52 protein-coding genes, 1 tRNA gene, 3 pseudogenes and 1 riboswitch (1 of these 57 running past the window's edge) are annotated in these 57671 nt (G+C 71.2%); of the genes and pseudogenes, 40 read left to right on the top strand and 16 right to left on the bottom strand.

Features of this window, described 5'->3' with window-relative positions:
* Window positions 1-27 carry the final stretch of a hypothetical protein gene (locus tag ALLO2_RS10795; RefSeq protein ID WP_011437484.1) on the top strand. 207 nt of this gene lie to the left of the window's left edge, so only the last 27 of its 234 coding nucleotides appear in the window; the start codon falls outside the window, past its left edge; its stop codon occupies window positions 25-27.
* A gap of 81 nt (window positions 28-108) precedes the next feature.
* Entirely contained in the window at window positions 109-1239 is a 1131-nt protein-coding gene (locus tag ALLO2_RS10790; protein WP_035731677.1) for a glycosyltransferase family 4 protein, read from the top strand.
* Here ALLO2_RS10790 and ALLO2_RS10785 read toward each other — a convergent pair.
* Window positions 1236-3035: a long-chain fatty acid--CoA ligase gene (locus ALLO2_RS10785; protein ID WP_011437482.1), complete on the bottom strand. Its 1800-nt coding sequence runs from the start codon at window positions 3033-3035 to the stop codon at window positions 1236-1238. The genes ALLO2_RS10790 and ALLO2_RS10785 overlap by 4 nt on opposite strands.
* A gap of 308 nt (window positions 3036-3343) precedes the next feature.
* Between ALLO2_RS10785 and ALLO2_RS10780 the strand changes: the two genes are divergently transcribed.
* From ALLO2_RS10780 to ALLO2_RS10760, 5 genes are all read left to right on the top strand, one after another.
* Window positions 3344-4111, top strand: coding sequence for a metallophosphoesterase (locus ALLO2_RS10780; protein WP_023841261.1), 768 nt, complete (start codon window positions 3344-3346; stop codon window positions 4109-4111).
* Window positions 4112-4263: 152 nt separating this feature from the next.
* Window positions 4264-4698 (top strand): SRPBCC family protein, encoded by a 435-nt coding sequence (locus tag ALLO2_RS10775; protein ID WP_011437480.1) that lies wholly within the window; start codon window positions 4264-4266, stop codon window positions 4696-4698.
* Between the two features lie 6 nt (window positions 4699-4704).
* On the top strand, window positions 4705-5919 hold the full coding sequence (locus ALLO2_RS10770) for an ArsA family ATPase (protein WP_035731674.1): 1215 nt from the start codon (window positions 4705-4707) through the stop codon (window positions 5917-5919).
* Window positions 5916-6491 carry a hypothetical protein gene (locus tag ALLO2_RS23285; protein WP_011437478.1) on the top strand — a complete coding sequence of 192 codons (576 nt, stop codon included), beginning with the start codon at window positions 5916-5918 and terminating at the stop codon, window positions 6489-6491. The genes ALLO2_RS10770 and ALLO2_RS23285 overlap by 4 nt, the downstream gene beginning before the upstream one ends.
* A 110-nt stretch (window positions 6492-6601) precedes the next feature.
* Complete coding sequence (locus ALLO2_RS10760; RefSeq protein WP_035731776.1) at window positions 6602-7546, top strand: ROK family glucokinase; 945 nt, start codon at window positions 6602-6604, stop codon at window positions 7544-7546.
* 100 nt (window positions 7547-7646) lie between these two features.
* On the opposite strand, the gene ALLO2_RS10755 is transcribed toward ALLO2_RS10760, so the two are convergent.
* Genes ALLO2_RS10755 through ALLO2_RS10745 form a run of 3 tightly spaced genes read right to left on the bottom strand, consistent with a single transcriptional unit; the run spans window position 7647 to window position 10598 of the window.
* Window positions 7647-8891 (bottom strand): hypothetical protein, encoded by a 1245-nt coding sequence (locus ALLO2_RS10755; protein WP_011437476.1) that lies wholly within the window; start codon window positions 8889-8891, stop codon window positions 7647-7649.
* A 50-nt stretch (window positions 8892-8941) separates the two neighbouring features.
* Window positions 8942-9808 (bottom strand): hypothetical protein, encoded by an 867-nt coding sequence (locus tag ALLO2_RS25555; RefSeq protein WP_011437475.1) that lies wholly within the window; start codon window positions 9806-9808, stop codon window positions 8942-8944.
* Window positions 9801-10598, bottom strand: coding sequence for a carboxylesterase (locus ALLO2_RS10745; protein WP_035731672.1), 798 nt, complete (start codon window positions 10596-10598; stop codon window positions 9801-9803). The genes ALLO2_RS25555 and ALLO2_RS10745 overlap by 8 nt, the downstream gene beginning before the upstream one ends.
* A 614-nt stretch (window positions 10599-11212) precedes the next feature.
* Here ALLO2_RS10745 and ALLO2_RS10740 point away from each other — a divergent pair.
* From ALLO2_RS10740 to ALLO2_RS27180, 6 genes are all read left to right on the top strand, one after another.
* Entirely contained in the window at window positions 11213-12094 is an 882-nt protein-coding gene (locus ALLO2_RS10740) for a 1-acyl-sn-glycerol-3-phosphate acyltransferase (protein ID WP_011437473.1), read from the top strand.
* 308 nt (window positions 12095-12402) lie between these two features.
* Window positions 12403-13668: a hypothetical protein gene (locus ALLO2_RS10735; protein WP_108913565.1), complete on the top strand. Its 1266-nt coding sequence runs from the start codon at window positions 12403-12405 to the stop codon at window positions 13666-13668.
* Window positions 13669-13672: 4 nt separating this feature from the next.
* The gene (locus ALLO2_RS10730; RefSeq protein ID WP_011437471.1) at window positions 13673-14203 is read left to right on the top strand and encodes a polyadenylate-specific 3'-exoribonuclease AS; all 531 of its coding nucleotides are present in this window, start codon (window positions 13673-13675) and stop codon (window positions 14201-14203) included.
* A 127-nt stretch (window positions 14204-14330) separates the two neighbouring features.
* Window positions 14331-15356 carry a 6-phosphofructokinase gene (locus ALLO2_RS10725; RefSeq protein WP_035731670.1) on the top strand — a complete coding sequence of 342 codons (1026 nt, stop codon included), beginning with the start codon at window positions 14331-14333 and terminating at the stop codon, window positions 15354-15356.
* Between the two features lie 266 nt (window positions 15357-15622).
* Entirely contained in the window at window positions 15623-16981 is a 1359-nt protein-coding gene (locus tag ALLO2_RS10720; RefSeq protein WP_369808145.1) for a class II 3-deoxy-7-phosphoheptulonate synthase, read from the top strand.
* Between the two features lie 116 nt (window positions 16982-17097).
* Window positions 17098-17715, top strand: coding sequence for a DUF4277 domain-containing protein (locus ALLO2_RS27180; RefSeq protein ID WP_232235025.1), 618 nt, complete (start codon window positions 17098-17100; stop codon window positions 17713-17715).
* An 814-nt stretch (window positions 17716-18529) separates the two neighbouring features.
* Here the strand turns inward: ALLO2_RS27180 and ALLO2_RS10710 are convergent.
* Window positions 18530-18904, bottom strand: a complete 375-nt coding sequence (locus ALLO2_RS10710; protein ID WP_035731665.1) for a hypothetical protein — start codon at window positions 18902-18904, stop codon at window positions 18530-18532.
* 323 nt (window positions 18905-19227) lie between these two features.
* On the opposite strand from ALLO2_RS10710, the gene ALLO2_RS10705 reads away from it, so the two are divergent.
* Together ALLO2_RS10705 and ALLO2_RS24330 are read left to right on the top strand one after the other, a co-directional pair.
* Complete coding sequence (locus ALLO2_RS10705; protein ID WP_011437467.1) at window positions 19228-20007, top strand: aminotransferase class IV family protein; 780 nt, start codon at window positions 19228-19230, stop codon at window positions 20005-20007.
* A gap of 11 nt (window positions 20008-20018) precedes the next feature.
* Window positions 20019-20264, top strand: coding sequence for a helix-turn-helix domain-containing protein (locus ALLO2_RS24330; RefSeq protein ID WP_011437466.1), 246 nt, complete (start codon window positions 20019-20021; stop codon window positions 20262-20264).
* On the opposite strand, the gene ALLO2_RS10700 is transcribed toward ALLO2_RS24330, so the two are convergent.
* Window positions 20265-21620, bottom strand: coding sequence for an IS4 family transposase (locus ALLO2_RS10700; RefSeq protein ID WP_157493343.1), 1356 nt, complete (start codon window positions 21618-21620; stop codon window positions 20265-20267).
* 134 nt (window positions 21621-21754) lie between these two features.
* Between ALLO2_RS10700 and ALLO2_RS10695 the strand changes: the two are divergent.
* Window positions 21755-21997 (top strand): annotated as a pseudogene (locus ALLO2_RS10695) (transposase); the annotation flags it as partial.
* Between the two features lie 19 nt (window positions 21998-22016).
* On the opposite strand, the gene ALLO2_RS10690 reads toward ALLO2_RS10695, so the two are convergent.
* Window positions 22017-23696: a DUF5667 domain-containing protein gene (locus tag ALLO2_RS10690; RefSeq protein WP_157493341.1), complete on the bottom strand. Its 1680-nt coding sequence runs from the start codon at window positions 23694-23696 to the stop codon at window positions 22017-22019.
* 90 nt (window positions 23697-23786) lie between these two features.
* On the bottom strand, window positions 23787-25949 hold the full coding sequence (locus tag ALLO2_RS10685; protein WP_035731664.1) for a Stk1 family PASTA domain-containing Ser/Thr kinase: 2163 nt from the start codon (window positions 25947-25949) through the stop codon (window positions 23787-23789).
* Between the two features lie 257 nt (window positions 25950-26206).
* Window positions 26207-26320: riboswitch (TPP riboswitch) on the top strand.
* Here ALLO2_RS10685 and ALLO2_RS10680 point away from each other — a divergent pair.
* The 12 genes and pseudogenes from ALLO2_RS10680 to ALLO2_RS10625 all read left to right on the top strand — a co-directional run bounded on the left by ALLO2_RS10680 (window position 26316) and on the right by ALLO2_RS10625 (window position 37128).
* Window positions 26316-27329, top strand: a complete 1014-nt coding sequence (locus tag ALLO2_RS10680) for a thiazole synthase (protein WP_023841270.1) — start codon at window positions 26316-26318, stop codon at window positions 27327-27329. It overlaps the preceding riboswitch by 5 nt.
* Window positions 27326-28492: a 2-iminoacetate synthase ThiH gene (thiH, locus tag ALLO2_RS10675; protein ID WP_011437460.1), complete on the top strand. Its 1167-nt coding sequence runs from the start codon at window positions 27326-27328 to the stop codon at window positions 28490-28492. Before ALLO2_RS10680 ends, thiH begins: the two co-directional genes overlap by 4 nt.
* Before the next feature lie 39 nt (window positions 28493-28531).
* On the top strand, window positions 28532-29767 hold the full coding sequence (locus ALLO2_RS10670) for an NAD(P)/FAD-dependent oxidoreductase (RefSeq protein WP_035731662.1): 1236 nt from the start codon (window positions 28532-28534) through the stop codon (window positions 29765-29767).
* A gap of 237 nt (window positions 29768-30004) precedes the next feature.
* The gene (locus ALLO2_RS10665; protein ID WP_035731658.1) at window positions 30005-31654 is read left to right on the top strand and encodes a Gfo/Idh/MocA family protein; all 1650 of its coding nucleotides are present in this window, start codon (window positions 30005-30007) and stop codon (window positions 31652-31654) included.
* A 127-nt stretch (window positions 31655-31781) separates the two neighbouring features.
* Window positions 31782-32105: an Rv2175c family DNA-binding protein gene (locus ALLO2_RS10660; RefSeq protein WP_023841271.1), complete on the top strand. Its 324-nt coding sequence runs from the start codon at window positions 31782-31784 to the stop codon at window positions 32103-32105.
* A gap of 65 nt (window positions 32106-32170) precedes the next feature.
* Window positions 32171-32428 (top strand): sulfur carrier protein ThiS, encoded by a 258-nt coding sequence (gene thiS / locus ALLO2_RS10655; protein WP_011437456.1) that lies wholly within the window; start codon window positions 32171-32173, stop codon window positions 32426-32428.
* Window positions 32409-33122, top strand: a complete 714-nt coding sequence (locus ALLO2_RS10650) for a thiamine phosphate synthase (protein ID WP_023841272.1) — start codon at window positions 32409-32411, stop codon at window positions 33120-33122. Before thiS ends, ALLO2_RS10650 begins: the two co-directional genes overlap by 20 nt.
* Window positions 33123-33151: 29 nt before the next feature.
* A complete protein-coding gene (locus ALLO2_RS10645) occupies window positions 33152-33532 on the top strand; it encodes a lycopene cyclase domain-containing protein (RefSeq protein WP_011437454.1) in 381 nt (126 codons plus the stop codon).
* Window positions 33529-33816, top strand: a pseudogene (locus ALLO2_RS28210) (lycopene cyclase domain-containing protein); the annotation flags it as partial. The gene ALLO2_RS10645 and the pseudogene ALLO2_RS28210, both read left to right, overlap by 4 nt.
* 322 nt (window positions 33817-34138) lie before the next feature.
* The gene (locus ALLO2_RS10635) at window positions 34139-35191 is read left to right on the top strand and encodes a hypothetical protein (protein ID WP_175455943.1); all 1053 of its coding nucleotides are present in this window, start codon (window positions 34139-34141) and stop codon (window positions 35189-35191) included.
* A 216-nt stretch (window positions 35192-35407) separates the two neighbouring features.
* A complete protein-coding gene (locus tag ALLO2_RS10630; RefSeq protein ID WP_011437451.1) occupies window positions 35408-36499 on the top strand; it encodes an MBL fold metallo-hydrolase in 1092 nt (363 codons plus the stop codon).
* A 47-nt stretch (window positions 36500-36546) separates the two neighbouring features.
* Entirely contained in the window at window positions 36547-37128 is a 582-nt protein-coding gene (locus tag ALLO2_RS10625) for a TerD family protein (protein WP_011437450.1), read from the top strand.
* Window positions 37129-37155: 27 nt separating this feature from the next.
* On the opposite strand, the gene ALLO2_RS10620 is transcribed toward ALLO2_RS10625, so the two are convergent.
* Window positions 37156-37473, bottom strand: coding sequence for a type II toxin-antitoxin system RelE/ParE family toxin (locus ALLO2_RS10620; RefSeq protein ID WP_011437449.1), 318 nt, complete (start codon window positions 37471-37473; stop codon window positions 37156-37158).
* 200 nt (window positions 37474-37673) lie between these two features.
* Here ALLO2_RS10620 and ALLO2_RS10615 point away from each other — a divergent pair, with 200 nt between their 5' ends.
* Entirely contained in the window at window positions 37674-38096 is a 423-nt protein-coding gene (locus ALLO2_RS10615) for a CoA-binding protein (protein WP_023841275.1), read from the top strand.
* On the opposite strand, the gene ALLO2_RS10610 is transcribed toward ALLO2_RS10615, so the two are convergent.
* Both ALLO2_RS10610 and ALLO2_RS10605 read right to left on the bottom strand, forming a co-directional pair.
* Window positions 38038-39807 (bottom strand): hypothetical protein, encoded by a 1770-nt coding sequence (locus ALLO2_RS10610; protein ID WP_023841276.1) that lies wholly within the window; start codon window positions 39805-39807, stop codon window positions 38038-38040. The two genes, ALLO2_RS10615 and ALLO2_RS10610, sit on opposite strands and share 59 nt — an antisense overlap.
* A gap of 18 nt (window positions 39808-39825) precedes the next feature.
* Window positions 39826-41352: a glycosyltransferase family 2 protein gene (locus ALLO2_RS10605; RefSeq protein ID WP_035731653.1), complete on the bottom strand. Its 1527-nt coding sequence runs from the start codon at window positions 41350-41352 to the stop codon at window positions 39826-39828.
* A gap of 403 nt (window positions 41353-41755) precedes the next feature.
* On the opposite strand from ALLO2_RS10605, the gene ALLO2_RS27805 reads away from it, so the two are divergent.
* A complete protein-coding gene (locus ALLO2_RS27805) occupies window positions 41756-42142 on the top strand; it encodes a DUF5999 family protein (RefSeq protein ID WP_011437445.1) in 387 nt (128 codons plus the stop codon).
* 216 nt (window positions 42143-42358) lie between these two features.
* Window positions 42359-43870 (top strand): annotated as a pseudogene (locus ALLO2_RS10595) (bifunctional phosphatase PAP2/diacylglycerol kinase family protein).
* Between the two features lie 41 nt (window positions 43871-43911).
* Here the strand turns inward: ALLO2_RS10595 and ALLO2_RS10590 are convergent.
* Window positions 43912-44748: a hypothetical protein gene (locus tag ALLO2_RS10590; RefSeq protein ID WP_035731646.1), complete on the bottom strand. Its 837-nt coding sequence runs from the start codon at window positions 44746-44748 to the stop codon at window positions 43912-43914.
* A 1162-nt stretch (window positions 44749-45910) separates the two neighbouring features.
* Window positions 45911-48748 carry a pyruvate dehydrogenase (acetyl-transferring), homodimeric type gene (aceE, locus tag ALLO2_RS10585; RefSeq protein ID WP_011437442.1) on the bottom strand — a complete coding sequence of 946 codons (2838 nt, stop codon included), beginning with the start codon at window positions 48746-48748 and terminating at the stop codon, window positions 45911-45913.
* Window positions 48749-49136: 388 nt separating this feature from the next.
* On the opposite strand from aceE, the gene ALLO2_RS10580 reads away from it, so the two are divergent.
* On the top strand, window positions 49137-49541 hold the full coding sequence (locus ALLO2_RS10580) for a secondary thiamine-phosphate synthase enzyme YjbQ (protein ID WP_011437441.1): 405 nt from the start codon (window positions 49137-49139) through the stop codon (window positions 49539-49541).
* A gap of 219 nt (window positions 49542-49760) precedes the next feature.
* The gene (locus ALLO2_RS10575; protein ID WP_011437440.1) at window positions 49761-50198 is read left to right on the top strand and encodes a DUF3052 domain-containing protein; all 438 of its coding nucleotides are present in this window, start codon (window positions 49761-49763) and stop codon (window positions 50196-50198) included.
* Window positions 50199-50438: 240 nt separating this feature from the next.
* On the opposite strand, the gene ALLO2_RS10570 is transcribed toward ALLO2_RS10575, so the two are convergent.
* On the bottom strand, window positions 50439-51041 hold the full coding sequence (locus ALLO2_RS10570) for a DUF4234 domain-containing protein (protein ID WP_232235024.1): 603 nt from the start codon (window positions 51039-51041) through the stop codon (window positions 50439-50441).
* A gap of 460 nt (window positions 51042-51501) precedes the next feature.
* Between ALLO2_RS10570 and ALLO2_RS10565 the strand changes: the two genes are divergently transcribed.
* The 3 genes from ALLO2_RS10565 to ALLO2_RS28205 all read left to right on the top strand — a co-directional run bounded on the left by ALLO2_RS10565 (window position 51502) and on the right by ALLO2_RS28205 (window position 53195).
* A complete protein-coding gene (locus ALLO2_RS10565; protein ID WP_011437438.1) occupies window positions 51502-51960 on the top strand; it encodes a peroxiredoxin in 459 nt (152 codons plus the stop codon).
* A gap of 101 nt (window positions 51961-52061) precedes the next feature.
* Window positions 52062-52133: transfer RNA gene (locus tag ALLO2_RS10560), tRNA-Val, on the top strand.
* 192 nt (window positions 52134-52325) lie between these two features.
* A complete protein-coding gene (locus ALLO2_RS28205; RefSeq protein WP_011437437.1) occupies window positions 52326-53195 on the top strand; it encodes a tyrosine-type recombinase/integrase in 870 nt (289 codons plus the stop codon).
* A gap of 51 nt (window positions 53196-53246) precedes the next feature.
* Here ALLO2_RS28205 and ALLO2_RS10550 read toward each other — a convergent pair whose 3' ends face one another.
* Both ALLO2_RS10550 and ALLO2_RS10545 read right to left on the bottom strand, forming a co-directional pair.
* The gene (locus ALLO2_RS10550) at window positions 53247-53831 is read right to left on the bottom strand and encodes a GNAT family N-acetyltransferase (RefSeq protein ID WP_011437436.1); all 585 of its coding nucleotides are present in this window, start codon (window positions 53829-53831) and stop codon (window positions 53247-53249) included.
* Window positions 53831-55144, bottom strand: a complete 1314-nt coding sequence (locus ALLO2_RS10545) for a hypothetical protein (RefSeq protein WP_035731761.1) — start codon at window positions 55142-55144, stop codon at window positions 53831-53833. Before ALLO2_RS10545 ends, ALLO2_RS10550 begins: the two co-directional genes overlap by 1 nt.
* Before the next feature lie 378 nt (window positions 55145-55522).
* Between ALLO2_RS10545 and ALLO2_RS10540 the strand changes: the two genes are divergently transcribed.
* From ALLO2_RS10540 to ALLO2_RS26360, 4 genes are all read left to right on the top strand, one after another.
* On the top strand, window positions 55523-55786 hold the full coding sequence (locus tag ALLO2_RS10540) for a hypothetical protein (protein WP_035731635.1): 264 nt from the start codon (window positions 55523-55525) through the stop codon (window positions 55784-55786).
* 195 nt (window positions 55787-55981) lie between these two features.
* Window positions 55982-56194: a DUF397 domain-containing protein gene (locus tag ALLO2_RS10535; RefSeq protein WP_011437433.1), complete on the top strand. Its 213-nt coding sequence runs from the start codon at window positions 55982-55984 to the stop codon at window positions 56192-56194.
* Between the two features lie 54 nt (window positions 56195-56248).
* Entirely contained in the window at window positions 56249-56710 is a 462-nt protein-coding gene (locus ALLO2_RS10530; protein WP_011437432.1) for a radical SAM protein, read from the top strand.
* 190 nt (window positions 56711-56900) lie between these two features.
* Window positions 56901-57140 carry a hypothetical protein gene (locus ALLO2_RS26360; protein ID WP_198030986.1) on the top strand — a complete coding sequence of 80 codons (240 nt, stop codon included), beginning with the start codon at window positions 56901-56903 and terminating at the stop codon, window positions 57138-57140.
* The last annotated feature ends 531 nt before the right edge of the window (window positions 57141-57671 follow it).

Raw genomic sequence — 57671 nt, 5'->3', positions numbered from 1 at the left:
ACGCCGCGGCGTCGCCGCGCCGGCTAGCCCGCCCGGCCGGGGGATTCCGGCGCGGGCGTCGGTGGGGCCGTGGGAAAACGCGGTGGGACCGTGGGAGAATATGAGCGGATGCGCGTGCTGGCCGTCACGAACGATTTCCCGCCCCGTCCCGGCGGGATCCAGGCCTACGTGCACAACTTCGCCTCGCGGCTGCCCGAGGGCGAGATCGTCGTCTACGCCCCGGCCTGGAAGAACGCCGCCGCCTTCGACGCCGAACAGAACTTCCCGGTCGTGCGGCACACCACGTCGCTAATGCTGCCGACACCGGACGTCCTGCGCCGAGCCAGAGAGATCGCCCGGGCGGAGGGATGCGACACGATGTGGTTCGGCGCCGCGGCACCGCTCGGGCTGCTTGGAGCCCGGCTGCGCCGCGACACGGCCATGCGCAGGATGGTCGCGAGCACCCATGGTCACGAGGTCGGCTGGGCGGCGCTGCCGGGGGCGCGTCAGGCGTTGCACAGCATCGGCACCGCGGCCGACGTCATCACCTATCTGACCGACTACACCCGGGCCCGGATCCGGCCCGCCTTCGGCGGCCATCCCACCTTCGCCCGGCTGCCCAGCGGAGTCGACCCCTCGCTGTTCCATCCCGGTCACGGGCGCGAGGAGATGCGCCGGCGCCACGGGCTGACGGGCCGCCGGGTGGTGGTGTGCGTAAGCCGGCTGGTCGCCCGCAAGGGCCAGGACATGCTGATCAGGGCGCTGCCCATGGTACGGAGCCGCGTACCGGACGCCGCGCTGCTGATCGTCGGCGGCGGTCCCCGGCGGGGTGACCTTGAACGGCTCGCCCGGGAGAACGACGTCGCCGAGCATGTGATCATGACTGGTTCGGTGCCGTGGGAGGAACTGCCGGCGCACTATGCGGCGGGCGATGTGTTCGCGATGCCCTGCCGCTCCCGCCTCGCCGGCCTGGAGGTCGAGGGGCTCGGCATCGTCTTCCTCGAGGCGTCGGCGACCGGCCTGCCGGTGGTGGCCGGCCGCAGTGGGGGTTCCCCCGACGCCGTCCTGCACCAGCACACCGGCATCGTGATCGACGGTACCGATCTGGCGCAGGTCGTGACGACCATCGGTGATCTTCTTGCCGACCCCGACCGGGCGGCGTCGATGGGTGCCGCGGGGCGGGCGTGGGTCGAGCTGCGCTGGCGGTGGGACGTCCTCGCGCAGGACCTGCGCACGCTGCTCGCCGGCCCGGACGGTTAGCGCGGGGTAGCGTAGATGTCCTCCACCGCCTGGCTGAACCGGTCGAGCACCAGCGAGCGGCGCACCTTCAGGCTCGGGGTGAGCTCGCCGGTCTCCACCGTGAAGTCCTGCGGCAGGATCGCGAACTTCTTGATGCTCTCGGCATGCGACACTGTCGCGTTCGCGGCGTCGATCGCATTCTGGATCTCGGTGCGCAGGCCGGCGTCGTCGATCAGGTCGGCAACCGTCGCGCCGGCCGGCTTGCCCGCCGAGGACCGCCACCGGTCGAACGCCTCGGGATCGAGCGTGACGAGGGCGGCGACGAAGGGCCGCCGGTCCCCGATCAGCATCGCCTGGCTGACCAGGGGATGGGACTGGATGATGTGCTCCAGTGGCGCCGGTGCGATGTTCTTCCCACCGGCGGTGACCAGCAGCTCCTTCTTGCGGCCGGTGATCCGCAGGAAGCCGTCGGCGTCGAGGTCGCCGAGGTCGCCGGTGTGCAGGAAGCCCTCGGCGTCGAGCGCCTCCTTCGTCGCGAGCTCGTTGTTGCGGTAGCCGCGGAACAGCAGGGGACCGCGGATGAGGATCTCCCCGTCATCGGCGATGGCGATCGTCACGCCAGGAAAGGGCTGGCCGACGGTGCCCATGCGGACGTTGCCCGGCCGGTTCGCCGCGGCCGGCGCGCTGGTCTCGGTCAGACCGTAGCCTTCGAGCACCGTGAACCCGATCCCGCGGAAGAAGTGGCCGAGGCGTTCACCCAGCGGCGCCCCGCCGCTGACCGCGTAGCGGGCCCGCCCACCGAGCGCAGCCTGGAGCTTGCCGTAGACCAGCGCGGCGAACAGCCGGTGCCGCAGCCGCAGGAGCAGGCCGGGGCCGCCGCCGTCGAGAGCCCGGCTGTAGGCGACCGCGGTGTTCTCGGCGGCGTCGAAGATCCAACCCCTGCCCTCGGCGTGCGCCTTGTGGCGTGCCCCGGCGTGCACCTTCTCGAACACCCGGGGCACGGAGAGCAGGAAGGTCGGGCGTACCTTGGCGAGATCGGGCAGCAGGGTCCGCGAGTCCGGGGTGTAGGCGAGGGTGAACGCCCCCTGGACCACGCCCACTTGGAGCATGCGGGCGAAAACGTGCGCCAGCGGGAGGAACAGCAGTGTGGACGCACCGGGCGCGAACAGCTCGGGCAGCGTGGCGATGGCCGCCTCGGCGGTGAACAGCAGGGCGCGATGGGTGATCTCGCAGCCCTTCGGTTGGCCGGTGGTCCCCGAGGTGTAGATGATCGTCGCGAGGCTGTCGGCGTTGACGGACGCCCGGGCCGCCGTCAGCCGCTCCGGCGCGATGCCTGCGCCGTCCACGGCGAGACCGGCCAGCGCCCCGTGCTCGATGACGAGGACCTCCCGCAGCGCGGGGACGCCGTCGCGTATCTGTGCGACCCGCTCGGCGAGCTCGTCGTTTTCGACCACGAGAACCTCGACGCCGGCGTCCCGCAGGATCCACTCGATCTGGCCCGGGCTGGAGGTCTCGTAGATCGGCACGCAGACGGCTCCGGCCAGCCACGCCGCGTAGTCGACAATCGTCCACTCGAACCGGGTCCGGCTCGCCAGACCGACGCGGTCCCCGGGCCGCACCCCGCGGGCGATGAAGCCCCGGGCGGTGGCCACGACGTGATCGTGGAACTCGCGGACGGTCATGCCGACGAACTCGTCGTCGATCTTGTGTTGGATAAGCGTACTGTCCGGATGTGCCGCCGCGTTGCGGAACACGGCGTCCGTCAGGGTCGCATCGTCGGCGATGGTGACCAGGGGCGGGGAGGTGTACTCGCGCACTGCTACTCCTACCAGATGGCTTGTGCGCGCCGGAGGACGACGCCACGGAACAACGGAAGCACGGAACAACGGAAGAACGGAAGGCCAGGCCAGGGCATCAGACGTTAGCCTCCGGGCAGGCGGTTTGCGACCTTGCGGGGTGCAAAGGGTTCCCTTCGACGGTGTCCGGCCGGTGATCGTCGCCGGTGAGCGCGACCGCCGGGGATACGTCCTGAGATATGCCCGGGATCCGCACGGCATCCCTCATCGGCCGGATGGACCGTTCGAGTAGGGGCGACGGACCCCTGTCGGCGCCTAAGCTTCCAGCCATGCGGGTCCACGTGGTCAGCGACGTGCACGGGCGGGCGGATGCGCTGGCGGCGGCGGGCGAGGGGGCCGACGCGTTCGTGTGTCTGGGTGATCTCATCCTCTTCATCGACTACCACGATCACGGCCGGGGCATCATGGGCGACCTGTTCGGCGCCGAGGCCGTGGGTCGCATGATCGAGTTGCGTAACGCCCAGCGGTTCGACGAGGCCCGGGAATGGTCCCGGACGCTGTGGGCGAGCCTGGGCGGGGACCGTACGCAGATCGTGGAGGCGGCCATCCGCCGTCAGTACGAGGCGCTGTTCGCGGCGTTCCCGACCCCGACCTACCTGACCTTCGGCAACGTCGATCTGCCGCACCTGTATCCCGAGTACCTGCGCGACGGCGTCACCCTGCTGGACGGGCAGACCACCACGATCGGGGGGTTGCGGTTCGGCTTCGTCGGCGGGGGGCTACAGACCCCGATGCGCACCCCCTACGAGATTGACGACGACGCCTTCGCCGCCAAGGTCGCCGCGGTGGGCGAGGTCGACGTCCTGTGCTGCCACATCCCCCCGCACATCCCCGAGCTGGTCTACGACATCGAGGCACGCCGCTTCGAGCGCGGCAGTGTGGCGATCCTCGAAGCCATTCACGCGACCCGGCCGCGCTACGTGCTCTTCGGGCATGTGCACCAGCCGTTGACGGCCAGCCTGGAGATCGACGGCACACGCTGCGTGAACGTCGGACATTTCCATGCTCGGGGGACGCCCTTCGTTCTTGAGTGGTAGCCGGCCGCTCGGCCGGGCGCGCTCGGTGTTCCGGTAGCCTCAGGCGATCGGTCGGGGATTGTTCCCGGGCCCCGGAGAGATCCGGGTTGCCGGTGGGCCGGCGACGCCGTGCTCTTCAGCCGCGCTCGAAGAATGTGGAGGTGCTGTCTGCCATGGCGGACCACGCCCGATCGACGATCGTCATCAACGCCCGGCCCGCCGCGGTGATGGGGGCGATCGCCGACATCTCCGCGTATCCGACCTGGATCGGCCAGATCGAGGAGGCCGAGATCCTCGATGTGGGCCCGGACGGCCGTCCCCGGCGCGCCCGGTTTCGGATCAACGCCGTCGTCATCAAGGACGAGTTCGTCAACGAGTACACCTGGAAGGGCGATGATCAGGTCGTCTGGAGCATGGTCGAGGGCCAGGCGATGTCATCGCAGGACGGCAGCTACACCCTGCGCGACCTGGGTGACGGTAGCACCGAGGTGACCTACGACCTCACCGCCGAGACGAAGATCAAGATTCCTGGTCTGCTCCGGCGGAAGGTGCAGAGCGGCATCGTGGAGGCCGCTCTCAAGGACCTCAAGAAGTACGTCGAGAGCTGAGCGCACGTGCGGTGTGTGCTCTTCACGGGGAAGGGCGGCGGCGGTACCACCACGGTGGCGGCGGCGACCGCGATCCTCGCCGCCCAACGGGGTCACCGGACCCTCGTGCTGTCGGTCGACCCGGCCGCGGGGCTCGCCGGCGCGCTCGACCACCCGATCGGCGCCGAGCCGACCGAGCTTGAACCGGGGTTGCACGGCCAGCAGGTCGACCTGCGCCGCGCGGTCGAGACCCGGTGGCCGGCCGTACGCGAGGTGCTGGCGGGCACCTGGCCGGCCATCAACGTCGATCCGTTCGACCTGGAGGAGTTGGCCTTCCTGCCGGGGGCCGTCGAGACCCTGACGCTGCTCGAACTGCGCGACGGTCTCACCAGCGAGAACTACGACCTGGTGGTGGTCGACGGAGGCCCGGCGGCGGCGCTGGTGCGGCTGCTGGCCTTTCCCGAGACGCTGTCGTGGTACTGCCGCCGGCTGCTGCCGCCCGACGGTGCCTTCGCGCGCTGGCTGCGACCCGGTTTCGGCTGGGCGGCGGCGCTCGGCGGGCGGTGGAGCGCGCTGGCGGCCCCCGCCTACGACACCGTCTCCCGCCTGCACCGGGCGGCGGTCGACCTGCGCGCGATCCTCACCGACCACGCCACCACCAGCGTCCGGCTGGTGGCGACCCCCGAGAGCTCGGCGCTCGCCGCGGCCCGCGGCAGCTTTACGGCGCTGTCGCTGCACGGGTTCACTCTGGACGGCGTCGTCGTCAACCGGATCTTTCCGCCGGCGAACGCGGACGCCTGGCGGGCGGGGNGGGCCGCCGTTCACCGCGAGCAGCTCGCCGACATCACCGCGGCCTTCATGCCCACCCCGGTCCTCCCGGTCGGCTACCGGGCGGGCGAACCGATCGGCCTGGAGGAGCTGGCCGCTTTCGGCGCGGCGACCTACGGTGAGCTCGATCCGGGGAGTGTTCTCGGGGAGCCGCTCATCGGCCCGAGCGGCCAGCCGCGGGTGGAACGCACCGAGGACGGGTTCGCGCTGTCCTTCGGCCTGCCGTTCGTCGACAGTTCCCAGATCGATCTGGCCCGGCTGGGTGATGACCTGGTGGTGACCGTGGGGTCGTACCGGCGGGCTGTTCCGCTGCCCGCGGCGTTGCGTCGCTGCGACGTGAGCACCGCCCGGCTGCGTGACGACCGGCTGGTCGTCTCGTTCGTTCCGGACCCGCGGCAGTGGGTGCGGGTATGACCACGCAGCGGTCCACCCCGGGCCGGCCCGCCGGCGCTGGGCCCGACTTCACCACGCCTCCCCCCGGCACGCCTCCCCCCGACCCGTCCGCGTTGCCCGGCCGCGGGTCGCTCGCGGTCGAAGCCGCCCTGCTCGCTGACGCCCTGCGGGACTGGGCCGCCTCGCATCTGCCCCCCGGTCCCGCCGGGCATCCCGGTCCCGCCGCATCGTCGGCGGCGGGACCCGCTGCCGACGATGCGGCGGCGATGCCCGATCCCCAGGCGGATCCGGCGCCGGGACCCGCGGATCACACCTGGCCCTGCGCCGTGTGCCCACTGTGCCGGCTCCTGTCGAGCCTCGCTGGCGACCGCCCCGAGGTGGTTGGCCATCTCCTCGCGGCGGCCGGATCCCTGACCGCGGCGTTCCGCGCCGCCCTCGGTGCCGGTGGGGAGGGCGCTCCCGGGCCCGCCACGCCGCGACGGCGCGAGACGGCGCGCCCCGCATCCGGAGATCATCCATGGCCGGGGGACACCACCGGCACCCAACCAGCCACCGCGCTTAGACCCCGCGTGCAGAGGATCGATATCACGTGAGCATCGCTACTCCTGATAGTTCGAAGAACCTGGATATTCCGGGCAGCTTGACGGTTCCGCGCGCCGAGCGTGCCGGCGCGGCCCCCGGCCCGTTGCCGGCGGAGAACCGGATGGAGGGCCTGACGATCGGCATCGACGTTGGCGGGACGAAGGTCGCCGCCGGCGTCGTGGACGGTGCGGGGACGATCATCACTTCCCTGCGTCGGCCCACCCCGGGCCATTCGGCCGCCGAGGTCGCGGACACCATCGCCAGCGTCGTCGCGGAGCTCAGTGCCGACCACGCCGTGCGCGCGGTCGGCATCGGCGCGGCCGGGTGGGTCGACTCGGACCGGTCCCGCGTCCTGTTCGCACCGAACCTCGCCTGGCGCGACGAACCCCTGCGCGACGAGGTCGGGGGGCGCATCGGCCTGCCCGTCGTCGTGGAGAACGACGCCAACGCGATGGCCTGGGCGGAGTACCGTTTCGGGGCCGGCCGTGGCCGGCGTGACCTCGTCTGCCTGACGGTGGGAACCGGCATCGGCAGCGGCATCGTCCTGGGCGGTGAGCTCTACCGGGGCGCGTCCGGTATCGGCGCCGAGATGGGTCACATGCGGGTGGTACCCGACGGGTATCCGTGCGGTTGTGGTAACAGAGGGTGTTGGGAACAGTATGCGAGCGGGCGAGCGCTGGTCCGGCTGGCGAAGAACATCGCCACCGTGGATCCGAGTGCGGCCGTGCCCATGCTGGAGCATTGCGGCGGTGGCGTCGACGCGCTGACCGGCCCGGACGTCACCGAGGCGGCGCGCAAGGGGGACCCGGCGGCGATCAGGTGCTTCACCGAGATCGGCCACTGGCTCGGCGAGGGCATGGCGACGCTGGTCGCCGCGCTCGACCCGAACCGCTTCGTCATCGGCGGCGGCGTCTCCGACGCCGGCGAGCTGCTGCTCGGCCCGGCCCGGCAGAGCCTCCTGGCCGCTATGCCCGGGCGGGATTACCGTTCCGAGCCGGACATCGTCATCGCCGAGCTCGGATCCCAAGCGGGCCTCGTAGGCGCGGCCGACCTCGCCCGGTTCTGACCCGACCCCCACGGCGATCCCAGGAGGGTCGCCGAAGGCGATTCGGCGGAGACCCCGTACGGCGCCCTGTGACAGGGGTCCCCGCGTCGCGGCGAAGCCGCTACGCGGGGGAGGCCCGGTAGTCGGGTACCAGTTCGGCGGCGAGCTCCTCGAGGAACAGCCCGGTGTCGGCGACGACGCCGACCGCGTGCGCGCTGGTGCGTTCGATGAGGGCGTGCACCGTCGAGGGGTTGACGTCCACGCAGGCCACCGGGACCGAGGCCGGCAGGATGTTGCCGGTGGCCACGGAGTGCTGGGCGCTGGCGATCATGAGGGCGAACGCCACCCCCCGTAGCGCGGCGCGCATCGCCCGCTGGCCTGCCAGGACGTCGGTGTGGACGTCGGGCAGCGGGCCTTCGTCGCGGACCGATCCGACGAGCACGAAGGTCTTGTTGGCCTTGACCATCGCGTGCATGATCCCCTGGGTGAGCACGCCGGACTCCACGGCGGCCCGGATGGATCCCTCCCGGCGGATCGTGTTGACCGCGCGGATGTGCTGCTCGCTGCCGCGCTGCACCCGGCCGCTGCGCAGCGGCCCGAGCCCCAGCGGCGATCCGTAGAGGGCAGCCTCCACGTCGAGTGTCGCCAGCGCGTTGCCGGCGAACAGCACGTCGACATAGCCAGCCCCGACGAGGGCGACCAGCGCCGGCCCGGCTCCGGTGCTCACCACCGCCTGACCCGCCACCCAGAGCACCTGCGAGCCCTCGGCCTTCACCTCGCGGATCTGGCGGGCGATCGCCCGGACCAGGACCGCCTGCGGCTGGGTGGAGCTCGGCAGCGGGGCGGCCAGGGATTCGTACTCCTCGTAGATCCGGCTGGAATGGGCGGTGACCGGCAGGACGACCTTCACCCCGTCCACGCCGCACACGATCATGTCTCCCGCGCGCACGTCGGTGACCGGTACCGTTCGCACCCGGCCGTGCGAGACCACCAGGCCGCAGTCCATCTCGGGATGCTCCACCGGCACCCACTGGCCGTCGAGGTGGACGACGGTCTCCAGATTGGTGGTGGAGTAGAAGTCCGGGGGGAAGACGCCGTCGCGGTCGGCCGGCTCGCACCGGGCCGTGCCAGACTCGATCTTGTTCACGCCGTGGACCTGGATCCGCATCAGAATGCGCATGAGCTGACTCGGTGAGTCGGCCCCCACCGTGATGACCGCGTGGGACTCGTCATCGTGGCTGCGCCCCAGGTCGATACGAACGACCCGATAGTCACCGCCATAGTCCAGCACGTCATCGAGAACCCGGGCCAGCACGCCCGTATCCATGAGATGTCCGTGGACTTCGACCTTTTCGTGATATTGCACGCCCCACGCCCTTCCATCTCGGTGCCGGTACGACGGCTGCCACGCCGCGCTCAGACCACCGCGCCGTCGTCGGGGCCGTCGAAGTCCGTGGGCGGACGGTCTCCCATCCGCGCGACCAGCGTGCCGACCCCGCCGAGGATCAGCAGAACCCCGGCGACGTTCTGGGTTCGGGACTGGTTGAAGTCGATCAGGTCCGGAACGACGAGGAACATCACACCGAGGGCGATCGAACCGAGCGCCCAGCGTGTCACGGGCCTGATCCGTGGCAGCGGTGGCGGGGGTGGCGGCTCGTAGTGCTCGCCGTCCGGGTCCAGATCCGGATCCGGATCCAGATCCGGGTCGTCCAGACCCTCCGGGAGCTGGCCGGAACCCGGCAGATCGCCGAGGTCGACGACGAGGTCCTCGGTGCCGCCGCGTCCCCGTCGGCCGCCCTCGCCGCCCGCGGACGGGAACGGCAACTGGTCGAGCCCGGGTTCGGTCCGGTCCTCCGACACGGGCGGAGCAGCCGGCTCGAACGGCGGACGTAGGATGATCACAGTGGGGCGGCGGGTGTCGTCCAGATCCTCCGCAGCCGGCCACCGGTGGGATTCGGGCTCCTCGTCGAAGCGCGCGATGAGTTCGAAGAACGCGGCGTCGTCGGCTTTCTGGGAGCGCGGGGAGGGCCGCGGTGCGTCGCCCCCCGCGGTTGTCGCGGATCCGTCGCTGTCGCCGTCGAGACCGCCGCCACCCCGGCCGGCCGTGGGCGCGGCACCGGGCGTGGATCCGCCGCCGGTCGGCTCCTCGCGGTTCGCGGAGGTGCCACCGCCACCGGCGGGGGCGCCGCCCGGCCCGCCGAGGGGAGCCCCCTCGGGCGCGGCGCCGTCCGCCGGCGAGGGCCGGTGCTCGCCGGGTCCTGAACCCGGTGACCGCTCAGTCATCGCCGCAGGGCGCGTCGGGCACGAGCGCGCGTGGCGCGTGCCGCCGGACGAATTCCAGACTTCCGTCGAAGATCGTTTCTCGGTCGTTGTCGAGCGTCGCGACGTGGTAACTGTTCTCCAACAGTCGTTCTTCGGCCGGGGCGCGCAGCCCGGCCAGCAGAATCGCGCCGGAGCTGGCTTCCACCACATGGTCGACGACGCTGCGGTAGGTGAGGACCGGACAGACGATCCGACCGAGCTCCGGCCGGGTCACCGCCCACAGTTGGCGCAGCGACGCGAACGGGCGCAGGGGTACCCGGTCGTAACCGACCTCGGGCACGCCCTCGGCCTTCACGTCGCCAGCCACGCCAGGCACGGCGGGGATCACCCGGCTCAGCAGCGGGGCGAACGCCGCGTGCCACCGGTCGGTGGTGAGGCTGGGATTCACCGTGACGAGGCCGGCGAGGTCCCCGCCGTGCTGCTCGGCCAGCCGCAGGGCCAGGGTCCCGCCCATCGACAGCCCCATGACGAAGACCTGCTCGCAGGTGGTCCGCAGCCGCAGAAACGCGGTCTCCGCCGTAGCGTACCAGTCCGGCCAGGTAGTGGGCACCATGTCCTGCCAGCGGGTGCCATGGCCGGGCAGCAGCGGGCACNAGACTGTCAGTCCGACTGCGGAGAGGTACTCGCCCCAGGGCCGCATGCTGCCCGGGGAGCCGGTGAACCCGTGGACCAGCAGCACGCCGACCGACCCACCCTCGAACTCGAACGGTTCCGCGCCCGGGAGGACGGCCGCACCGGTGACACCCGCCATCGTGATCCGCCCTTCGTGCCTCGCGCGCCCGCCCGTATGCCGCGATGCGGGTCCGGCGACGCGCGGAGGGAAAACGCCGGTAAACGCATGCTCGCACGGTCCGCGGGCTGAGGCCACGGTCGTGCGTGTCTCACTCGCTGCGCAACATCGCTGCGCAACATCGCTGCGCAGAAGCCGCCGGACGGAAAGTCTCCGCCTGATGATATCGGTGATGGGTGGCCACGCGCGCGGGACATCGGGATCGAGGCGCGGTCCGCGGGGGGTTGGGGGCCCGCCGTCAGGTTTCCTGGCCGGCACCGGAGAATGACACGCCGAGCGGGGTAGACCCCGTTCGGTGGACGTCGTGATGACCTCTCCTTAGGCTCGAACAAGCCCATCATCCTGGCGACCCGGCCCTGGGCGACCCGGCGCGGTGGGGTCGCAAGGATCGTCGGGGTCTCCGTGGCGGACCCCGACGAGGCCGCGGGTCGTGGACCGGCGGCGTGCGCCCCGGTGCCCGACCGGCCGGTCGGTTCGTGGGAGGTTCGGGCCAGGTGTGATCGGCGTCGGCGGATGAAGACGGGCGACTGGCCACGGGCGCCCCCGGCGGGCCGTCGTCGTGCGGCGGTGACCAGGTGGGAGCTGTCTTGTTCTACTGGGTGGTCAAGGTATTCCTGACACCTGTCCTGCGACTGTTCTGGCGTCCCTGGGTCGAGGGGGCGGAGAACATCCCCCTGGAGGGGCCCGCGATCCTCGCCGGCAACCATCTCTCCTTCCTGGACCACCTCTTCCTGTCGCTGGTCGTCCCCCGCCGTGTCACCTACCTGGCGAAGAGCGACTACTTCACCGAGGCGGGCGTCAAGGGGTGGTTCAAGCGGGTGTTCTTCAGCGGCGTCGGCCAGATCCCGATCGATCGCAGCGGCGGCAAGGCGAGCGAGGGCGCGTTGCGCTCGGGGGTCCGGGTGCTCCGCCAGGGCCGCCTGCTCGGGATCTATCCGGAGGGCACCCGATCCCCGGACGGCCGGCTCTACCGCGGCAAGGTCGGTGTCGCGCGCTTGGCGCTGGAGGCCGGGGTCCCGGTCATCCCCGTGGCGATGATCGGGACTTTCGAGGTTCAGCCGCCGGGCCAGCTGGTGCCGAAGATCCGTCGGGTCGGCATCCGCATCGGCCGCCCGCTCGACTTCAGCCGCTACGCGGCCATGGCAGATGATCGTTTCGTCCTGCGCTCGGTCACCGACGAGATCATGTACGAGCTGATGGCCCTGTCCGGCCAGGAGTACGTGGACCTGTACGCGAAGCGGGCCAAGGAGGAGCTCGCGGCCGCCCGGGCACAGGCGGCTGCCGGGGCGGCCGCGGCGTCTACTGGCACGGCATCGGTCTCCCCGGCGTCCACCGGCACAGCGCCGGGTTCCCCTGGGGCGGCGACGCCGGCTCGGTCTCCGGATCAGCTCGGGCTGCCGGTCACGGCGCCGGCGAACCCACGTGCCACCAAAGACCGGATCGACCGGGCGGTCTGACCCGTTTGCGGTGGGCACGGCAGGATGGTCCGGTGTGTGGTGACAGCGTTCCTGGCTGGACGGCGATCGGTCGGCGTCGCGGCGGCTTCGAACATCCCCGGCGATTCCCGGGACGGCGTCCACTTCTGGTCGCGCTCGGCCTGATCGTCGGCTGCCTCGCGGGAACGGGCCCGGTGCCCGGGGCCTCGGCGGCCGGTTCCCCCGCTGGACCCGCCGCACCTGCTGGACCCGTTGGACCGTCCGTGGGCGCTGCCCCGGCCGATACGATCGGTCGCTCGGGAACGTATCTTACGGACAGTGATCGCCGGGTGGTCGTCCTGCATGGAATCACGGTGCCGGCCGGGGTGACGCCCACCGCCGGGGACATCGACACCTGGGTCGGCTTCGGATTTACCGGGGTGCGCCTGGCGGTCCCGATGGCCAGCGGCGGCCGCTTCCCGGCGACCTCCGGTGGGCCGGTCCTCGACGGTGCCGGCGCGGCGACCACGCCCGCCGACCCCGGACTCGACCAGGCCGCCGCCCTCACCCGCATGTTCACCGACCGCGGGTTGCGGGTCACGCTGCGGATCGTGCCCTCCTCGGCGGGCTACGTGCCCTCCGTCGCCGGCCTCGCCGCGGGGCTCGAACGGTTGGCGACGCGGTTCCGCGATGTGCCGGGCCTGCTCGGCTACGAGGTGCCCGATGGTGGTGGCGGCGGTGCGGGTCTCGTTGCGGCGGTGGCCGCGCATGACGGCGCGCACCTGCTGTGGCGGGAGCGGCCTGCCCCGTTCGACGCCGCATCGACGGTGGCGGTCAATGATCCGACCGGATACCTGGTCGGCTGGAAGGACGGGTCGGCGGTCAGTGTCCGCGGTCTCGTCGCCTCCGCCGACGCGTTCGGCCTGAGCTGGTTCTACGACGTCCCGAGCCCGACCGGGGGCACGGTGGGCACCGCCGCGCCCGTCGGGCTCGGCGGCGCCGAACGCCGGGCGCCCGCCCCGCCCGCGGACATCGTCCGCCCCTACCCCGTGGCCATCGCCGGGGTACCGGAGGTGTTGCGCTTCGACGCGTCGCGGGTGCTGACGGTGGCCTATCGGACCGCGCCGTCGGCCGGGCCGCCCCTCGCTGCCGGCACGGCGACCGCGATCAGCGTGCCGGCCTGGTCCTATCCGACGGGCTACCAGGTGCAGGTCACCGGGGCGCGGGTGACGTCCGCGCCCGGGGCGGGTCTGCTCTGCCTCGTCAGTGATCCCGGCGCCGCCCGGGTCGAGGTCCGGGTCTCTCCGGCGACCGGTCCCGCGGTGACTCCGCCGTCCGTCGCGGGTTCGGCCGGCTGCCGCGCGACGCCGGCGATCGTCCCGGCGGGAGGGCGGTCGCCGGGACCGGACGGTCCGCGGGTGGCGGCGTCCGGGGATGACGCCACGGAGGAGTACTCCGGGCCGCTGCTGTGGCTGCTGCCGTTGGTCGGTGCCGCCTTGGCGGCGCTGCTGCTCGGGGCCTTGCTGCGCCCGTGGCGCCGGCGCTCGGGCCCCGGCCCGGGGTGGTCCGCGGTCGAGCGGCCGACCATGGCGGACACCTCGGCCGGAGGAGACTGAGCCGGTGGGAACCCGCTTCTTTTACGACACCGAGTTCATCGAACGCGCCGACACCGGTCATCACTGGCTCGATCTGGTCAGCGTCGGAATCGTCAGCGAGGACGGCACACAGCGGTACTATGCCGTGTCGACCGAGTTCGACCCGTCGTGGGCTGTGCCCTGGGTCCGTCGCAACGTCCTCGACCAGCTGCCGTCGCCATCGGACGAGGCGTGGAAGCCGCGGGCCCGAATCCGCGACGAGGTCGCCGCGCTGTTGACCGCGGGCGGTGCCCCCGAGCTGTGGGCCTGGTACGGGGCCTATGACCACGTGGTGCTCTGCCAGCTCTTCGGCACGATGACCGCCCTGCCCGCCCAGCTGCCCCGCTTCACCCGGGACCTGCGTCAGCTGTGGGAGGAAGTGGGCCGGCCGGTTCTTCCCGCACCGCCGCCCAACGCCCACGATGCGCTCGCCGACGCCTTGCACAACCTCGCCCGGTGGCGGGTTCTCGCCCCGCTGCGCGCCCAGGTCGCCGCCGTGTCGAACCCATCCCGATGAGTCGATGACGTGGCCGTGGCGGCCTCGTCATTGCCACGCCACGTGACCGCGCTGTTGTCCTGAAGTGTGGCTCTCCCGCTACGCTGCCGCCGGAGAAAGCGGTGTACGGTCGACGAGAGGACTCGGGATGAGGATCGGCGTACTGACCGGCGGCGGCGACTGCCCGGGACTCAACGCGGTGATCCGGGCCGTCGTGCGCAAGGGAGAGAGCGTCTACGGCCACAGCTTTGTCGGGTACCGGGACGGCTGGCGAGGGCCGCTGACCGGCGAGACGGTCCCCTTGGACATCGCGGCCGTGCGGGGGATCCTCCCGCGTGGCGGCACGATCCTCGGCTCCAGCCGCACCAATCCCTACGCCGCCGTGGACGGGCCGGCGCTGGTGCGCGAGCACCTCGCCGCAGCCGAGGTGGACGCGCTCATCGCGATCGGCGGGGNGGACACCCNGGGGGNGGCCGCCCAACTACACGCCGAGGGACTGCCCGTGGTCGGAGTGCCCAAGACCATCGACAACGACCTCTCCGCGACGGACTACACCTTCGGTTTCGACACCGCGGTCAACATCGCCACGGAGGCGATCGACCGGCTGCACACCACCGCGGAAAGCCATCACCGGGTGTTGATCGTTGAGGTCATGGGCCGTCATGCCGGGTGGATCGCTCTGCACAGCGGCATGGCGGGGGGNGCCAACGTCATTCTCATCCCGGAGCGGCCGTTCGACTTCGACAAGGTGTGCGCCTTCGTCGAAGCCCGGTTCGCCACCCACTACGCGCCGATCATCGTCGCGGCCGAGGGTGCCGTCCCGATCACGGGTACCCTGGTCGCCAGGGAGGGTGAGGTCGATGCCTTCGGGCATGTCCGCCTGCAGGGCATCGGGGCGGTCCTGGAGACCGAGATCCGCGCCCGCACCGGTCGTGACGCGCGCGCGACGGTACTCGGGCATCTGCAGCGCGGCGGCACGCCCACGGCCTTCGATCGATGGCTCGCGACGCGTTTCGGACTGCACGCCGTCGACGCCGTGCACGAAGGCGACTTCGGGGTGATGGTCGCCCTGCACGGCACCCGCATCGACCGGGTTCCGCTGCAGGATGCGACCCGCGAGCTCAAGACGGTGCCCGAGGAGCTCTACCACGAGGCCGAGATCTTCTTCGGCTGACCGGGGGAGGGGCGGGCCGTCGGGCCGGATCCGCTCCGGGAACCGATCCCGGTCCGGGAACCGATCCCGGTCCGGGAACCGATCCCGGTCCGGGAACCGATCCCGCTCCAGGATCTGATTTCGGTCCAGGATCCGGTCCCGATTCGGGAGCCAGGGCCGGGTGCCGAGTTCCGGGCGGATGCCTGTCCAAGGGAAGACGCCGATTCCCGGGAAGATGTCGGGCGANGGTGACCGCTCGAGCTCGACCTGGGCCGTACCCTGGTGTGGTGAGCGTACTGGATCTCTGGCGGACCCTTCCGGCCAAGCAGCAGCCGTCCTGGCCCGACCCGGCAGAGTTGAGAGCCGCCCATGACCAGCTTGCGGCCCTCCCCCCGCTGGTCACCGCGCCCGAGATCCGGTCCCTGACCGACCGTCTCGCGCTGGTCGCTCGGGGCGAGGCGTTCCTGTTGCAGGGCGGTGACTGCGCCGAGACCTTCGTGGCGAACACCGCCGACAAGATTCGGGACAAGGTCAAGACGCTGCTGCAGATGGCGGTCGTCCTCACCTATGGCGCGAGCACGCCGGTGGTGAAGGTCGCCCGCATCGCCGGGCAGTACGCCAAGCCGCGGTCCGCGGACATCGAGGCCAGCACCGGGCTGCCCTCCTACCGGGGCGACGCCGTCAACGACATCGCGCCCACGGCCGCCGCGCGGCAGCCCGATCCGATGCGGATGGTCGCCGCCTACCACCAGAGCGCAGTCGCGCTGAACCTCGTGCGGGCCTTCGCCACCGGAGGTTTCGCCGACCTGTCGAAGGTCCACGAGTGGAACAAGGCGTTCGTGCGGGATTCCGCGGCGGGTCGCCGCTACGAGGTGATGGCGACGGACATCGAGCGTGCCCTCGCCTTCATGGCCGCCTGCGGCATCGACCTCGATCGGACCGCCGCGCTGACCGGGGTCGAGCTGTTCACGAGTCACGAGGGCCTCCTGCTGGAGTACGAGCGTGCCCTGACCCGGATCGAGGACGCCACCGGCGACCCGTACGACCTGTCCGCCCACATGATCTGGATCGGCGAGCGGACCCGGGACCTCGACGGTGCCCACGTCGACCTGCTGTCCCGGGTGGGCAATCCGATCGGCTGCAAGATCGGGCCGAAGGCTGGCCCGGACGAGGTCCTCGAGCTTGCCGAGCGGCTCAACCCCGACCATGTCCCCGGCCGGCTCACCCTGATCTCCCGGATGGGGGCAAAGCGGGTCCGGGACACGCTGCCCCCGATCATCGAGAAGGTCAACGCCGCCGGGCCGCCAGTGGTGTGGTCGTGCGATCCGATGCACGGCAACACCCGTGACGTGGGCGGCGTCAAGACGCGCCACTTCGACGATGTCCTCGACGAGGTCTTCGGCTTCTTCGAGGTCCACAAGGCGTTGGGCACCCACCCCGGTGGCCTGCACATCGAGCTGACCGGGGAGAACGTCACCGAGTGCCTCGGTGGGGCCGAACTCATCGGGGAAGACGACCTCGGCGGCCGTTACGAGACCGCCTGCGACCCCCGTCTGAACACCGGGCAGGCGCTGGAACTGGCCTTCCTCGTCGCCGAGATGCTGCAGAACACGCGGGGAGAACGCGGCGCGCCGTGGCCCTCGTGAGCTGGACTTGTCTTCCGCACGTGCGTGCGTGCGATGAGCCAGCTGCTTGATCTCTTGTTCGGATCACGTCGGGGTGACCGCGATCGGTAGTGACGGGTCTGGGACTGTTCCTGGCTGTGACGGTCGCGATGGACTACGGGCCGCCGAGCGTGGAGAAGCCGCTCGGCGCGCTGCCCGTCGTGCGTGACTACCTGGCCCGCCTCGATGTCGCGGGCACGATCGACCGGCTCGCCCCGATGCGTGACAAGGTCAACCGGGCCACCCACGGCGACGTGATCGCCGCGCTGGTCGCCAACCGGCTGACCTCGCCGACCCCGCTGCTGCACGTCGAACGGTGGGCACGCCAGTGGGCGGTCGAGGAGATGTTCGGCCTCGCGCCGGACGTGTTGAACGACGACCGGGTCGGTCGGGCGCTGGACGCGCTCGCCCCGGTCTGCGAGGCCGTCGTCGGCTCGGTCGGCGCCGCGGCGATCACCGCGTTCGGCCTCGACGTGTCCCGGATCCACTGGGACATGACGTCGATCTCGCCGCACGGCGCCTACCCCGAGGCCGACGGCGACTACGCGACCCCGAAGTACGGCCATCCCAAGGACCGCCGCCCCGACCTCAAAAGGTCCAGACCGGGCCCGCGACCACCGGCGACGGCGGGATCCCGCTGGTCCACCGCGCCTACGACGGCGGCGCCGGTGAGGTCAGTCAGGTCTCCCAGGTCACCGCCGCGATACGCGCCCTGACCACGATCGCCGGCGAACGGCGGTTCCTGCTGGTCGGCGACAGCAAACTCGTCTCCTACCCCAACCTGACCGCGCTGACCTCCACGCCTGGGGTCACGTTCCTCGCGCCGGCACCGACGACGGCCGTGCCCGCGCAGGTCCTAGCCGCCCAGGACTGGGCCACCGCCNCCCTCGTCGACCACGTCGCGGCGCGCGACCAGGACAAGCCGATCCACGCCCGGGCGACTTACCGGGCCCGCGAGGGCGTGACAACCCTGCGGGGGCCCCGCAAGACCGACGCGGCGGTCACCGTGCGCACGGTGTTCATCTGGTCGTCCGCGAACGACCAGGCCGCCAAAGCCGCCCGCGCACTCAAACTCGACCGCGCCCGCACCGACCTCGACACCCTCACCCGCGCCGCGGGCAGCCAGCACCTCTACCGCACCGAAGCCGCGGTGAAAGCCCGCCTGACCCTGCTGGCGACGAAACACCGCGTCACCCGCTACCTCGTCGCCGCCACCAGCGTCGATCCGGACACCGGGAAACCGGCCCTGACCTGGCACTTCGACTCCGCCGCGCTCGACGCCGAGGCCGCCACCGACGGCTGGTACGCCCTGCTGACCAACCTGCCCGACACCATCGGCCCCGCCGAGGTACTCGCCCGCTACAAAGGCCAGGAAGTCGTCGAACGTCGCTACGGCGCGTTCAAGGGCCCGCTCGCGGTCGCAGGCCGCACCGTGGGCGGGGTGCTGGACGGGCCGTCTGTGGACGGGGCGGCCCCGTTTCGGATCCCGGGAAGCTGCGCCGGGATGGACGGGCCGGGGCAGCCTCTGTCTCAGAGCCTGGGCGGCACCCGACTGCCGAGGTCAACCGGCGCGACGCGGTGATCAGGAAGACCTCTGCTGCGGGCGTACAGATCGGCATCGGCAGGGCTGCGGAACTCCGGCTCACCGACGATGATCCGGACAACTCGGCCGTTCACGTCCAGCTCGACCACACCCCAGCCCGGATGTGGCGTCCGGATCGGGAGCGGTGGGGAGTGAGCGCCGTCAACGGCCGCTCCGACCGGCTCCCTCCCCACCCCGGCCACCACGCCCTGTCCGACTCCGGAACGCAGCACGGCGCTGGACGACGACCGGTCAGGGCTGGGCTGGTGGCCCTCGGCGGGCGTCCGGCCGGCGGCCCCGGGTTCGTTCGTGGGTCTGGTCACGTGGGCCCATGGCGAATAGATGCTTTCGTCATCTCCATGCATCTCTGAACAAGCGTCTCGATAAATGGGCGCGAGGTGAAGTCTCCCGGACCGCTTCTGCGGGTGGAGGCAGCATTGGGATCCCGACCGCCAGCTCAGTGTCCAAGATCGGGAAGTGGGTGGGACTAGCGGGTTATGACTCTGTAGAGAGTCCCCAGATTGCCGCGACACGAGCTCCACCCACAAGGTCACTGCACCGTCCCAGTACCGAACTTTCACTGAACTTGGCGGACCCAGACACCCATCCGCTTGCCGGGCTGCCCCCGGCTGCCAGACTCCAGGACATGGCGGAACTCGACGGCCACCCGGTCACCCCTGAGGCGCTCGCGGCGCTGGCCCTGACCAACCTCGGGCACTTCACCTCGATGCGCGTCGATGATGGCCGGGTACGGGGCCTGCCGCTGCACCTGAGCCGGCTGGTCCGTGACTGCCGCATCGTCTTTGCAGCCGACCTCGATCCGGAACACGTCCTGAAGCTGGTCCGTCACGCGGTCGGAGGCAGAACCGGCTCGCTCGTCGTCCGCGTCACCGTCTTCGACCCAGCACTGGAACTCGGGCACCCGGGTGCGACGGCCGCTCCACACATCCTGGTGACCACTCGACCGGTCGCGCCGACCGTGTTGCCGGCGCTACGCGTGAAGGCCTGCGTCTACTTGCGGGATCTTCCGATGGTGAAACACGTCGGCCTGTTCGGCTCTCTGTACCATCGCCGCGGTGCCCAACTCGACGGCTATGATGATGCGCTGTTCACCGATCCCACAGGAGTCGTCTCCGAAGGCGCCACCTGGAACGTCGGTTTCTTTGATGGCGACAACGTCATCTGGCCCAAAGCCGACGTCCTGCCTGGAGTAACCATGGGACTCCTGCAGCAGGTCGGCACTCACGTCACCGCCCCTGTTACCCTGGATATGCTCGGCAGCATGCAGGCGGCTTTTGCTACTAACACTTCGATCGGCGTCCGCCCGATCCACATGATTGATGGTGTGAACCTTCTCGACGACCATCCAATTCTACGGGAACTCCATGCCACCTATATCGCCATCCCCGGCGATTCCCTGGAGTAGGAAGCTCACGGATGGCTACCGTGATCCGCTGGACAGGACGAGAGATCCGGGCACTACGTCAGGCCAAACGGATGAGCCTGCAAGCATTCGCGGCACATATCGGCGTCAGCGAGCGCATGGTCTCGAAGTGGGAGGCCGGTAGCAACACCATCACCCCCCGGCCGGTCAATCAGGCAGCTCTCGACACCTCCCTCGCCTGCTCGCCGGCCTCCGTCCAGGAGCGTTTCGCACTCCTACTAACACCTCGACTTTCGTAGTTATGCGGCGGTGATCTCCCAGGCCNGTCGGAGGGTGTGGATTTCGGCTGGGGTGGGCTGTTCGGGGTGAGCGGGCTGGTATTTGGTGGCGATGAGGACGCGGCGGTGCTTGGCGAGCAGGTCGGCGGTCGAGGGCCGGGTCTTGGTGGTGTACCAGGGCGCGCGGGCGCGGTGCTCCGCGGCGTCGTCGTGGTGGTGGCCGGTGGTGAGGTACCAGGTGAAGGCGAGGGTCTGGCAGGTCAGGCCGAACGGGACGGCGCGTTGCGCGGCGGTGGCGAGCCGGTTGCGGGCCTGGCCGACGCCGACGAGTTGTTTGGCGTCTTCGATCGCGACCTCGTGTTCCCATCTTTGCCGGTAGGCCCCGGCCAGAGCGGTCGCGGTCGCCTCCCGCGGGTCACAGATCGTGGTGAGCAGGCCGGTGATCTCGTGTTTCCCGTCGCCCTCACGGTCGGGGACGTCGTACTCGACGAGGCGGGTGTAACGGGCTTTCGTCGGGTCCAGCGGCGCGCCGGCGCGGGCCGCGGNGACGAGGGTCTCCCGGGCCTTCCCGGTGACCTTCGGGTTGACCAGCACGGTCAGATAGGAACCGTCGGACAACGCGCGCAGCGGGGGCAGGCGCAGGGTGGCCTTGACCCGCCACAGCAGCGCCGCACCGGTGTCCGCCGCGGTGCACCAGTCCGCCCACGAGTAGAAGTTACGGTCCGCGAGCAGCAGCCAGTCCGAGGCCAGCCGCGGGTAGACAGTCCGGGCCAGTGCCTGCTCGCTGGCGGGTTTCGCCCCACCGGCCGGGCCGAACGCGGCCAGNACCGGCGCGTGCGAGGCGCACTCGGACACGGTCACCGCGCGGACCTTCGGCAGTACCCCTGGCGCGTCGACGCGGCCGGCCGGTAGGCCGAACGCGGCGATGTTCTCCTTCGAGGCGGGGGCATCCCATTCCAGCCCGTCGATGCTCATCAGCCGCCACCGGCTCAGGAACGCCCCGACCGTGTCCAGGTCCGCGACCGGCCCGGCGACCTGACCGAACAGTTCGGCCAGCGGCGCCGCACCGAGCCGCTGGCGGGCCTTGGTCAGCCCTGACGAGGTCGGTTCCCACCGCGGCCCCACCACGTCGAGATCGGTGAGCGTGGCGGCGAGCCGGCGGGCGACCGTCTCGTAGTCGTCGTCCGCGAACAACGCGAGCGCCATCACGAAATAGGCCACGACCTGCGGGGGGATCGTCGTGTCGGAGCGCCGGGCACCCGCCCCGGTCGCCTCGATCGCCTCATCGACCGCATCACGCGGGACGAACGACGTCAGGACCCCCAGAGAGATCCAGTCCGTCAGCTGGCTNCCCGCAACCGCCTCACTGTCCGCCACACACCCCGATCATGCCGGCAACCAGACAGAACAGCCGGAACCGACACACCGACGACCATCAAGATCCAGTTAGTGGAAGCGGCATTGGGACCCGAGCCCGTGACGCGGGGGTCCTGGGAAGAGCGAGTACCACGGCTCGTCCTCCGGAGAAGGCCGATCAGACGGCCAACCGTAAGAAGCGCGGCAGCGCCGGAGGTCGCCCGGTCCGCCACGACGCCGCGCTCTATAAAGACCGCAACACCGTGGAGCGCGGCATCAGCAAGATCAAGGAATGGCGGGGNCTGGCCACCCGCTACGACAAGACACCCGAAAGCTACGCCGCAGGACTCCACCTGCGCGGATCCATCCTCTGGCTACGCAGCCTGCCAACCCCATGATCCAAACTCGGAACAGATTCTAGCGGGATCCCGGCGTCGGCGCCCCGTTCGGGGGGCTCTGCGGCGAGGGCGCGCCCACCGTGGTCGGCGTGACATCGGATGCGGTCGTGGCGGGGGTCGGGGTCGTGTCGTCTGTCGGGGTCGTGTCGTCTGTCGGGGTCGTGGCGGGGGTCGGGGTCGTGGCGGGGGTCGGGGTCGGGATGGTCGTTCCGCTCGTGGCACCACCCGGCGCCGGGCTCGGGGGCCCCGGCGAGCCGATGCCGGTGCCGGCAGGGGTGGGAGTGCCGGGGGTGGGAGTGCTGAGGGCGGGCGCGGCGGTGGCCCCGGTCGCCGTGGGCCGAGGTGCGGAGAGCAGCGGCGCCACGTAGGGCGGGGGGGTGAGGGCGTCACCGGTCGGCACGATCGGAGAGATCTGGCGGACGGGTGAGGGGGCCCGGACCGGCGCTGGTGCCCGCGGGCCGAGCCTGCGCCTGACGTCGTCGATGAGATCCAGAGCCGCATGCGCCGGTCCGACCGAGCCCACGGGAAGCGATCTCAGCAGGTTCTTCAGCCCGCGGGACTGCTCGGTGGTGAAGGCGTTCACCGTGGTCCAGGCGTCCGTGTCCCCGGCGGCGACCCGGGCCAGCAGTACCTGCGTGCCGGCGCGCACCTCGGCGATCCAGTCCCGCAGCAGCGCGTTGACCAGCTCGGGGTCGAGGCGGTCCCCGTTGCCGGGGCCGGGCGGGTCGCTCGGCGCGTCGGGGCCATCGGATTCGCCGGCGTCGCCGGAGACGGCGGGNGTGCGGGGNCCGGGAGGCCACGTCCCCGCAGTGGGTGACACCGCAGCGGGTGACACCGCGATGGTCGGTGACACCGCGATGGTCGGTGGTGCGGCGGTCGCCGTGGGGTTCACCACCGGCACCCGCGGGCTCGTCTCCGGAGCGCCGGCACCGGTTTCCGGGGCGATCACCCCGCCGTCGTTCACCGTGATCGTGCGCAGTTCGCTCATCCGCAAGCCGGCCATGCCCAGCCGGGTCTTCGCCCGCTCGACCGGATCGCGGACCAGCGACACCTGGAGGTCTTCGACCTGTCGTTTGACGCCGTACAGGGTATCGCCGGGTAGCGAGTCCCCCGAGCTGACCGCGAGGGCCGCCGTGGTGACGGCGGCGGTGAGTGCTCCGGCCAGCAGCGGCCGGGCGGCCCGGGTCATCCTGCCCCGGCCGGAGACACCGCAGGCAGAGACACCGCGGGCACCGGTCCGGCGTACCCACCGCGCGTCGACCGGATCGTTTCCCGGCAGGTCAGGATCGACGCCCTCGGGAGGCGTGCGTGCGGGACGGGTTCTTGTGGGACGGGCCTCGGTCTCGTGGCCCTTCACGGAGGTGCCGGGGGAAACGGCGGCGGGGGAACGGACGGGATCGCATGCCGGGGAGCCGGTGACGGCGGCGAACAGCTGTCCGCGCAGGGCGGCGTGCCGTGCCGGATGCAGCCGCGGTGACGGCAGGTCCCGGAGGGCCGCCACGGTGTCGATCAGCCGCGCGTCGGTCTCGTCATACGGGGGGCGCTGTCCGTCCAGCAGGTCGGCGACCCGCTCGGCCCGCCGTCCACCGCCGGCCATGCCCCGCCACGACGACTCCCGCCACCACGACGACTCCCGCCACCACGACGTCGGCCGCCGCGGGCCGGCGGGCCACCGGCCACGACCACGCGCTGCCTTCACGCCGTCGTCCCCCCGGGGAAGCGGTCGCGGATCTTTCGCCCACCGCGCGATTCGTTGCACAATATGATCAACCTGGTGGAGGATGGCGGCTCAGCCGAGGGGGTCCCACGTTGTGTTGACGTGCACGGTACTTCCTTTTTCGATTTTGCTCCCGGCCTTGGCGGACTGCGATGTCNCCCGGTCGCCCGGCCCGCCGATCCAGCCGATACGGTCAATCTTCAACCCCCGGCGCTGCAGGATGTTCTCGGCTTCCCGGTAGCTCTTCCCGACCACGTTCGGCACCGGGACCTGGATCCCGCTGCCGTCGCCCCCGGAACCGTCACCGTTGTCGAACCCGTCGGCCTCGGCTACGGTGAGGGTGACGGTGCCGCCGGGTGAGATCGGCTGCCCCACGTCGGGAGAGACCCCGAAGACCTCACCGGGCTGCACGGCGTCGTTCACGGCGTCGGTGCGCTGCACCACGAGGCCGATGTTCAGGCCGACGAGCTCGGCCTTGGCCTCCTCGAACGACTTGCCGATGATGTCGGCCGGCACCGGCTTCGTCGCGGGGCCCGTCGAAGTGATCACGACGACCTGGTCCTTCGGCTTGAGCGCGGTGCCGGCCCCGGGGTTCGTACCGATCACATGGCCCGCCGGCACCGTGTCACTGGACTGTGGGCTCAGGCCGCCGAGGGTCAGGTCCACTTCGGCCAGCCGGGCCTTGGCCTGGGTCTCGGTGAGGTTCGCCAGGTCCGGCACGCGCACCGTCGCGGGGCCGGAGCTCAGCCGCAGGGTGATGAGCGCGCCCTTGTCGACCTTCGATCCGTCCCGGGGATCCTGCTGGGCGACGTGGCCGACCGGTACCGTGGCGCTGGCGACCGGGTCGAGGTAGGTGAACTGGAAGCCGGCGTCGCGCAGCATTTTCTCGGCGTCGGATCTGCTCAGGTTCGTCAGCAGCGGGACCTCGGTCCCTCCGCCGGACAGGGAACGGAACGCGAGGATCCCGAGCAGCAGGACCAGGACGGCCATGCCACCGACGACGACCGGGATGAGCCCTCGGGAGCGTGGCGATGCGGCGGCCCGTCGCCGCCCGCGCCCGCCACCGCCCCCGAGATAGGCCGTGGCGGTCGGCGAGGGCGGGGAGGCGGATCGATAGAGCGCGCCGGTGCCTGGCTGGCCCGGCCCGGCACCGGCGAACGCGCGCTCCGCGGCGGCCCCCGGCCCGGCGCCCCGGGAGTCGTCGTAGTCCTCGGCCTGGAACGGCTGGGTGTACCCGGGCTCCTGGGGGTACCCGGGCTCCTGGGGGTACCCGGGCTCCTGGGGGTACCCGGGCTCCCGGGCCCCTGAAGGCCGCTCGGCCAACCCGATCCGTTCGATCTCGCCGGTGAACCCGCTCGGGTAGGCGTCCTGCGGGGGCAGGAACGGCTCGATGCGCCGCAGCTCCGCCAGCAGGGCCGCACCATCGACCGGCCGGCGCGCCGGGTCGCGGGCGGTGGCCCGGAGAACAAGACCGTCCAGCTCGGCGGGAATGCCCTCGATCATGGTGGACGGCGCCGGCACGTCGCCGTGGACCGACTGGTAGGCCACCGACATCGGGGTGGCGCCGCTGTGCGGGAGCTGCCCGGTCAGGGATTCGAAGAGCACCACACCGGCGGCGTAGACGTCGCTGCGGGTGTCGGCGACGCCGTGGGTGACCTGCTCGGGGGCGAGGTACCCGACAGTGCCCATCACCACGCCGCCGGTGAGTGCCTGGGTGGGCTGGCTCACCGGACGGGCGAGGCCGAAGTCCGCGACCTTCACCTGGCCGTCGTCACCGAGCAGGATGTTCTCGGGCTTGATGTCGCGGTGGATGATGCCGGCGGCATGCGCGGCGGCGAGGGCCTCGATCACGGGCTCGATGATCTCGATGGCCTCGGTGACCGGGAGCCGACCCCGGGCGCCCAGGTGCTGGCGCAGCGACCGGCCGCGCACCAGCTCCATCACCAGGTAGTTGACCAGACCGACGGGGATGTGGTCGGAACCCTGGTCGAGGATGGAGACGACGCGCGGGGTGTTGAGCCGTGCCACGGCCTTGGCCTCGCGATGGAAACGGGTGACGAACTCCGGGTCGTGATTGAGAGTGGGATGCATGACCTTGAGGGCGACGAGCCGGTCCAGCCGGTTGTCGTGCGCGACGTACACCGTCGCCATCCCGCCGACGGCGAGCCGTTCCTGCGCCGTGTAGCGGCCGTCGAGAAGCCGACCTACGACGGGGTCGGCCACGGTGGCATCCACGAGGGAGAGTTTACGATCGTTGTCGAAGGATGCCGCTACCGAGCCCCGCGAGGTTAACCCGGATACGTCGTTCGAGCGAGAAGTACCTCGTCGCGCAGCATGGTGTCCACCGGGTGAAACCCGGGTGCCCACATTGAATCGGTTCTCAAGGCCGCGATGATCGTCGACGGGCGTGGATCAGTGTCGCAGATCGGCGTCGCAGATCGGCGTCGCGGCGGGACACCCGAAGCCGCGGCCAGGAAGCAGCGGTTACACTGTCGATTGCTCCGGGGAGCCCACGGACGTGGGCTGAGAGGCTGGCCAGTATCCCGTCGGCGACCCGTATACCCGATCGCGGTCATGCGCGCGTGGGGAGGATGAAAGATCGTGTCGCAGCACCCCCTACGTCCTGCCGGTTCCCGTCCCGGCGATTCTCCCCCCGACGGTTCCTGTCCCGATGGCCTCGCCGGTGAAGGTTCCGCCGTCGGCGGCGGGGGTGGTGGTGAGGCCGGACCCGGTGCCGCGGGGGCGGACGATCTCGTCATCGCCGGGCGGGCCTACGGCAGCCGGCTGCTGATCGGCACCGGGAAGTTCGCGAGTCACCGGGTGATGCGGGACAGCCTCGTCGCATCCGGTGCCACCATCGTCACCGTGGCGCTGCGCCGGGTCGACATCGGCCGGATCGGTGACGGCGACGTTCTCGACTTCATCCCGCCGTCGATGACCCTGCTGCCCAACACCTCGGGCGCGGTGGACGCGGCCGAGGCGCTGCGGCTGGCCCGCCTCGGGCGGGCGGCGACGGGCACCGGTCTGGTCAAGCTGGAGGTCACCCCGGATCCGCGCACCCTGGCGCCGGATCCGCTGGAGACCCTGCGCGCCGCCGAGCTCATGGTGGCCGACGGCTTCACGGTCCTGCCCTACTGTTCGGCCGACCCGGTGCTGGCCCGCCGGCTGGAGGAGGTCGGCTGCGCCACCGTGATGCCGCTGGGCAGCTGGATCGGCTCGAACCGCGGGCTGCGCACCCGGGACGCGATCGAGGCAATCGTGGCGAGCGCCGGGGTGCCGGTGGTCGTGGACGCCGGGCTCGGGGTGCCCTCGGACGCGGCCGAGGCGATGGAGATCGGCGCGGCCGCGGTGCTGGTCAACACCGCTATCGCGGTGGCCGCCGATCCGGCGCGCATGGCGCGGGCCTTCGCGCTCGCCACCGCCGCCGGCCGGTTGGGTTTCCTGGCCGGCCGAGGGGCTGCCGGCCCGGCCACGGTGGCGTCCGCCTCCTCCCCGCTCACCGGGTTCCTCGGCGCCCACCCGTCACCGGCGTCCCACCCGTCACCGGCGTCGCCCGTGCCCTCGGTGTCCCGGGCGACGTCCCCGGCTGCGGTGGTGGGCGAGGCGTCCAGGTGAGCGCCCCGCCAGGGGAGTTCGCGCGCGAACTTGCCGGTCACGACCTGGCCGGGCTGTCCGCGATGTCGCGGCGGGCCACGTCCGCCGAGGTGGACACGGTGCTGCGGCGGGTTCGGCCCGGATCCGGTGGGTCGGCCACCCCCCGGATCGGTCTCGCGGAGCTGGCGATCCTGCTCTCACCCGCGGCCACCGCCCGGTTGGAGGAGCTGGCGATTGCCGCCCGGGAGGCGACCCTGCTCCGGTTCGGTCGGGCGGTCCGGCTGTTCGCCCCGATGTACGTGTCGAACGCCTGCCTGTCGTCCTGCACCTACTGCGGCTTCGCCAAGGGCCTGCCGGTGGTGCGCCGCACGCTGGACCTTGAGGAGGTGGTGGCGGAGGGACGCCTGCTGGTCGACCGGGGGTTCCGTCATCTGCTGCTCGTCTCCGGCGAGCATCGCGTCGAGGTATCGGCCGACTACCTCGTCGCGGTGGTCGAGCGGCTACGGCCGATGTTCCCCTCGATCAGCATCGAGACCCAGACCTGGTCGGACGACACCTATGCCCGGCTGGTGCGTGCCGGGTTGGAGGGAGTCGTCCATTACCAGGAGACCTACGACCGGGCCCGCTACGCCGAGGTGCACGTCGCCGGCTGGAAGCGTGACTACGACCGGCGGCTGTCCTCGTTCGAACGGGCCGCGCGGGCCGGGGTGCGCCGGCTCGGGATCGGCGCGCTGCTCGGGCTCGCCCCGGACTGGCGCGCTGACGTGCTCGCGCTGGCCGCGCACGCCTCCTTTCTCTCCCGTCGCTACTGGCGGACCGAGGTCTCGATCGCGCTGCCGCGCATCAAGCCGAGTGCCAGCGGGTTCCCGCCGGTCGTCGTCGTTGACGACGCGGAGTTCGTCCAGGCGTACGCGGCCCTGCGCCTGTTCGAGCCGGACCTCGCGCTGTCGCTGTCGACCCGGGAGCCGGCGGTGCTGCGCGACGGGCTCGTCCGCATCGCCGTGACCACCATGAGCGCCGGCTCCTCCACCGAACCCGGCGGCTACACCACGCCCGGCACGGCCCAGGAACAGTTCTCGATCTCCGACGAGCGTTCGCCGGCACAGATCGCCGCGATGCTCGCCGAAGCCGGGTACGAGCCGGTGTGGAAGGACGCCTTTCCGCTTGTCGACCCGGTGCGGTGACGGCGGCCCGGCGTCGCGGGTCGTCGATAGTCTGCTCGAATGCAGCGAATAGTCGTCGTGGGCGCGGGAATGGCGGGGGGNCGGGCCGCCGCCGAGGNGCGCGCGCGTGGTTTCGCGGGAGAGGTGATCCTGCTCGGGGCGGAGCCGCACCGGCCCTACGATCGTCCGCCGCTGTCCAAGGCGGTGCTCTCCGGCCGCATCGACGACACGACGTTGCCCTTCGACCTCGACGGGGTCGAGGTGCGCCTCGGACGGCGGGCGACGGGCCTGCGACCGGGCACTGTGGAGACCGACGCGGGGCCGCTGGACTACGACGGCCTGGTGCTGGCGACGGGAGCCGACCCGGTAACCCTGCCGGGCGACGGCCCACAGCGGGTCCTGCGTTCCATTGACGACGCCCGGGATCTGCGTGGCGCCCTGCGTCCCGGCGTCCGGCTCGTCATCGTTGGTGCCGGCTGGATCGGCGCGGAGGTCGCCACGGCGGCGGCAGCGATCGGTGCCGAGGTCACCGTCGTGGAGGCAGCCGCCTCGCCGCTGTTCGCCGCGCTCGGCGCGCAGGTGGGCCGGTGCACGATCGCGTGGTACGCCCGGGCCGGGGTTACCCTGCGCCTGGCCACGGCCGTGGAGCGGGTCACCCCCGACGGGCTGGTGCTGGCTGGCGGTGAGGAGCTGATTGCGGACGAGGTTGTCGTCGGCGTCGGGGTGCGGCCCGGCACCGCCTGGCTCGCCGGTTCCGGGCTCGCCCTCGACCGGGGAGTCGTGGTTGACGAGCATCTCGCCGCCCGGTGGACCCATGGTGCCGACGGTGCCGACGGCGACCGGCCGCCGGTGGTCGCGGTCGGTGACTGTGCTGCTTGGTGGTCGCGTCGCTACGGTCGGCGGCTGCGGGTCGAGCACTGGGACTGCGCCCAGCAGTCGCCCGCGGTCGCGGTCAGCACGCTGCTCGGCGGGGAGGCCGTCTATGACCCGGTGCCCTACTTCTGGTCGGAACAGTTCGGCCGCATGGTGCAGTTCGCGGGACTCCCTTCGGCAGAGGCTGCCCCGGTGTTCCGGGGCGATCCGGGCGTCGTCGTGCCGCCCGACGGNGGGCGTCCGTCTGGCTGGTCGGCCGGGTGGTTCGCCCCGGACGGCCGTCTCGAGGCGCTGGTCACTGTGGGGCGCCCGATGGACATGGTCGCCGGTCGCCGGTTGATGGCGGCCGACGGTATCCCGGATCGGGAGCGTTTCGCCGATATCTCCGTGTCGATGAAGGAACTGGCCGCGGCAAGTCGATGACGCCCGGTGACGACCCGGTGTTCCCGGTGCTCCGGATTTTCCAGGCGTTCCAGGCGTTCCAGGCGTTCCGATCGGCCGGACGGCGGGATTTCTGGATATCAGGATCATTGGTACTCTTGCCCGGCATTGCGTTATGTATGCATCCTTGTGTAAATCTTTGCGCGGATCTTTATTTGGATCTTTGTTTGATGACCCCAATCGCCGGAACGTCGGGAACAGTCACTAGAGTGCGGAGACGTGCCTCGCATTCACCTGGTGTCGAACCTGGCCGGTGTGAACGCGCTCGGCGACCATTTGCGGGCAGCGGGTCTCGGCCCGACCTCGGCACGGTCGGCCGACGCGCTTCTCGTGCTCATCGACCGTCCGCTCGACCACGTCGAGCAGGAGTTGCTGGACCGGGCCCGGCAGACCGTCCCGGTCCTGCTCGCCGGGCCGACCATGCGGGCGCTGCCGCCGGGAAGTCCGCTCATCGAGGCGTCCGGTTTCATCCCGGGGCGGACCACCGCGCCCTACGACCTGCGGTTGACCGTCGGGCCGCAGGGCGGCGCGGTCATGGCCCGGTCCGCGGACTTCCGCCCCCGGGAGAGCTGGATCATCCCCGACAAGATTGCCGACGACGTGGAGCGGCTGCTCCTGGTCCGGCACGAGATGGGCGAGCATCCCGTCTGCACCTGGCGGCCCTCCACGGGCCTCGGCATATTCNCCCTGGGTACCGGTCCCGCCGTGCTCGCCGATCCCGCCTACCAGCGGCTCGTGGGACGTTGGCTGCGGCACTGCCTCGGCGTGCTCGACGCCGCGCCGGCCAGGGTCGGGCTGCTGGGCACCCCGGACATCACCGGGACGCACCACTCGGCGGTGGACGCGACCGAGGGCCTGGAACTCGCCGCCCTCTGCGACGGCGGTGCCGGCCGGCTCCCGGCGCACGCGGCGGGTCGCCCGCCGCGCCGCGTCGACGACCCGGACGACCTGGTCAACGATCCGGATCTCGGGGTCGTCATCGTGGCCACACCGACCCACACCCGTCTCGAATGGGCTGGTCGTGCGCTGGAGGCCGGCAAGCACGTCGTCGTGCACGCCCCGCTCTGCCTGTCGACCCCGGACGCCGACCAGCTCGCGGAGCTCGCGGAGGCCCGGTCCCTGGTGCTCGCGGTGTATCCGGAGGGTCGGGACGACCCGGGCTACCGGGCGGTCCGCGCCGCCGTGCACCGCGGCGCCGTCGGCGAGCCGCTGCGGCTGGACGCCCACCGGGGCGGCTTCCGCCGGCCAGCCGGCACCTGGCACGACGACGAGCGGATCAGTGGTGGGCAGCTCCATGATCGGGGCAGCGCCTGCGTTGACCAGATCCTCGCCCTCGTTGACGAGCCCGTCGAATGGGTCAGCGCGTCCACCGTCAAGCGGGTCTGGCACCACGTCAGCAACGCTGACCACAGCCGGCTGCTGCTGCGTTTCGCGAGTGGGGCCGAGGCGCAGGTCACGGNCTCCGATCTGACGGTGGCCCGGCGCCCGCGGTTCGAGGTGCTCGGGTCCACCGGCTCGCTGATCCTGGACGGGGCTTTCCGGGACGGCGGGGCTTTCCGGGACGGGGAGGGGAAGCTGGTGCCGCGGTTGGGACGGCACGCCGGTCGTCGGTCCGAGGTCGAGGCCGAGGCCGAGATACTCGAGGCGGAGGCGGGGTCGCTCGTGCTGATCACCCATGACGGGGTGCGCAGCCACATCCCGCTGGCACCCACCTCGGGCAGTACGTTTCACCGGGACCTGGCGGACTGTCTCGTCTCGGGCTGGCCGCTGTCCGGCTACGGCGTGCAGACCGCCCGTCCGGTGGTCGCGGTGTTGGAGGCGGCGGTGCGCTCGGCGGCCGCGGGCGGCGCCCAGGTGGCTGCGCTCTGACCCGTTCCGGCCGGACCGTCCCGGCCGGAAACCGCCTGGTCATCCCCTCGCCGAGGGGCGCGGCCAACGTCCGCGGCCGCGCCGGCACCATACGACGCCATCGAGACTTAGGTGTTTACTCTTGACCATGGACTGGCTGACCCTGCCTGACGTCGCCGATCAGCTGCAGGTTCCCGTGACCCGTGTCCGGCAGATGGTGCGCGACCGGACGCTACTGGCCCGGCGGGAGGGGGGCGTCCTGCGGGTGCCTGCCGATTTCATCCGGGACGGCGCCGTCGTCAAGGGGCTGCCCGGCTTGCTCACGGTGCTGGCCGACGCGGGGTTCACCGATGAGGATGCGCTCGACTGGATCTTCCGGGAGGATCCGAGTCTGCCGGGCACCCCCATGCAGGCACTTATCGAGAACCGTGGCAAGGAGGTCAAACGGCGGGCCCAGGCGTCGGCCTTCTAGCCCCGGCCCGGTCCCGGCCGTACCCACCGCCCGCACGGCGGGCGCTGCTCCCGTAGGGTCGAAAAATGGTCGATCGTCCGCCGCACTTGCACCCGCGTGCGCACCCGGAGCCGCTCGCCCGGGCGCGGGTCGTCGTCAATGGTGCGCCGCGGGGCATCCCGGGTGGCCAGCCGCTGCCCGACCTGCTCGCCGAGCTGGGCCTGCCGTCTGGTTCGGTGGTGGTCGAGCACAATGGCGTGGCTCTGACGCCGTCCGAGATTCCCGCCGTCCGGCTCGCCGACGGCGACATTTTGGAGATCGTGCGTGCTGTCGCCGGAGGTTGAGGGATCGTCGCCGCGCGCCGGTGGGCCAGCCCGGGCGGACCGGTTGCGGCGGCTGGCCGACGCCCGCCTGTACCTGTGCACGCCGCGTCGGGCCGAGTTCGACGCCTTCCTGAGCGCCGTGGTCGGCACGCCCGAGGCCCCCGGGGTCGATCTGATCCAGCTCCGGGAGAAGGGGCTCGAATGGGACGAGGAGCTCGGCGGGCTGCGGCGGGTGCAGGCCGCCGCCGGCGCCAGGGGAGTGCTGGTCAGCGCGAATGACCGCGCCGACCTCGCCGCCTTCGCCGGGGTCGACATCCTGCACGTCGGTCAGGGCGACATCCCGCCGCGGTTTGCCCGGCGCCTGGTGGGCCCGGACGTGCTGATCGGACAGTCGACGCACGATCCCGACCAGTTCCTCGCGGCGCTCGCCGACCCCGACGTCGACTACGTGTGCGTGGGGCCGGTGCACGCCACGCCCACCAAGGAGGGCCGGCCGCCGGTCGGCCTGGGTCTGCCCCGGCTGGCCGCGCGGCACGCTCCTCCGTTCGCTCCGGGCGTGAAGCCGTGGTTCGTCACCGGTGGCGTCGGTCCGGATACCCTGGATCAGATTCTTGCGACGGGAGCGCGCCGCGTGGTGGTCGTGCGGGGCCTCACCGGGGTCGAGGATCCGGCCGCGAGCGCTGTTGCCCTCGCTCGGCGTCTGAGAGCTGTCTGAGAGTTGTCGATGCGCCGTCCGAGCCGCCGATGCGCCATCTGAGCTACCTCGCGGTCCTGGCGGGATGCCTGCTCGGAACGGCGCCGCTTGAGGTGTTTCTGGGCACCCGGGTGTACGCCCGGCCGGTTCGGCTGCTGCTGACCCTCGCCCCCGTCATCGTGATCTTCGTTGTCTGGGACCTGTTCGCCGTCTCCGCGGGGCACTGGAGCTTCGACCGGCGCCGCATCACCGGGATCCTGCTTCCGGGGGGCCTTCCCCTGGAGGAGCTGCTGTTCTTCGCCGTGGTGCCGATGTGCGCGATCCTGACGCTGGAGGCCGTGCGCGCGGTGCGGGGCTGGGACGTCGGCGACGAGCCCGCCCATCCGAGCGCGACGCGTTCCGATGGGACTCCCGATGGTGATCGGCCGTGAGCTACACGGCCCTGGCGGTCGTCGGGGTCGCGTTGGCGATCGCGATGGACCTGTGGGTCCTGCGGACCCGGCTGCTGACCCGGCGGGTTTTCTGGACTTCCTATGCGATCATCGCGTTGTTCCAGTTGATCTCCAATGGGATCCTCACCGGGTTCGGCATCGTCGTCTACGACCCCCGCCGGATCCTCGGCCCGCGGATCGCGCACGCTCCGGTCGAGGATCTGCTGTTCGGCTTCGCGCTGGTGACCCAGACGTTGGCATGGTGGGTCTGGTGGGGGCGCCGGCTGCGGGGCGGGCCGCCCGGCAGGCCTCGCAGCCGGCGGACCGGGGAGAGCCGGGAGGCCAGCGACAACGGCGACAACGGCGACAACGGGGTCAATGGGGAGAATCGGGGCATCCCGTCTCGACCCGAGGGCCGAGAGAGATCTCGGCGTACTTCGTGACGGAAACGAGCGAATTGGTCCCCTAGCGAGAATCCGTCGGCTTAATCTCGTCACGATGACGCATGATGGTGCGGGGGGCCCGGGATCGCCGGGACGTCACCGTTCTCCCTGGGGGCGTTCAGGCCGGATCCTGCCGATCCGGTGGGGACGCATCATCGCTGTGGTGGCTGTGTTGGTCGTCATCGTTGCGGGTCTGGTGGTTGTGCGTGGGCGGATGGCCGGCGACCATCGTGCGGGTTCCTCCGGAGGCAGGCCGGGTGCGCCGGTCGCAGCGCCGGCACCCACGCCCGGTGACGAGGACGGGCCGGCGGACGTGACGGCGGCCCCGGTCACTGCCCGGCCGGGTGCCGGTCCGGCCCTTTCCACCGCGTCCGCGGCCTCCCCGAGCACCGGCATCGGGTCGGTTTCGCCACGGGTTGCCCCGACCGCCGCGAGGCCGCGGACCGGACCGCCGCCCGGGTCACCGGCCGTCCCGGTCGCTGCGCGGCCCGCCGGCCCGGCCCTAAGCCTGAGCTCGACCAGGGTCGACCTGGGTGACGTCGACTCCGTCTGGCGGCTTGACCTGCGTGGCGAGGGCACGGCGCCGGTCGACGTCGTGATCGGCGCCAGCCCGTCCTGGCTAACCGTGGTGCCCGGCCGGTCGCGGATCGATCCGGGGGCCGTCGTCCCCCTGGTGATCACTCTTGATCGGGCGGCGGCACCGTCCGGACCGATCGATGTGACCGTTCCAGTCAGGCCCCGCAAGGGTGATGGCGGGGGCGACGTGCGGGTCACCGCCAGGGTCGACGGCTCGCCACAGGTGGTGTCGATGGTCGCGGCGCCGACGACGCTGTACCCGTCCGGCTGCGCGCCGGCCGCGAGGGTGACCGCGTCCCCGGTGACCGCGTCCCCGGTGACCGCGTCCCCGGTGACCGCGTCCCCGGTGACCGCGTCCCCGGTGACCGCGTCCCCGGTGACGGTGTCCACGGTGACGGTGTCCGTCGTGGACGCGACCGGCATCTTCGCCGCGGAGCTCGTGGTGAACCTCCCCGACGGAGGCAGGGCTAGTGTGTCGCTGGTCCTTGACCGGGCGACGGGTAACCGGTCGACGTGGTCCGGCCCGGTGGGCCCGGCCCGTGTGGCCGGGGCGATCACCTACACGGCCACGGTGACCGATCTCGACGGGCGGCGCTCCCGGGCACCGGGATCCCTCACCGTTCTGCCCTGCCCCTCCTGACCGGCGCGGTGACGGNGACGGCGGTGACGGCGGTGACGGCGGNGGGNAAGTATGGCGCCGCCCNGNTCGGGGGGTACCGGGCGGCGCGGTATAGCATGACAGGTTGGCCGGGACGCGCCAAGGTTCCGTCGGGTGGCGCAGGCCCAGAGACGGGTGCCGCAGGCCCGGGGCGCCGCGGTACGCGATGCACGCGCCGTCGGGCGCCGGAGAAAACGGGTGGGTGAGGTCGTGGACGCTGCTCTCGGGGATGTCGGTGTGCCGCGTCAGACCGGGCCGCAGCCGGCCGTGGAGCGGGCCGGCCGGGACGGTGCCGCGCGGTGGCGTCGGCCCCTGCCACCGGTCGAGCAGGTGCGTCCGGGACTGTGGAGTATTCCCGTCCCGTTGCCCTGGGCCAAACCGGCGCACGTGTTCGTGTACGTTTTCGAGACCTCCACGGGCCCGTTCCTGATGGACGCGGGCTGGGACTTCGACGAGGCGTTCGACGAGCTGCAGGCCGGACTGGCGATGATCGGGATGTCGGTGGCCGACGTGCGGGGCGTCGTGGTGACCCATGCGCACCTGGACCACTACGGCCTGGCGAACCGGATCCGGGAGGCATCCGGGGCGTGGGTCTCGTTGCATCGCCTGGACGAGGCGATGCTCCGGCACTTCGAACATGGTTACGCCGACCGGATCTCCGAGCTGATGATCCGGGCCGGGGCGCCCGCCGAGATGACCGAGCGGCTGCTGGCGGGCTACCAGCAGCCGGCCCCGGGCCTATCGCGACCCGACATCCTCCTCGAAGACGGCGACCGGCCGGACATCCCGGGCTGGGATCTCACCGCGCTGTGGACACCGGGCCATTCGCCGGGACACCTCTGCTTCTGGGAGCCGACCAACCGGCTGCTGTTCTCCGGGGACCACGTCCTGCCCTCGACGGCGGTCGGGGTATCCGCGCCGGAGGAGGCCGTTCCTGATCCGCTGGGGGACTACCTGCGTTCGCTGGCCCGGCTGCGGAGCCTGCCGGCCGAGGAGGTGCTGCCGGCGCACGAGTACCGGTTCACCGGGCTGGAGCGCCGGCTCGCGGAGCTCGACGCGCATCACGCCGGCCGGCTGTCCGAGGTCGTCGAGGGACTGCGCGCGGGTGCCTCGCGGGTCTGGGACGTCGCCGGATACGTGACCTGGCATCGGCCGTTCCGCAACCTGCGGGGGGTGGCGCTGCAGAACGCCGTGATGGACACGATGTCGTACCTCGCGACGCTGGAGGCAACCGGCGCGGCGCGTTCCGAGCCGGGAACACCAGACCGGTGGCGCCTGATCGAGCCGTAGGGCCCGCCGGTCGGCAGGGCGGGGACCATTCGTACTAAGGTGAGGATATGACCTCCGTGTCGCTGTCCAAGGGCGGCAATGTCTCGCTGAGTAAGGTCGCCCCCAACCTCACTGCCGTGACGGTGGGCCTGGGGTGGCAGGTGCGGCAGACCACCGGTGCCGCCTACGATCTCGACGCCAGCGCGATCATTGTGAATGACGCCGGCCAGGTCCTCTCCGACGGCTATTTCGTGTTCTTCAACAATCTGGTGAGTCCGGACGGTGCGGTGAAGCACCTGGGTGACAACCTGGTCGGTGGCGGCGGCGGTGACGACGAGCAGATCAACGTCGACCTGCGGATGCTGACCCCGCAGGCGGCGAAGGTCGTGTTCACCGTGTCCATCTACGATGCCGACTCGCGTCGGCAGGCCTTCGGCCAGATCCGCAACGCGTTCATCCGGGTGACGGACGCGACGAACGGCGCGGAGGTGGCCCGCTACGACCTCACCGAGGACGCCTCCACGGAGACGGCGATGATCTTCGGTGAGCTGTACCGCTACGGTGGGGAATGGAAGTTCCGCGCTGTCGGTCAGGGATACGCCTCCGGGTTGCGCGGGATCGCCTTGGACTTCGGCGTCAACGTCTCCTGACCGCCCGGGCCTCGTGACCGCCCGGGCTCAGACCCGGCGCCATCCGGTTGCGGGGCGGGCGTTGCCGATCGTTGGCACGATCCGGGAGCGGGCACCTCGCGGCGCGACGACCATAACGCGCACAGAGCGTGTGTTGGCGTCGATCCGGTAGAGGATCCGCCAGGTCCGCCCGCTGGCCTCGTGCATGCCGACCTGCTCGCCGGGGATCGGAGTGCCGGCCTTGCGCGGATCGTCGCGCAGGGCACCGTCGAGGAACCGACGGACCTCGCCGCGGGTGAGCTCGGCCAGCTTCGACAGGTCCCGCTCGGCCGAGGCGGACAGCGTCACCTCGTGCTTGTCACTCACCGCCGGCTCCAGCCCCGGCGGCCAGCCGTCCCCCGGCGGCCGGAAGCGGGGAAAGCTCCACGTTCTCCACGTGAAGATCCTATGCGCCCGCCTCCACCGGGGCTCGTGCTTCTCGCCCCCGTTGCCGGGAATCGTTGCCGGGAACTGAGAAGTCCTTCCGCGGTCCGGATGAACCGGGCGGCATGGGCGGTTATGCGGGTATGCGCTTCGGAGATGACGACACCATTCGCCGCATGCTCACCGACACCGAGGTCTGGGCGGTGGTGGGGCTGTCCAACGACACCCGCCGGACCGCCTACAGCATTGCGGACTACCTGCGACGGCACGGCAAGCACGTCGTGCCGGTGCATCCTTCGGCACCCGTGGTCGCGGGGGAGCAGGGATACGCGACGTTGAGCGAGATCCCGTTTCCCGTCGACGTCGTCGACCTGTTTGTCCGGTCGGAGCTGGCCGGCCCGCTCGTCGACGAGGCGGTGAAGATCGGCGCGAAGGGGGTCTGGCTCCAGCTCGGTGTGCGGGACGAGGCTGCCGCGGCGCGTGCGGGCGAGGCCGGGCTGGACGTCGTCATGGACACCTGCCCGGCGATGGAGGCACCCCGGCTGGGGCTCGGCTGGAGCCGTTGATCCCCGGCTCCTCCGCGGGCGCCCGGCGCGATCGATTGAGCAGCACGAACCGGCGGGTCGCGAGCGCGGCGGCAGGCGGGAAGAGCACGAGGACGGGGAGCAGGTAGCGGTAGTCGAAGCACACCGTCGCGGCCGGGACGATGAGCGTGGCGGCCCCGGCCGCCACGAGGAGGGCCATGTCCGCCCGCAGCCGTCGATCTTCGGCGGCCCGGTCCCGCAGGCCTCTCCGGCGCCGGGAGCCACGGTTCCCCGGCGGCGCACGGCGGTCCCGTCCCGGGATCATGATCGCGACGACGGCAAGGATCACCATCCCGGCCAGGGCCGGACCGGGCGTGAAGACGAGATGCTGGTAGCTCCGCAGGAAACCGGCGGACGGCTCGCGGATGACGCGGCTGGGCGCGTCCCCGTGGAAGCCGAGCAGTGGCTCGCCGTTGTGTAGGTAGCGCGGTTCGTTACCGGTCGGGAACCGCCAGGTCGCGTCCGGCCAGTCACGGTGCCCGACCGGTCGGCCCGGGGCGAAGTAGTGCGCGATCTCCCCGCCGACCATCCGGGCGTAGTCACCGAACTGATACCGGATGACCTGGCGGGTGAAGTCGCGCAGCAGCGCGTCCCGCTTGTCGTCGGGCATGTCGAGCCGCCAGTGCGGGCTGTTGCCGTTCCAGACGTAGTAGCTGGGATCGGGCCGCCCCGCCACCGGATGCGGGGAGCACAGGACGAGCTGGCGCGTGCTCAGGTGTAGGCGATCACATTCGGCGATCGGTGCCACCCGGCCGTACATCCACACCGCGTCCCCACCGGTGAGCGCGTACTTCCCGTGCGCGTGGTGGAACCAGCCCGCGTATCCGACGAGTGGAACGGCGAGCATCACGGCGAAGGCGGCGGGCCGGAGCCATCCGACGCGACGAAGAAGCAGGTAGCCCACGGCGAGCACACCCATGGCGACCCCGATGGTGCGGACCAGGCCCGCCCCGCCCAGTAACAGGCCGGCGAGCCCGCACGCCCACACCGACGGTCGNGCCGACCAGGTCAGGGCGATCATCGCGGCGACCAGCAGGACCGCGAACAGGGTCTCGGCCATCACGTAGTGCTCGAGGACCAGCTGGTAGGCGTCCAGCAGGACCGGCGCGGCGGCGAGGGCCGCCACCGGGGCCGCCACTCGGCGGTGGACCAGCAGGACGTAGATCCCCACCCCGAGCGCCAGGCCCGCGACGTGCTGGACCACCGTCACCCACCACAGGTCGCCGGTGTGCGACAGCAGGCGCAGGAAGGCCGGGTATCCGGCCGGCCGCATCGGGTCGGGCGCGTGCAGGGTGGAAAGTCGCAGGTAGGCGTAGGAGTCTCCGCTGAACTCGAACGCCGGCCGGTAGGCGTACCCGGTGACCACCCGCAGGGTCATCCCGGCGACCAGGAGAACCGCGAAGGGCAGATGCCGCGCGACCGGCCGGGCGGGTCGGGCCGGCCGGGCGGGTCGGGCCGGCTGGGCGGAGGCCGGACCCGATTCACGGCGCCGCGCGTTCGGGCCGTAGAGCGGGCCGGGGTGCTCCCCGGACGGCACCCGGCCCGGGGCGGCGAGGTCATCCGCGGGGTCATTCCCGGAGGCGGGGTCATCCCCGAAGACAGCGGGATCGCATAGGGAGACGGGCGCGGCGTCACCGGGCAGCGGTGGAAAGCGGCGTCTGCCCGAGACGACCATTCTGCCCAGGACGGCCATGATGAATATCCGCCGTTCTCAGAACCTGACGACCTCGGCCGGGTGTTCCGGCGCCTCGAAGCACAGGCCGAGGCCGGGCGTGTCGGCCCGTGGACCGCTCGCCTCGGCCTGGGTGGAGCCCGCGCCGGCACTCGCACCCGCACCCGCGTCAGGGCCCGCGTCAGGGCCCGTGCCGGTACCCGTGCCGGTACCCGTGCCGGTACCCGTGCCGGTACCCGTGCCGGTACCCGTGCCGGTACCCGTGCCGGTACCCGTGCCGGTACCCGTGCCGGTACCCGTGCCGGCACGGGTACCGCGGGCCGACGCCCGCTGATGCCCCCCGCTGGGTCCGGCGGTCAGCAGCCGCAGGAAGAAGGATCCGAAGGCGGTCTGCGCGCCCAACACCATCAGCGTCATCGCGAGCAGGGCCGGGCGCATCTCGTTGAGCGGTCCGAGATTGTTGACCAGCCAGCGGACGAGGACGACCACGTCCACGACAAATCCGACGATGAACAGGCCCGCGCCGAGCGCAAGCCCGCGTTCGAGGGTGAACAGGCGGTGGATGAGCGGCAGCGGCCAGCGGCGGCGCTCCTGCCAGCCGAGGGCGTGGTTGTGGACGTCGGCGCAGACCCCCAGCAGCACCAGTTGCCAGCCGAGTAGCGCCAGCAGCGCGAACAGGATCGAGAAGTGCAGGTCCAGCCGGTGGAAGCCGAGATTGAGCGAGCCGGGCAGCAGCGCCGCCTGGCCCACGATCCCGAGCGCCAGCAGCACCAGGCCGGGCAGCACGAACAGGTGCCTCGGCGCCAGCAGCAGCATGAACCGCAGGTGCCGCCAACCATCCCGCAGGGAGTGCAGCTTGGAGGCCCCGACCCGCGGATGGTAAGTGATCGGCACCTCCTCGATCCGAAGCTCGGCGCGGCCCGCGGCGATCACCAGTTCGGAGGCGAGCTCCATCCCCTCGCAGCGCAGCTGCATACGCAGGTACGCCTCTCGGCTGAAGGCCCGCATGCCCGAGTGCGCGTCGGAGGAACGGACGTCGAACAGCCGGTTCAGGNTGCCGGTGAGCACAGGGTTGCCGACGTAACGGTGCAGCCAGGGCATCGCTCCCGGCAGGATCTCTCCAGCGAAGCGCGACCCGAGCACGTAGTCGGCCCGCCCGGCGCGCAGCGGAGCGAGCAGGACGCCCAGATCCGAGAAGTCGTAGGAGTCGTCGGCGTCGCCCATCACGATCAGCCGGCCTCGGGCGGCGGCGAACCCGGCCAGGTAGGCGTTGCCGTAGCCGCGCCGGGTCTCGCGGACGACCCGGGCACCTGCGGCTGCGGCGACGTCCGCCGACCGGTCCGTGGATCCGTTGTCGACAACGACGACCTCGCCCGCGGCACCCGCGGTGGCCAGTCCCGCAAGGGCCTTGCGCACACAGACGCCGACCGACTCCTGCTCGTTCAGACACGGCATGACGACCGACACCTCGACCGGCTGTCCGCCGGCACGCGGGCCGAAACCCCCGCCGGTGGGGATGCCCCCGAAGGCGTCGGTACCGGTACCGACACCCGTGGCACCGTCCATCGTCCGTACCCCCCCTTGTGGCCGGGCATGTCCGGGTCCGTGGCCGTTCACCGGTGCCTGTCCGTGGCTCTGCCGTGTCGATGCCCGGTCGCCGGGGACAACGGGCGCCGTTCATGCAGGTGGGCGCATCAGCGGAACCGGCCCACGTCATTGTTGCGGTCAGGATGGCGGAACCGCTCGGCCACCGCCCCGTAACCTACCGATCCGATGGTCCGGTCCTGTTACCGGTATCTCGCTGTAGACACCCCGTGGTCCGTCCGGCTGGTTCCCGATGTGCCGCGTTTCGCATCCGCGCTGGTCACGGCCGTTGCCCACGCTGACTTGCGAGTCAAGGGTCGCAGACACGTCGGCCCCTTCACACGCGCCTCGGTGTGACGCTTCTTACGGAGAGGCGTAACGTCTGGTGCTCGTGCAAGCTGTTCGCGTTTCAGACCCGGCATCGGCGTCCCCGGTGCCCACCGACGACCCGGAGCCCTCCTCGCCCGAGCCGTCCTCAGTTCCCCTGCCCGCTGACGCCTCACGCACAGCCGCGCTCCGGCGACGTGGTTGCCCGCACTGTCCGCCCTGCCCCACGGCGGACAGTGCGGATCGCGACGCTGCCCGGGTGGCCAGCCAGCATTGGGACCAGGGCTGGATCCTGCTGTGTAACGGGGTGATTCTGTTCGAGGACACCGGCGAGATCCTGCCGACAGGTCGCACCGTCGAGCCACGACGGGCGCTGCCCCGGCCCGGGGGCGTGGCACGGCCGCCGGCTCCGAGATGGGCGAGCCAGGCCCCGGTCGCGTTCTGACGGTCGCGTTCTGACAGGCGCGGCCTGACAGCGAGCTCCTTCTGCTCGCTCCTTCCGTGGAGTTCGGGAGGATGTGAAGTTCATCCCAGTTGATCTGGGTGTCCCCCTTACGGGTACGGTGCCGGCGTGGCGTCAAGGTCGGTGACGAGGCCGGGAAACGGGACCGCTCCCCGCTGGCCCGCGGAGAACCGGGTCGGTCGGCGCGTCCGGATCCTCATGCGCCGTGACATCGCGCTGGGCCGGACGTTCCTGCACGCCTTCACCAGTGCGGACCGGTCGCTTTTCGCGGCGCTGGCCGGCGGCAGACCGCTGCTCGACCCGGCGCTGCCGCGGCTGTCCCACGCTGCCGATCATGGTCTGCTCTGGTGGGGGGTGGCCGGGGCGCTCGGTGCGACGAAGGGACGCCGTCGCCCGGCGGCCGTCCGTGGCCTGCTCGCCCTGGGAGTCGCGAGCGTTCTCGCCAACGGGCCGATGAAGGTGGTGTTCCGCCGGGACCGCCCACCGACTCACACGATTCCCCCGCTGCGGCGGCTTCGCGAGGATCTCACGACGTTCTCGTTCCCCTCTGGGCACGCGGCGTCGGCAGCCGCCTTCGCCACCGGAGTCGCGTTGGACGCACCCGGCGCGGCGGTGCCGGTGGCTGTGCTCGCCGCCGCGGTGGCGTTCTCCCGGGTGTACGTCGGGGTGCACTATCCCGGGGACGTGGCCGCCGGCGTGCTGCTGGGGATAGGGGCGGGCCTGGCGACGACGAAGGTGATGCCGCGTCGGCCGTGGGCCCCCGCCCGGGCCAGCCCCGCGTCGGCGTGGGCGCCCGCCCTGCCCGACGGCGACGGCCTTACCGTGGTGGTGAACGCCCGTTCCGGTCCGGGTAACCACACGGACCTGCTCGCCGTGCTGCGGGCCGACCTGCCCAGGGCCCGGGTCGTCGAGGTCGACGCGGGCGGCGACGTAAGAACCGTGCTGAGGTCCGCGGCGGCGCGGTCCCGTGTGCTGGGCGTCGCCGGCGGCGACGGCACCATCAACGCGGCCGCCCAGACCGCGCTGGCGCACGGCGTGCCGCTGGCGGTCTTCCCCGCGGGCACGCTCAACCACTTCGCCGCGGACGTCGGACTCGCCGGGGCGGGTGACTCGGTGCAGGCGATACGGGAGGGTTCGGCGGTCGCCGTCGACATCGGCCGGGCCGAGGGCATCGGCGCGACGTTCAGTCGGTTCTCCCGCATCTTCGTGAACACCGCGAGCCTCGGCGGTTACCCGGACATGGTCGCCATCCGTGCGCGGTTCGAGCGCCGCATCGGCAAGTGGCCGGCGATGCTCATCGCGCTGAGCTGGGTGCTGCGCCACGAAACGCCGTTCGAGGTCGAGATCGACTCCGAGTACCGCCGGGTCTGGCTGATCTTCGTCGGCAACGGGATCTACCAGCCCGACGGGTTCNCCCCCNCCTNCCNCNCCCGCCTCGACGAAGGGCTGCTGGACCTGCGGGTGGTCGACGCCGCGGCGTCGCTTGCCCGGCTCCGGCTGGTGGGGGCGGTGCTGACCGGCCGTCTCGGGCGCAGCCGGGTGTACGAACAACACACGGTCGAACGGGTCACGATCTCATCCCGTCAGCCCGGCCCGCTGCCGTTCGCCTGTGACGGCGAGGTCACGGAGGGAGTGGAACGCATCGTCATCACTCCGGGCGGAGCCCGACTGATCGTCTACCGGCCGCGGCGGCCCGGCGCATCCGGCTGAGCCGGGCCGGTGGACCGGCAGCCGGGCGGACCGCGGCGGCGTCAGCGACCGCGGCGGTGCTGCAACGGGATGAGCGTGTGCAGCGGGCTGGTCAGCCGGGTGAACTGGTCGGTATCGAGGAGATCCTCGACGAGCAGCGCGCAGGCCAGGTCGGCGCACAGCTCCATGNCCCGCCGGTCCTCGCTCGAATCGGTGCCCCGATGGCCGCGGCAGTACGGGCACAACCGCCAGAAACCCTCGGCGGCGCTGCGCCGGACCAGGGTCCACACCCGGCGACGCCCGGTCACCACGGCGCTCGCGAAGGCGGCGTCCATCGCCATCTGATGCGCGGAGTCGTCGCGGGTGAGTGCGGACACCAGCAGGCCGTCGAAGACCTCGAGGCTGTCCGGATCGTGGCAGCGCCCGGCGAGGACCGGGAGTGCCGCGAGAACCCGCTTCACGTCCGCCGCGGCCGGGCCGAGGTCGGGTTCGTGCGAGCGCGCGCGGGGGTAGACCGTGCGCCACGGACGCATCAGTGCCGCGTACTCCGCGCGGCCGAGGATGGGCCGGGAGTAGGAGGCGGCGACCGCGTCGCGCATCGCGCGCAGAGCCGTGGCGGCGATCGTCGGTTCGACGGTGACGTACTCCGCGCCGGTGAGGTCGTCGGCGTAGATCGCGCTCAACGCGTCGAAGGCGGCCAGCACCTCGACGATCAATGGAGAGTCGGGGGAGAGCGCCTTGTCCCGGGCAGCGGCGAGGTACCCCGAGTTGCGCCAGGCGGCGGCGAGCGAGACGAGCTCCGTGTCGGTGGTGTGGACGAGTTGGGCGAGGATGCCGAGAATGCCGCGGAGGTTGGGATGTTCCTCCAGCCGCTCGATGCGACGGGCCCGCAGGATCATGCCGCCGTCCCGTCCACGCGGCTTGCGACGCCGCACTGGGACCGCCGTGGGCTCACCGCGCTCCCGCCTGTCCGCGGTTCAGGTGATGCCGCCGCGGGTGCGGTGGTCGTCGCCACACCATTCACCTCGTCCTCCTCGACCGTCGCAGCAGACGCCGCGCGGGCCTCGTCACGACCCGCAGCCGCGCGCCGGCCGGTCGGCTGGTTATCGGCTGGCCGGCCGGCTCCTGATTGACCTGACAATTGACCTGACAATTGACCTGACAGCGACCTGACAGATGCCTGACCGTACCGGACCGCGACGTGGCCGTGCGATGATCGGCAGGCGGGTTTTCGTTGCTCTCCGACACCGACGGGGGCCGGGAGTACGTGCCGGAGGGCTTCGCCGCCGGCGGTTTCACAGCTGGTAACGCCGCGTGACCAACCTTTGGACATCACCCTCGAGAGACTAGTGTCCGCGGCGGCGATGCGGAACTCAACGCGTCATCAAGTGGAACATGGGGTACCGCGAAAGACCCGGGGCGTAACCGAATCGGGGACGGCGGTGGACCCCGATGAAGCCGAGCGCGGTGGAGTTCATCACGGACAGTGCCGATGCGCTGGGTAACTCCTCCGGGGGGTCCGGGCCGGGCCCGCCGGAACCGGGCGCGCCTGGATGCAGGGGGGCAACGCGGTGGGCCCGGAGAATGAAACCCGAGGCCGCGGGGCCGAGATCGGACGCCAAGGGGTTCGGTGCGCGGCCCGCTGCCCGGCCGGGGTGGCCCGGAGGTACCGATCCGAATGCGGTGGGCCGGATGGGCCGGATGGGCGGGCCTGGAGGCGATGGCCCGAACGCGGTGGGCCGGATGGGTCGGTCTGGAGGCGGTGATGCGGGCGCGGTGGGGCCGGACGGCCCGGCGGCTCCGGTGCCGTGGGATCCGGTCCGGCGGGNGCGGNGTGGTGGGCTCCATCGCGCGGGCCCCACCTTCCGGGCCCCACCTTCCGGACCCAGCCACCCGGGCTCCGCGCCGGGTGGGCCACGCGGGGGTCCGGTCCGGCACCGTGACCTCGGGCCCCGGCGCCGGGGAGCCCGCAGGTGGCTCCGTCGGCGCCGGGGAGGTCCCGGATGGCCCGAAGGCCTGGGCAATCCGGGACCTGAGTGGTCCGGGGCCTGAGTGGGTCGGTCAGCCCGAGATCGGCCGCTCGTCCTGCTCGGCGCCGGCCACGATCCTGATGCCGGCCACGATCGCCTCGGGCCCGTCCAGGCCGGCCTTGTCGGCACGCAACCCGAATCGCCTGATCGCGTCCCCGACCGTGGTGGCCTTGACCTCACCGGCCCGGACGAGGGCTTCCAGGGTCGCGACGACGATCGACTCGGCGTCGACCTTGAAGTGCCGGCGCAGGGCGGCCCGAGTGTCGGAACGGCCGTACCCGTCGGTGCCCAGCGAGGTGAACGGCTGCGGAACCCACCGGGAGATCTGGTCGGGCACCGCGCGCATCCAGTCGGAGACCGCCACGACCGGGCCGGCGGCCCCTTCGAGGGCACGGGTCACGTACGGCACGGCGTCGTCGGCCTCGGGGTTGAGCAGGTTGGCGCGGTCGCAGTCGAGCGCATCTCGCCGAAGCTCGTTCCACGAGGTCACCGACCACAGGTCGGCGGCGACCCCGAAGTCGGCGGCAAGGATCTCCTGCGCCGCCAGCGCCCAGTGGATGGAAGTCCCGCTGGCCAGCAGTTGCGCCCGCGGCGGGGAGCCCACGCCGGCCCCCGCCGCCGGAAGCCCGCCGGCCAGGTCCTCAGCCGAGCGGAACCGGTACATCCCGGAGATGATCTGCGCCGGGTCGAGACCCGCGGGCTCGGCAGGCTGCGGCACCGGCTCGTTGTAGACAGTGAGGTAGTAGAAGACGTTGTCGTCCCGCTCGCCGTACATTCGGTCGAGCGCGTCCCGGACGATGTGTGTCAGCTCGAAGGCGAAGGCGGGGTCGTAGGCCACGCAGGCCGGGTTAGTCGACGCCAGGAGCAGGGAGTGGCCGTCCTGGTGCTGCAGGCCCTCGCCGTTGAGAGTGGTCCGACCGGCGGTCGCCCCGAGCAGGAACCCGCGGCCGAGCTGGTCGCCGAGCGCCCACATCTGGTCGCCGGTGCGCTGGAAGCCGAACATCGAGTAGAAGACGTAGACCGGGATCATGTGCTGCGCGTGGGTGGCGTACGCCGTGCCAGCGGCGATCACCGAGCCCATCGACCCGGCCTCGCTGATGCCCTCGTGCAGCATCTGACCGGTCTCGGACTCCTGGTAGGACAGCAGCAGTTCGCGGTCGACGGCCTCGTAGCGCTGCCCGTGCGGCGAGTAGATCTTCGCCGTCGGGAACATCGCGTCCATGCCGAAGGTGCGGGCCTCGTCGGGGATGACCGGCACGAAGCGCGCGCCCATCTCCTTGGTCTTCATGAGGTCCTTCAGCAGCCGGACGAAGGCCATCGTCGTGGCGACGGGCTGTTTGCCGGAGCCCTTCCGGAGTTCGTCGAAGATCTTCGCTGGCGGTTGGGGGAGCGGCTTGGCCCGCACGACCCGACGCGGGATCGACCCACCGAGCGCGGCCCGGCGTTCCCGCATGTACGCGATTTCCTCAGAGTCCGGCCCCGGGTGGCAGTAGGGCGGCAGGTCACCCGACAGGGCCGAGTCCGGGATCTCCAGATAGAGCCGGTCGCGGAACTCCTTGAGCTCGCTCTTGGTCAGCTTCTTCATCTGGTGGGTGGCGTTGCGGGCCTCGAAGTCCTTGCCCAGGGTCCAGCCCTTGATGGTGTGCGCGAGGATGACCGTGGGCTGGCCCGCGTGCTCGGTCGCCGCCTTGTAGGCCGCGTAGAGCTTGCGGTAGTCGTGGCCACCGCGGGAGAGCTTGCGCAGATCGTCGTCGGAGAGGTCCGCGACCATCCGGCGCAGCCGGGCGTCCGAGCCGAAGAAGTGCTCCCGGATGTATTCGCCCGACGACGTCGAGTAGGTCTGGAACTGCCCGTCCGGCGTGGTGTTCATGCGGTTTACCAGCACGCCGTCGGTGTCCTTGGCCAGCAGCGGGTCCCAGTCGCGGCCCCAGACCACCTTGATGACGTTCCAGCCGGCGCCCCGGAACAGCGACTCCAGCTCCTGCATGATCTTGCCGTTGCCGCGGACCGGGCCGTCGAGGCGCTGCAGGTTGCAGTTGACCACGAAGATGAGGTTGTCGAGCTCCTCGCGGGCGGCCACGCCCAGCGCGCCGATTGACTCCGGCTCGTCCATCTCGCCGTCGCCGAGGAACGCCCACACCCGGCTGCCCGAGGTGTCCTTGATCTGGCGGTTGAGCAGGTAGCGGTTGAACCGGGCCTGGTAGATGGCGCCGATCGGCCCGAGTCCCATCGAAACCGTGGGGAACTCCCAGAAATCAGGCATGAGCCGAGGGTGAGGGTAGGACGACAGGCCGCCCGACTCGCCCTCGCGCCGGAAGGCGTCGAGCTGCTTCTCCGTCAGCCGGCCTTCCAGGAAGGCGCGGGCGTAGATGCCCGGGGACGCGTGACCCTGAATAAAGATCTGGTCACCCGAGGCACTTCCCGGCGAGGAACTGAGATGGTCCTTGCCGCGGAAGAAATGGTTGAAGCCCACCTCGTAGAGGCTCGCGCTTGAGGCGTAGGTCGCGATGTGACCGCCGACATTGAACGCGGGGCGGTTGGCGCGGCTCACCATGATGGCCGCGTTCCACCGGATATAGGCCCGGATGCGGCGTTCGATGTGCTCGTTGCCGGGGAACCAGGGCTCCCGCTCCGGGCTGATGGTGTTGATGTAGTCGGTGCTGGTGAGACCGGGAACACCGACCGCCTTCTCCCGGGCCCGTTCGAGGAGCTTCAACATGAGGAAGCGGGCCCGGCCGCGGCCGGACTCCTCGATGACGGCGTCGAGCGACTCCAGCCACTCGCTGGTCTCGGAGGGATCGATATCCGGCAGCTGACTCGGTAGCCCATCGGTGATGACCGAGAACTTCCGGGGTGTGTCCTGCGCCACGCCTTCTCCTGCTCCTCGAGCTTCCCGGGGCCGTCACGACCATGCGAAAAGGTCCTGATCGTATGACCGTCGGCCCAGTGGTCACTTTCGCAACGTACCGGGGTGGAAACATGCATGATCAATGCGCCGCCGCATCCCGGCCGCTCGCTCATCCCATACGACGCCTGTGCTCTGGGTGATGGCCGACCCTCGGTGGCCGAGAGGGGGGTCACCCGGAGAACGGGCCTGTCATGGACCATCGTGCTCTATCGCAGCTGCCTCGTCACGTACGTCTTGTTACTTCCGGGTCGGGACCTGGGCGATGTGCGGTGCGTTGTTGGCATGTCGTCCGTAGTGCGGCCGATGCCGGGCCCCGCCGTGGTGGACAATCACCCTGATGGAGACCCGGATGAAGACGACGACGCTGTCCGTGCGCACCGGCCGGCGAGAAAGTGTGGTGGACCTCACACCCGATGCGCGGCGGTTCCTTGCCGGTTCCGGTGATGGGTTGCTGTCGGTCTTCGTGCCGCATGCCACGGCCGGCGTGGCCATCTTCGAGTTGGGCTCCGGTAGTGATGCCGACCTGCTCGCGGCGCTCGCGGATCTGCTCCCCGCCGACGGCAGATGGCGCCACGCACATGGAACGCTCGGTCACGGCCGCTCGCATGTGATGCCGGCCATCATCCCGCCCTCGTTGACGGTCCCGGTGATCGACGGCCGCCTCGCGCTCGGGGTCTGGCAGTCCATTGCGCTGGTGGACCTCAACGTGGACAACCCCGATCGAACGGTCCGGATGTCGTTCCTGGCGGGATGATTCCGCTCTCTCCGGGGTACTGGCGGGGNGNCACATCAGGCTGACCACGCCGTCGCTTGTCCACAACCGACGGCGTGGCACTTGCGCAGTCACCGGAAGGTCCGGTGGACTAGGTCGAGGCGCACCGATCGATGAGGATCATCATTGGATGCGTCCACCGAGACGGGACGCCCTCGCGGCTACGCGGAGCGTCGACATACGAGCAGGAGGTAGTGGAGGGTGAGTCCGACCGCGGCGAACGCCGAGGGTCAGCGCCGAGCGGAGCGGCTGGGAGTCTCCGCCGGGACCCAGGTGCAGTCGCTCAACGAGGACGACGACATCGCCCAGGACCTGCTGGACGCCGTCACGAGCGCCAGCGGGACCGAGCTTGTCCCCGAGGACTCCGACGACGTCGTCGACATCGTCCTGCTGTGGTGGCGGGAGGATGACGGGGACCTGGCGAACGCCCTCATCGACGCACGGCGGCAGCTGTCCGACGACGGCGTGATCTGGCTGCTGACGCCCAAGGCCGGGCGTGCCGGCCATGTCGAGCCGAGTGACGTGCTGGACGCGGTGCCCACCGCGGGTCTCGTCCAGACCAGCACGTTGAGCGTCGCCCAGGAGTGGTCCGGCCAGCGGCTGGCGGCGCCGAAGTCGCAGCGGGTGCGTCACCGCTGACCCAGGGTGCCCGGTCCGGCCCAGCTGGGCCTGGCCGGTCCGGGCCCGGCCGGGCCTGGTCGGTTCGGCCGGGCCTGGTCGGTTCGGGCCGGTTCCCCCGGTTTCGGGGTCCGGGTCGAGGCAGGCGCGCACCGCCGTGCTCGCGTGCCTCCGGGACGTACGCGGGGTGTATGGGCGTCTCTCGCCGCCGTGGGCGGCGCTCCAGGTGGGCCGGGCGGCGGGCGGTCACCGGTAGGGCGGTCACCGGTAGAGCGGCACCTGCTGGCCCTCGACCGCCCCGGGGTAGCGGTCCCAGATGCGGTTGATTCCGAACTGCAGGACCAGCGCGCCGCCGCCGATGAGGAAGAGAGCGAAGGCCAGGACCGGATTCGTCTCGGCTACCCCGGCCGCACGCTGGGCGTCGCGGACGCGGGTGCCGAGCCGCCAAGCCGCGACGAACGGCGGGACGATGATTACCCAGCCGATCAGGAAGGCCAGCAGCGACAGCGTCGGGTTCACCTCGATGCGCCGGTCATACTCGGCGAGTTCCTTGTTCGTCCGGTAGATCCAGACGAACGGGTAGACACCCAGGGTGATCAGAGGAAGACCCAGCCACACCGCGAAGGGGTTACGCCTCCTCCCGAGTAGGCCGGACCCCTGGAACGTGTCGGGGGAACCAGGTGGTCCGGCCAGACCCGGTGTCCCGTAGTCGGGGGTGGCGGGGTAGCCTTGCTGCGGTTCGTGGCCGGTCAGAGACTCACGAAACGCATAGATCGGAAATCCGCCGGTGGATGTGCCCGGCCCGTCGATCGGGTGGGGTTCCCGGGCGGGGTATCCGTGCGGGGTGGAACTCTGATTGGTCAACGTGGCCCTGTCCTCATCGGTGTCCATACCAGTGGTGGCCGCGGGGCACGGCACCATGCCCCCACGCATGTCCGGCGGGTGCGGCTCCCGCGTCGATCGGCCAGACTAGGGCNCTCTGGCCTCNAAANCCCGCGCNCCCGCCGCATCGGGGTCACCGGACCGGGAAGGACACCCTTCGTCCCGATCTGATCGCCGTGATCTGATTGTCGAGCATGCGTGTGAACGTCCAGGTCGGGTGCGGTTCCAGGCGGTACGGCGGAGATCCGGAAGGTCGTGTAGGGCACGCCGCGGATGGGTGGCCAGCTTCGAGGTAGCCGGCAATGGCATGCTGGATCGGGACATCCATGCCGATCGGTGAGTACCTTCGCCGGATCTGGCGCGGGGCCCGCCGCCGTAGTGATCACCCGTTGTGGTCACCGGTCCCTGATCAGTTCCCCACCGTTGTGGAGAGGAAGAGCCCATGGCCGTCGAGGTTGGCTCCGTCGCCCCGGACTTCTCGCTGAAGGACCAGAACAACGAGGTTGTCACGCTGTCCGAGTTCCAGGGTAAGCGCAACGTGGTCCTGTTGTTCTACCCGTTGACCTTCACCGGNGTCTGCCAGGGCGAGCTGTGCTCCGTGCGGGACGATCTCGCTTCGTTCCAGAACGACGACGTCCAGGTGCTGGCCGTGTCGGTCGACTCGCCGTTCGCCCACAAGGTCTGGGCCGACCAGCAGGGCTACGAGTTCCCGCTGCTCGCCGACTTCTGGCCGCACGGCGCCGTCGCGAGCGCGTACGGCGTCTTCAACGCGGAGCGGGGCATCTCCCTGCGGGGCACCTTCGTCATCGACAAGGAGGGTGTTGTCCGCTGGAAGGTCGTCAACAACATCCCCGACGCGCGGGACCAGGCCGAGTACCTCAAGGCGCTCGCCATCCTCTAAGATCGTCCTTGCGGGAGCCGGCCTGCGTCTGGGGAGTCGTGGAGGGCCGGCTCCCGCCGGGGCTCGCCGCTGCGTAGTCTTAGTCGGCCTCGTCATCTCCCGGGCGCGTAGCTCAGCGGAAGAGCGCTCGCCTTACAAGCGAGTGGTCGCAGGTTCGATCCCTGCCGCGCCCACGGGCTGGTTCCGCATGCTTGTTGATCTGCGATCAACTGCGCCAGCAGCCGCGATGCTAGTCGGGGGACGACCCCCCGAACCCCCCGACGGGGCGCCTCTGGGGCCGGGAAATCCGACCGTTTGTAGCAACCGGTGTAGCACGCCTGCCGGGCCGCCGTCGGGGGGAGTGGGGCATCTCAGCCGCCGATCAGATGATCGTCGAGACGGGTGAGCGCGGCGCGCTTGGCCGCCACCTCGCCGCGAACGGCGGCCCGGCCGACCCGGCCGAGTTGGAACGCTCCCACGTCGAAGCCTTCCTGGCGGACTACGCGGCCACCCACGCCCCGGCAACCGTGTCCCTCGTCTTCCGGGCGTTGCAGCAGTTCGGCCAGTGGCTCGCCGAGGAAGAGGATCTCGACCGGTCGCCGCTCGACCGGATGCGCCCGCCCGTCGTCCCCGAACAGCCGGTGCCCGTTCTCACCGACGATCAGATCCGGACTTTGCTCGCCGGCTGTGCCTGCCGGGACCTGGTGTCCCGCCGCGACGAGGCGATCATCCGCCTGTTCATGGACACCGGTGCGCGTCGCGCCGAGATCGCGAACCTCACCGTCGAAGACGTCGACTTCACCCAGGACGTGATCCACATCGTGGCGAAGGGCCGCCGGGCCCGTGCCGTCCCGTTCGGGACGGGCCAGCGACCCCGGGAGGCCGGGCCGGCACACCACGCACGGAGAATGGGCAGCATGAAGATTCGGCTCGAAGGCAGCGACCGTGCTCGCCGAGGTCATGGATGTGATCAGGGTGTCGTCCCCGGAGGGGGACCGTCGGTACAGCGCCGTCCGGATGCACCTCGAAGTGCGGCTTCGGGCTGGCGGCCGCGGCGAGGCGGAGGACCCGGCCGCGTAAAGCCTGTTCGACACGCTCCGCCAGGCCACGGAGGCGGTCCGGTCTGTGTGCGCCGACCGTGGATGTTGACCTTCCCGGCTCCGCGAAGGTCAACATCGGCCACCCGGGGGTTCTTTCGCAGTTCCTTCGCACTTCTTTCGCAGCGAGGGAAGGCGGGCCGACCGCGGGTGTTCTGAGTGATCTTATGGCCACCCATACGATCACATGCGGCCTCCCGGTTCGGCCGCTCAGCCTGTGTCGGCGGGGGCGCTGGCCTGCCGGCGAGCGGCCCAGTCGTGGCGGGTGATCGCGTAGATGTTCCGGGGTCTCCCGCCCCGGTCTACCGGACCTTCGGCCAGAGCGAGGCCGAGCTTCTCCGCGACACGGATCGAGGCCGCGTTCTCCGGGTGGATGATGCTGATCAGCCGCTCCCGGGCCAACACCTCGAAGGCATACTCCAGGGCCGCAGCGCCGCCTTCGGTAGCGAGGCCCTCGCCCCACCGTTCCCGGCGGATGGTCCAGGCCACCTCGGTGCCGGGCCAGCCGTACTCCTCGTACAGCCCCACCCGGCCCACGAACTCGCCGGTCGTCCGGTCATGCGCGAGCCACATCCCGAACCCCTGCAACGCCCAGTGCCCCACCTGGAAAGCGAACATTCGCCAGACCGCGCCCTCGTCTGCCGGTGAACCGGTGTACGCGCTCATATCCGGGTGGGCTGCCATCGCCGTGTACGCCGGGATGTCCACGGCTGTCCAGCCGCTGAGGCTCAGCCGGCGGGTTGTCACGGTCGGCACGTAGACCTGGGGCGTGGGCTCGGCCAGTTCCAACGTCATCAGCCCATCAAAGCGGGACGCGGGGCGGTAGTGAGCTGTTCCCGGAAAGAGGTCACCTCCGGCACCGAGCCGTACCCGGAGAGATCGTTGACGAGGCGGCAGGCGCGCGTAACGACGGTGTGCGTAGGCCGGTCCGCTACCAGCTCCAATGCGCGGCTGCCAAGCATCGCGGCTTCCGCCGGGTCCGGACGCTCACGGCGAAGCAGAGTAGTCGCCAGGACCATAAGGGCATGGCCGTGGTCCTCGAAGCCTGTGGCCCGGCCGCTATCGAACGCCTCGACAGCCTGACGCGCGAGCGGCTCGGCCTCCGTACCAGCACCCAGCCGGGCGAGCAGCCCGGCGGTGAACCAGTCGGCGTTCGCTCGGCCGAACGGGGAACTCCCCGGCCGTGGTTGTGTCTCGATGACGGCCGCATTCATGCGTGCGAGCGCCTCCCGCGTGGCCGTCGGGTCGCCGAACGCGGCGTAGGCGCGGGCCTCGTAGGCGAACAGGCGGGCCCGGGNGTAGGGGNGATCCGCGACTGCCCCAGCCTTACGGACGATCTTCGCCGCCTCGTCGTACTGCTGCCTGTAGAAGCACAGAGTGGAGTCCATCGCGGCAACAGACGCCGTCAGCACATCGTCATCGATCTGTTCGGCGTGGTCCCGGGCTTGGATCACGAGTTGCTGGGATGCGTCCTGGTCGCCCATGTTGAAGGCAAGCCGGGCGAGCATGTAAGCGGACAACCCAGCCACACGGGTCAACTTCGCGTGTGCGCGTGGCTTGACCCCGGATTCGATGTGCTTCTCCGCAGACTGCCAGGTCCTGAACACCTCGGGCGCGAGCGCGTCGTGAGGCGTGCTCGTGAAGGCGGCTGCGTGACGGTCCACCGCCCCATCAAGGCTGGCGAGGGTCAGCGCATCAGGACCGAGCCGCGCGCGCCGCCGATAGGTGTCGGCTGCAAGGGCCGCGGTGAGCTCGAAGAACGTTCGCCTGTCCGTCCCCCTCNCCTCCCCTTCCGACTCTGCGGCCTGCGGCTCGGGGATATCTACCCCCGCCGCGGCGGTCAACTCGGTCAGCCGTACCGCCTTCTGCGCCGCGCGGATTCGTTCACCGAGGTCGGTTAGCTCGCTGCGGGTGCCGAACACCTGGTCGTACGCCTGGAGGATGTCGCGGGTCGGGAGCCGGCCGCGGTTGCGGATGGCGGAGGCGTTCTTCCGGTTGTGGGTGGTGCGTTTCTCCAGCTCAGTGCCTGTAAGGCCCTTCTCGGCCTGGAGCTGGCAGAACCGTTCGGCCAACTGCGCCTTCAGTGCCTCGACCCCATCAGCGTGCACGACGTTTCCCCTCGGCCGTCGGTGCGCCATGGGTGAGACATTTTTTCCCACCCATGGGACAGAAGATCTCACCCTCCCATCGAGGTGTCACGCGCTGTGTGATGGGTCGTGCGCGGAGGGACACACGCCGGCCACCTTCCCGGACCAGCAGAGGAGCGCATCGTGNCTTCCCCCATGCGGGCGCCAGGCGGGTCCGCCGGCCGGATGCCCTCCGCCTGCCACCGGGTCCGCCTTGGCCTGCCCCTCACCGCCGCGGGGCGTTCCCTGGCCGGGCAGGGCCCCGTGGCNGGGGCGGGAGGAGGGCCAGCCGCAGACGCGAGCGGCGGCCCCCNCCCGCCCCTCCCCACCCGGACACCGCAGGCCGTGTGGGATGCTGCGGTGGCTGACCCGGACGGGCCGCTGCGAACCCGGGTCGTCCGTGGGGTCAGGGTCGCTGAGGCTCGCCGGGCACCAGTCGACCCCGAGGGCGACCGGCTGTGGACGGTGGTCGTCCTCGACCACGACGACGACCCGGTAGGGACTGTCCTCGGCTTCCCCTCGCTGGACGCGGCCGACGACTACGCCGCGCGACACCCGGACATTCTGCGCTGGGTGTCGGTGCCGTCCCGGCCGGCGATCCCCGCCGGACTGCCCGGCCCCTGAGACGAGGGGCCGCCTCGTCGTCCACAAACCTGGCGGTCTCCTCCCGCACGGCCCTTCCACCCGAGGTGGGGCGCCTGTCGGATACAGGCGTCCCGGATTCCGGCCTGCGGGTGGGAGGCCCCACGTTCCCCGTCTGCCCCGGCGCCGACCCGCTCCGCCGCGGCAGGCGGGCCCCACCATGAGAGGACCCGTCCCGTGCAGCCGTCCAGCTTGGCCCCGGCCGACGTGACATCGCCGTGGCGCCGCCCGTCACGGATGAACCGGAACGCGGTCGACGTGGTCGAGGTAGCCCGCGGGGAGCACCGGGTCCTGATCCGCTCGTCCCTCGGCCCCCCGATAAGGATCACGCCGCAGGCGTGGGCCGATCTCGTCGCCGCGGTGAAACGCGGCGAGTACGACGACCTCTGATCGCGCCGCCGGGTAGCCGCCCGGAGGTAAACCTCAACGCGAGGGAGCACGATCATGACTGTTGTTGCTGAGGCCCCGACGTTCTTATGGCTGGAGATCACCGGCCGGTGCCAGCTCGCATGCGGCCACTGCTACGCGGACTCGTCGCCGCTCGGGGACCACGGGACGATGAGTGCGGCCGACTGGCGTGCGGTGATCGACGCCGCGGCCGAGCTCGGTGTGGGGATGGTGCAGCTGATCGGAGGGGAACCGACGCTGCACCCCGGCCTGGCCGGCCTGGTCGGCCATGCGCTGGCCGCCGGACTACAGGTGGAGATCTACACGAACCTGCTGCACGTCACGGCCGCCCTGTGGAAGGTCTTCACCCTGCCCGGGGTGCGGCTGGCGACCAGCTACACTACGCGGCCNACCCAGCCGGCCATGAGACGGTCACGGGCCGGCCGGGCTCGCATGCCCGGACCCGCGCGAACATCGCCGAAGCGGTCCGCCGCTCGGTACCGCTGCGTGTCGGCCTGATCGACACCGGTGCGGGTGCGGACATCGACGCCGCACACGCCGACCTGGTCGCCCTCGGGGTCACCGACACCGGCCGCGACCAGGCCCGCGGATTCGGTCGTGCCGCGCCGGCCGGCGTCGACGTGGCCGACACGTGCGGGGGCTGCGGGCACGGCACTGCCGCGGTTCTGCCGGATGGCACGGTGTCTCCGTGTGTGTTCACCCGCCATGCGGTCGCGGCAACGTCCGGCGGACCGGGCTCGGCGCGATCCTGGCCGGGGAGGCGTTCGGCGCCCAGGTCGAGGCGCTCGACCAGGCCCGCCGGCATGTCGGAGTGCCGATGGCGTGCAAACCGAACCCGAAGTGCGCCCCGGCGTCGTCGTGCGCCCCGTCCTGCACCCCGTCCGATACCGGTAACAAGGGGTCGAACTGCCAGCCGAAGGGGAAGTGAGCAGGCGATGAGGTGGGTGCCGGTCCGGGTCGACGACGCCTGGATGGGGTCGGTCTGGCGTGACGGCGCTGCACAGCTCGGGGTGCAGCCGCAGGGCGCGCCGGCCCTCAGCGCGTCCGGGAACGTCATCGGCGGGCCGGNCACCCNCCNCGGNGAGACGGCGNGGNTGCGGGTCGCCCCGTTCCTCGAAGACGCCATGGACGTGGAGCCGTGGCACGGTACCCGCGACGCCGGGCCCCTAATGGGACATACCGGGCAGCCGTGAGGCAGGCTCGGTTCCGGTAGCCGCCAGCAGGTGAGCACTCGAGGCCCCTGGACGCAGGACGAGTCCTAAGGTCAGACCGTGCCCCTGCCGGTGGTCGGGAGAGCGGACCACAGATGGGATGTCGTGCCCGCTGATCGTGGCGTGAGCACTTGACCATTAGGGCGTGGTGGATCTCCTGGAGGCTGCCGGACCTGGTGCCGAGAGACGGGAGACCCGGATGCTGTTCGTCGGTGACGACTGGGCGCAGGACCACCACGATGTGGAGG

The sequence above is a fragment of the Frankia sp. Allo2 genome, assembly GCF_000733325.1.
Lineage (GTDB): Bacteria > Actinomycetota > Actinomycetes > Frankiales > Frankiaceae > Frankia > Frankia casuarinae.
This window is presented reverse-complemented; position numbering and strand designations above follow the sequence as displayed.

Bases quoted from the DNA above. Each gene is read 5' to 3' on its own strand.
- ALLO2_RS10790 (WP_035731677.1), top strand. From the start codon at position 109: ATGCGCGTGCTGGCCGTCACGAACGATTTCCCGCCCCGTCCCGGCGGG.
- ALLO2_RS10780 (WP_023841261.1), top strand. From the start codon at position 3,344: ATGCGGGTCCACGTGGTCAGCGACGTGCACGGGCGGGCGGATGCGCTG.
- ALLO2_RS10775 (WP_011437480.1), top strand. From the start codon at position 4,264: ATGGCGGACCACGCCCGATCGACGATCGTCATCAACGCCCGGCCCGCC.
- ALLO2_RS23285 (WP_011437478.1), top strand. From the start codon at position 5,916: ATGACCACGCAGCGGTCCACCCCGGGCCGGCCCGCCGGCGCTGGGCCC.
- ALLO2_RS10760 (WP_035731776.1), top strand. From the start codon at position 6,602: ATGGAGGGCCTGACGATCGGCATCGACGTTGGCGGGACGAAGGTCGCC.
- ALLO2_RS25555 (WP_011437475.1), bottom strand. From the start codon at position 9,808: ATGACTGAGCGGTCACCGGGTTCAGGACCCGGCGAGCACCGGCCCTCG.
- ALLO2_RS10705 (WP_011437467.1), top strand. From the start codon at position 19,228: ATGGCGGAACTCGACGGCCACCCGGTCACCCCTGAGGCGCTCGCGGCG.
- ALLO2_RS24330 (WP_011437466.1), top strand. From the start codon at position 20,019: ATGGCTACCGTGATCCGCTGGACAGGACGAGAGATCCGGGCACTACGT.
- ALLO2_RS10660 (WP_023841271.1), top strand. From the start codon at position 31,782: ATGGACTGGCTGACCCTGCCTGACGTCGCCGATCAGCTGCAGGTTCCC.
- thiS (WP_011437456.1), top strand. From the start codon at position 32,171: ATGGTCGATCGTCCGCCGCACTTGCACCCGCGTGCGCACCCGGAGCCG.
- ALLO2_RS10645 (WP_011437454.1), top strand. From the start codon at position 33,152: ATGCGCCATCTGAGCTACCTCGCGGTCCTGGCGGGATGCCTGCTCGGA.
- ALLO2_RS10625 (WP_011437450.1), top strand. From the start codon at position 36,547: ATGACCTCCGTGTCGCTGTCCAAGGGCGGCAATGTCTCGCTGAGTAAG.
- ALLO2_RS10615 (WP_023841275.1), top strand. From the start codon at position 37,674: ATGCGCTTCGGAGATGACGACACCATTCGCCGCATGCTCACCGACACC.
- ALLO2_RS10580 (WP_011437441.1), top strand. From the start codon at position 49,137: ATGAAGACGACGACGCTGTCCGTGCGCACCGGCCGGCGAGAAAGTGTG.
- ALLO2_RS28205 (WP_011437437.1), top strand. From the start codon at position 52,326: ATGATCGTCGAGACGGGTGAGCGCGGCGCGCTTGGCCGCCACCTCGCC.
- ALLO2_RS10550 (WP_011437436.1), bottom strand. From the start codon at position 53,831: ATGACGTTGGAACTGGCCGAGCCCACGCCCCAGGTCTACGTGCCGACC.